General features: G+C 37.5%; 34 protein-coding genes (1 of these 34 running past the window's edge). 20 read left to right on the top strand and 14 right to left on the bottom strand.

Annotated elements, in window-relative coordinates; all coding sequences use genetic code 11:
• Positions 1-44 precede the first annotated feature (44 nt).
• The 4 genes from U9K52_RS18015 to U9K52_RS18000 all read right to left on the bottom strand — a co-directional run bounded on the left by U9K52_RS18015 (position 45) and on the right by U9K52_RS18000 (position 2,915).
• The gene (locus tag U9K52_RS18015) at positions 45-269 is read right to left on the bottom strand and encodes a DUF3820 family protein (protein ID WP_248394976.1); all 225 of its coding nucleotides are present in this window, start codon (positions 267-269) and stop codon (positions 45-47) included.
• Positions 270-282: 13 nt separating this feature from the next.
• Positions 283-1,368 carry an AI-2E family transporter gene (locus U9K52_RS18010; RefSeq protein ID WP_248389476.1) on the bottom strand — a complete coding sequence of 362 codons (1,086 nt, stop codon included), beginning with the start codon at positions 1,366-1,368 and terminating at the stop codon, positions 283-285.
• Positions 1,368-2,117, bottom strand: a complete 750-nt coding sequence (locus U9K52_RS18005) for a hypothetical protein (RefSeq protein WP_322927647.1) — start codon at positions 2,115-2,117, stop codon at positions 1,368-1,370. The genes U9K52_RS18010 and U9K52_RS18005 overlap by 1 nt, the downstream gene beginning before the upstream one ends.
• 75 nt (positions 2,118-2,192) lie before the next feature.
• Positions 2,193-2,915: a hypothetical protein gene (locus U9K52_RS18000; protein WP_322927646.1), complete on the bottom strand. Its 723-nt coding sequence runs from the start codon at positions 2,913-2,915 to the stop codon at positions 2,193-2,195.
• A 46-nt stretch (positions 2,916-2,961) separates the two neighbouring features.
• Between U9K52_RS18000 and U9K52_RS17995 the strand changes: the two genes are divergently transcribed.
• On the top strand, positions 2,962-3,939 hold the full coding sequence (locus U9K52_RS17995) for an aminodeoxychorismate synthase component I (RefSeq protein ID WP_323673814.1): 978 nt from the start codon (positions 2,962-2,964) through the stop codon (positions 3,937-3,939).
• Complete coding sequence (locus U9K52_RS17990; RefSeq protein ID WP_322927643.1) at positions 3,923-4,549, top strand: aminotransferase class IV; 627 nt, start codon at positions 3,923-3,925, stop codon at positions 4,547-4,549. The genes U9K52_RS17995 and U9K52_RS17990 overlap by 17 nt, the downstream gene beginning before the upstream one ends.
• Here the strand turns inward: U9K52_RS17990 and menD are convergent.
• Positions 4,546-6,222 carry a 2-succinyl-5-enolpyruvyl-6-hydroxy-3-cyclohexene-1-carboxylic-acid synthase gene (menD, locus tag U9K52_RS17985; protein ID WP_322927641.1) on the bottom strand — a complete coding sequence of 559 codons (1,677 nt, stop codon included), beginning with the start codon at positions 6,220-6,222 and terminating at the stop codon, positions 4,546-4,548. The two genes, U9K52_RS17990 and menD, sit on opposite strands and share 4 nt — an antisense overlap.
• An 84-nt stretch (positions 6,223-6,306) precedes the next feature.
• On the opposite strand from menD, the gene U9K52_RS17980 reads away from it, so the two are divergent.
• Both U9K52_RS17980 and U9K52_RS17975 read left to right on the top strand, forming a co-directional pair.
• A complete protein-coding gene (locus U9K52_RS17980; RefSeq protein WP_263601840.1) occupies positions 6,307-7,257 on the top strand; it encodes an isopenicillin N synthase family dioxygenase in 951 nt (316 codons plus the stop codon).
• 151 nt (positions 7,258-7,408) lie between these two features.
• Positions 7,409-7,567 carry a bacteriocin-like protein gene (locus U9K52_RS17975; protein ID WP_169231564.1) on the top strand — a complete coding sequence of 53 codons (159 nt, stop codon included), beginning with the start codon at positions 7,409-7,411 and terminating at the stop codon, positions 7,565-7,567.
• Positions 7,568-7,626: 59 nt separating this feature from the next.
• On the opposite strand, the gene U9K52_RS17970 is transcribed toward U9K52_RS17975, so the two are convergent.
• Complete coding sequence (locus U9K52_RS17970; RefSeq protein ID WP_263601841.1) at positions 7,627-8,673, bottom strand: PA0069 family radical SAM protein; 1,047 nt, start codon at positions 8,671-8,673, stop codon at positions 7,627-7,629.
• Between the two features lie 122 nt (positions 8,674-8,795).
• Positions 8,796-8,990 carry a hypothetical protein gene (locus tag U9K52_RS17965; protein ID WP_248389463.1) on the bottom strand — a complete coding sequence of 65 codons (195 nt, stop codon included), beginning with the start codon at positions 8,988-8,990 and terminating at the stop codon, positions 8,796-8,798.
• Between the two features lie 153 nt (positions 8,991-9,143).
• Between U9K52_RS17965 and U9K52_RS17960 the strand changes: the two genes are divergently transcribed.
• Positions 9,144-9,494 (top strand): hypothetical protein, encoded by a 351-nt coding sequence (locus U9K52_RS17960; protein ID WP_322927639.1) that lies wholly within the window; start codon positions 9,144-9,146, stop codon positions 9,492-9,494.
• 16 nt (positions 9,495-9,510) lie between these two features.
• On the opposite strand, the gene U9K52_RS17955 is transcribed toward U9K52_RS17960, so the two are convergent.
• Together U9K52_RS17955 and U9K52_RS17950 are read right to left on the bottom strand one after the other, a co-directional pair.
• Positions 9,511-12,192, bottom strand: a complete 2,682-nt coding sequence (locus U9K52_RS17955) for a hypothetical protein (protein WP_322927638.1) — start codon at positions 12,190-12,192, stop codon at positions 9,511-9,513.
• A 26-nt stretch (positions 12,193-12,218) separates the two neighbouring features.
• Positions 12,219-13,016, bottom strand: coding sequence for a DUF2797 domain-containing protein (locus U9K52_RS17950; RefSeq protein WP_323673813.1), 798 nt, complete (start codon positions 13,014-13,016; stop codon positions 12,219-12,221).
• A gap of 86 nt (positions 13,017-13,102) precedes the next feature.
• Between U9K52_RS17950 and U9K52_RS17945 the strand changes: the two genes are divergently transcribed.
• The 9 genes from U9K52_RS17945 (at position 13,103) to msrA (ending at position 26,783) form a co-directional block, all read left to right on the top strand.
• A complete protein-coding gene (locus U9K52_RS17945) occupies positions 13,103-14,125 on the top strand; it encodes a GDP-mannose 4,6-dehydratase (RefSeq protein ID WP_322927636.1) in 1,023 nt (340 codons plus the stop codon).
• Between the two features lie 141 nt (positions 14,126-14,266).
• Positions 14,267-14,488, top strand: coding sequence for a DUF2795 domain-containing protein (locus U9K52_RS17940; RefSeq protein WP_002662059.1), 222 nt, complete (start codon positions 14,267-14,269; stop codon positions 14,486-14,488).
• A 128-nt stretch (positions 14,489-14,616) separates the two neighbouring features.
• Entirely contained in the window at positions 14,617-17,691 is a 3,075-nt protein-coding gene (gene secA / locus U9K52_RS17935; protein WP_248389456.1) for a preprotein translocase subunit SecA, read from the top strand.
• 149 nt (positions 17,692-17,840) lie between these two features.
• The gene (locus U9K52_RS17930; RefSeq protein ID WP_263601847.1) at positions 17,841-19,976 is read left to right on the top strand and encodes a TonB-dependent siderophore receptor; all 2,136 of its coding nucleotides are present in this window, start codon (positions 17,841-17,843) and stop codon (positions 19,974-19,976) included.
• A 39-nt stretch (positions 19,977-20,015) separates the two neighbouring features.
• Positions 20,016-21,224 carry a PepSY-associated TM helix domain-containing protein gene (locus tag U9K52_RS17925; RefSeq protein ID WP_322927616.1) on the top strand — a complete coding sequence of 403 codons (1,209 nt, stop codon included), beginning with the start codon at positions 20,016-20,018 and terminating at the stop codon, positions 21,222-21,224.
• Complete coding sequence (locus tag U9K52_RS17920) at positions 21,221-23,338, top strand: TonB-dependent receptor (protein ID WP_322927614.1); 2,118 nt, start codon at positions 21,221-21,223, stop codon at positions 23,336-23,338. The genes U9K52_RS17925 and U9K52_RS17920 overlap by 4 nt, the downstream gene beginning before the upstream one ends.
• A 154-nt stretch (positions 23,339-23,492) precedes the next feature.
• Positions 23,493-24,704: a PepSY-associated TM helix domain-containing protein gene (locus U9K52_RS17915; RefSeq protein WP_322927612.1), complete on the top strand. Its 1,212-nt coding sequence runs from the start codon at positions 23,493-23,495 to the stop codon at positions 24,702-24,704.
• A gap of 87 nt (positions 24,705-24,791) precedes the next feature.
• Positions 24,792-25,760, top strand: coding sequence for an ROK family protein (locus U9K52_RS17910; protein ID WP_248389446.1), 969 nt, complete (start codon positions 24,792-24,794; stop codon positions 25,758-25,760).
• A gap of 471 nt (positions 25,761-26,231) precedes the next feature.
• Positions 26,232-26,783 (top strand): peptide-methionine (S)-S-oxide reductase MsrA, encoded by a 552-nt coding sequence (msrA, locus tag U9K52_RS17905; protein ID WP_322927611.1) that lies wholly within the window; start codon positions 26,232-26,234, stop codon positions 26,781-26,783.
• 106 nt (positions 26,784-26,889) lie between these two features.
• Here the strand turns inward: msrA and U9K52_RS17900 are convergent, their stop codons facing one another.
• Both U9K52_RS17900 and U9K52_RS17895 read right to left on the bottom strand, forming a co-directional pair.
• A complete protein-coding gene (locus U9K52_RS17900; RefSeq protein WP_263601853.1) occupies positions 26,890-28,656 on the bottom strand; it encodes a RagB/SusD family nutrient uptake outer membrane protein in 1,767 nt (588 codons plus the stop codon).
• Positions 28,657-28,671: 15 nt separating this feature from the next.
• The gene (locus U9K52_RS17895; protein WP_322927610.1) at positions 28,672-31,791 is read right to left on the bottom strand and encodes a TonB-dependent receptor; all 3,120 of its coding nucleotides are present in this window, start codon (positions 31,789-31,791) and stop codon (positions 28,672-28,674) included.
• A gap of 252 nt (positions 31,792-32,043) precedes the next feature.
• Between U9K52_RS17895 and U9K52_RS17890 the strand changes: the two genes are divergently transcribed.
• The gene (locus U9K52_RS17890; protein ID WP_322927609.1) at positions 32,044-33,111 is read left to right on the top strand and encodes a phosphatidylinositol-specific phospholipase C1-like protein; all 1,068 of its coding nucleotides are present in this window, start codon (positions 32,044-32,046) and stop codon (positions 33,109-33,111) included.
• Positions 33,112-33,148: 37 nt separating this feature from the next.
• Here the strand turns inward: U9K52_RS17890 and U9K52_RS17885 are convergent, their stop codons facing one another.
• The 3 genes from U9K52_RS17885 to U9K52_RS17875 form a co-directional block, all read right to left on the bottom strand.
• Positions 33,149-33,625, bottom strand: a complete 477-nt coding sequence (locus tag U9K52_RS17885; protein WP_322927608.1) for a GNAT family N-acetyltransferase — start codon at positions 33,623-33,625, stop codon at positions 33,149-33,151.
• On the bottom strand, positions 33,618-34,241 hold the full coding sequence (gene yihA / locus U9K52_RS17880; RefSeq protein WP_263601856.1) for a ribosome biogenesis GTP-binding protein YihA/YsxC: 624 nt from the start codon (positions 34,239-34,241) through the stop codon (positions 33,618-33,620). The genes U9K52_RS17885 and yihA overlap by 8 nt, the downstream gene beginning before the upstream one ends.
• A gap of 63 nt (positions 34,242-34,304) precedes the next feature.
• Positions 34,305-35,066, bottom strand: coding sequence for an alpha/beta fold hydrolase (locus U9K52_RS17875; protein WP_248389434.1), 762 nt, complete (start codon positions 35,064-35,066; stop codon positions 34,305-34,307).
• Between the two features lie 272 nt (positions 35,067-35,338).
• Here U9K52_RS17875 and mraZ point away from each other — a divergent pair, with 272 nt between their 5' ends.
• The 5 genes from mraZ to U9K52_RS17850 form a co-directional block, all read left to right on the top strand.
• Positions 35,339-35,797 (top strand): division/cell wall cluster transcriptional repressor MraZ, encoded by a 459-nt coding sequence (gene mraZ / locus U9K52_RS17870; RefSeq protein ID WP_248389432.1) that lies wholly within the window; start codon positions 35,339-35,341, stop codon positions 35,795-35,797.
• A 45-nt stretch (positions 35,798-35,842) separates the two neighbouring features.
• Entirely contained in the window at positions 35,843-36,739 is an 897-nt protein-coding gene (rsmH, locus tag U9K52_RS17865) for a 16S rRNA (cytosine(1402)-N(4))-methyltransferase RsmH (protein WP_248389430.1), read from the top strand.
• Positions 36,740-36,841: 102 nt separating this feature from the next.
• Positions 36,842-37,207 (top strand): FtsL-like putative cell division protein, encoded by a 366-nt coding sequence (locus tag U9K52_RS17860; protein WP_090001746.1) that lies wholly within the window; start codon positions 36,842-36,844, stop codon positions 37,205-37,207.
• Positions 37,191-39,182, top strand: coding sequence for a penicillin-binding transpeptidase domain-containing protein (locus tag U9K52_RS17855; RefSeq protein WP_263601857.1), 1,992 nt, complete (start codon positions 37,191-37,193; stop codon positions 39,180-39,182). The genes U9K52_RS17860 and U9K52_RS17855 overlap by 17 nt, the downstream gene beginning before the upstream one ends.
• A 90-nt stretch (positions 39,183-39,272) precedes the next feature.
• Positions 39,273-40,543 carry the 5' portion of a UDP-N-acetylmuramoyl-L-alanyl-D-glutamate--2,6-diaminopimelate ligase gene (locus U9K52_RS17850; protein ID WP_322927607.1) on the top strand. The gene runs 190 nt beyond the window's last position, so only the first 1,271 of its 1,461 coding nucleotides appear in the window; it begins with the start codon at positions 39,273-39,275; its stop codon lies off the right edge, out of view.

Raw genomic sequence — 40,543 nt, 5'->3', positions numbered from 1 at the left:
GCCGAAACTTTAAAGCTAATATAAATTTGTAAATCCTCTTAGATTTATTTCCTTAAAAGACCCGAACGAATTGGAGCTAACAAATCCATCAAGCCATTTACCTTTATTTCGTAGATGGTAGACAGCTGCATTCCTAATTTACCTTTAGGCATTCCTTGCCGTTGAAACCATTCAAGATAACTTACCGGTAAATCTGCCAGTATTGTTCCCTGATACTTTCCGAAAGGCATTTTCACCTCACAAATTTCTTTTAATATTTCGGGGTTTATTCCGTACTCCATTTTATACAATTAAATTAATTTTTTCCTCCAGCTCATCATCTTTATCCGGAAGCTTAAGATCCGGAGTATCATCATCCGAAAATTCATTTCTGTATACCTGAATCAGCAGCAATGTCAAAGATATAAGAATTGGTCCGAAAACCAATCCCATGAAGCCGAAAAGATTCATCCCCATTATAATTCCGAAAACAGTATTTAATGGATGAATATCTTCCAGTTTTTTTAAGAGCGTGAAACGTAAAACATTATCCGTTAATCCTACAATTACCATACAATACGCAGCCAGTCCGAGCCCGGTTCCTGTATCTCCTTCTGCAATCATGTAGATACAGATCGGTACATAGATGATTGCCGCACCTACTACAGGGATCATGGAGGCTGCAGCCGTTAAGGCGAACAGCAGTATGGGGCTTGGTGCACCAAAAATGAAATATCCTACCAGAGCAACAATTCCCTGCCCAAGCGCTACTACGGGGATTCCAATCGCATTCGCCATAATAAGCTTTCTCATTTTTTCGCCTATCAAAGATACATTCGATCTTTTCAGCGGTGCAGAAGATGACAGTATCCTTTCAAAAAATCTTGGTTTTTCAAGCATGAAATAAAGGATAAAATACATGGACATCACCACAGTTAGTGTATTGAATGTACCACTCAGTGCTTTTGTAGAAAATTGTCCGACATTGTTTTTAAGCTTATCCATATTTTCTTTACTCAAAATATCAAATCCTATTTTAGAATAGATGTAGGTATGAATTTTTTCAAGAAAAACATTAAACTTATCCATATAAGCCTGGGCATTCCCGAGCTTTTCAATCAATAGGTCACCAATAAAATAAACAGGAAGAATAAGAACAATAAGACTTGCAAACATTAAAGCCAGGGAAGAAGCCCAGGGTTTCCACTTTTTTTCTTCCTGAAGATAAAAATTATACTTTCTGCAAACCACATAAATGGTGATAGCGCCTAACACAGATGGAATGAAAAGTGCAAGATTAAAACAGATCAAGCCTGCCAAAATGAGAATTATAGCAAGCAGCGCGACCTGTTTTATTTTTATACTGCTTATTTGTTCTTCTTTATTCATTATTTGTTTAATAGTATTTGTCTTGGTTTTCCGAGGTAAGCACAATAGGCTGAATACATTACTGCAATGATAAAAGGAGCCGTAACAATAATTCCGATGCAACATAGGATTAATCCGGCAGCACTAATCAGAATCCCCAAAAGTGATGTACCTAAAAATGTACCATAATTGTCTTTTGCAATATTGTATGTTTTACTGAGTGCATCCATCGCCGTAGCATTTTCAAACAAGAGGATGGGATAACCCAAAAAGAAAAGAGGAAAAACAAAGAAAAAAGGAAGTCCGCATAGCGCTATGGAAATTCCTAAAATAATATTTGTAATTAAACTGTAAATAAGAATATTGCCAAGATTTTGCCTGTAGCCGATAAAAAGATCCGAGAAATCAATACCAATCTTGCTATTGTATTTATTAGCAATATAGATTAGCCCTACATACAATGGAGACAATAAAACATTTAGAATAAATGAAAATGAATAATAAAAAGGAGCTCCTGGCCCGCTCCAGTAATCATATTTATAAAAACTGTTATCATCAAAATCATTGAAACTTCTGAAATCTCTGAACCCTCCCCAGGAATTATACCCTGTAACTGACTGTACAATAGTATCGGCAATTATGCATATAATCATCACTACAATCGCATAAAGAAAGATTCCTTTATACATCTCGAAAGCATGAGAAATAATAGAGCCTGCATTTCTTTCCGGAACCGAGCCCTGCTGATCAAATTCATTAAATTCTGACATGGTGTTTATGTTTTAATGTTGTTTCTACCAAATTTAATTTTTTTTGGCAGAAATTCATTAAAAAACTATGCGAAATTAATTTTTCTCTGAAAAGATAACTTTATAAAGCGAATAAATCATTGCATTCCAGAAAGGAAATGTAAATAATCCACCGATGAAAAATAACATGAATCCGATATATTTAAAAAGCACTGCTACGATGATACAAACGAATATCTCCACAAAAAACATCTTCAAAGCTTTAAAATTTAAAGAAATTGATTCCAGAATGGTGCGGTTCATGAAAAACATAATCGGAGCTACAAAAATCGTAATACAAACCCAGATTACAGGCAGAATGATGGTATTGAAGATCATTCCGTAGATCAGAAACCAAAACAGACCGTAAGAGATATATCTGAAAAAACTTGTTCCGTTGTAACCCGCAAGTAAATCTCCGATCTCAATTTTTTCTTTTAAATCGATCTTTCTGAAAATTTGAAAAAGTCCAAGATTTAAAGGATAAAGAAAAACCAGTGTTCCCAGAAATGCAAAGCTGAAATATCGTGAATTATCCGTTTTTCCAAGTTCCGCTGCTTTTGCAAGATAAGCATCCATTCCGTTTTTGTATGCTTCCAGAAGTTCCTGCTGCTGATCCAGTATTCCGAATTTTCCGGCAAAGAAAAACATAGAAGTAAAAAATATAGCAAAGTAAAGCACCGAAAACATCAGCTGAAAAACCAATGTTTTATTCCAATAGAAAAATGCCTGCTTCAGTATAAAATCAAGACCCGGTTTCTGTGGATATTTATTTTCCATTTAAAAATTTTGTGCAAAAGTAAACATCAATAATTACTTTTGCGGAATGTTTTCAGCGAATCATCAAAAATTTATGGAAATGGACGAACTTTCACTCAACAAAGTTCCCTATTTTTTCATTGTCGACTTCCCAGCCCGGAATGTTGAAATATTTAAAGAAAATGAAATTGAAAAATCTGGTTTGTTAATTGATTTCCAGAACTTTTCAAACCAAAAAAAACAACAGACCCTATCTAAAAATATACAATGGAAATCATTTCCCGAAACCCTGGAAAGTTTCAAAATTGGCTTTGATAAAGTACAGAAAAATATTCGCTTCGGAAATTCTTACCTTGTAAATTATACCCGGAAAACAAAAATTGAAACAAATTTAACTCTTGAAGAAATTTTTTATCACTCTTCTGCCAAATACAAAGTTTTTTATAAGGATTTTTTTGTATTTTTTTCTCCTGAAACTTTCATAAAGATTATTGACGGAAAAATATTCACTTATCCTATGAAAGGGACCATTGATGCATCGGTGGAAAATGCTGCAGAAGTTTTAAGAAATGACATCAAGGAAAAAGCAGAACACTACACGGTTGTGGATCTTCTCCGAAATGATCTCAGTATGGTTGCTGATGATGTGAAGGTAGACAAATTCCAGTATATTGATTTCATTAAGACCAAGCAGAAAGATTTGTATGCCATGAGTTCTGAAATATCGGGAACTTTAAAACCTGAATTTTACGGAAAGCTGGGCAGCATCATGGAAAAGCTGCTTCCCGCCGGTTCTATTTTAGGCGCTCCAAAGCCGAAAACCCTGGAAATTATCCTCGATGCGGAAGGATATGACAGAGGATATTACACCGGAGTATGCGGCTGGTTCGACGGTACAAACCTGGACAGTTGCGTGATGATCCGTTTTATTGAACAGGAAGGCACTCAGATGTATTTTAAAAGTGGCGGCGGAATTACCCACATGAGCAGGCTTGAAGACGAGTATCAGGAAATGAAAAATAAAATTTATGTACCAATTCATTGAAAGTATAAAGGTTGAAGACCAGAAAATCTTCTTATTGGAATTACATCAGAAACGTGTAGATGCAACTTTCGCCCATTTCGGGAAAGAAGGAACCATTGATCTGGCTAAAATTTATAAGCATTTGGAACATGACGAGGATGGCCTTTTTAAATTTAGAATTGTATATGATCTGGATAAGAAAATACGAACCCAGATGATTCCATACGCCATCCCGGAAATTGAAAGCTTTCAGCTGGTGGAAAATAACAGTTTCGATTATTCTTTTAAGTTTGAAGACCGAAAGGAACTCGAAAGAATGAAGATGAAAGCCAAAGCTGAAGAAATCATCATAGTTAAGAACAATCATATTACCGATACCTCTTATTCAAACATTCTTTTTTTAAAGGGAAAAGACTGGTTTACACCCAGTTCCTATCTCCTTAACGGTGTACAGCGACAGCATCTTTTAAGAAAAAAAGAAATAAAAGAAACAGAAATCAGCCTTCAAAATATTAAAGAATTTTCTCATTTCCAGATTATTAACGCTCTGAATGATTTTGATGAAAATTTCATTTATCCTATCGACAGAATCATTAATTTACCCGGAAATGAAGAATATGAAGATCTTTAACTCTCCTTTAAGTAATTGAAATATGCTTTCTGTATATCTGCATTGTTTTTACCGTGCGTATTGATTTCCAATATTTTAGGCTGACTATCAGGTTTGAAGAAATTTTCAAGAACTCGGTCTAAGGTAATATCGTCATCCACTTTTGTATAAGAGAACCCGAAATGCTTTGCCAAAAATTCCGCATTTTTGTGGTGTTTGGTTGCAATAAACTCATCCAGTGTATTAGGATTTGCATTTCCCGGACCCGGAATAATTTTAAAAATATTTCCTTCACCATTATTAAAAATCATGATTCTTACAAATGGCGGAATATATTGATTCCAAAGTCCGTTGATATCGTAAAAGAAACTGAGATCACCGGTGATTAATAAGGTAGGGTTTGTATTTTTTATGGCAAATCCCATCGCGGTAGAGGTTGATCCGTCAATTCCACTTGTTCCTCTATTACAGTAAATTTTCCTTTTCCCGTAATCGAAAAGCTGAGCATAGCGTATTGCAGAACTGTTGCTGAAGTGCACATTATAATTTTCAGGAATCATCTGCGAAGTTTTATGGAAAAAATAAAAATCTGAAAAGTCTACCGTACTCAGAAATTTTTCATGCTTTGCGTCTTTTTTGTCGCGCAGAACATCCCAGAGATTAAAATACGGGCTGGGTTCCAGGTTAATAAATTTCATCAGTCTGGTGAAAAAAACTTCAGGTTTCACTTCCACCTTTTCCGTAAGCGCAAAATACGTGTCCGGCTGCCATACTTCATCCAGATGCCAGTGCTGTTTTGGGTGTGCTTTCCTCAGAAACTGCTTTACTTTCTTAGAAACAACATTCTGCCCTACCGTAATCAGTAAATCAGGTGCATAGATTTTAAAATCTTCTTCGTTAAAATTAAAAACATACCGGTCGATATGCCTGAAAAATTTTTCATGATGAAGATTAGAATTTGCTTCACTTAAAACCACAACAGAATGATTTTTAACAAGCTGGGTAAGCTGATTTTCCAGCTCAGGACTGTAATCTCTTGTTCCTACCAGAATCATAATTCTTTGGGAAGTGTTCCATTCCGCCACTAAAGTAGAAGGAATTTCATATTCTTTCTGTCTGATTGTTTTCTCAACCGTAGGAAAGGTCGGAAGCTCTGAAACCAGCTCATACAGAGGCTCTTCCAGAGGAATATTGATATGAACCGGGCCCTGTTTTTCAATACACAGTTCAATAGCTTTCTTTATCGTGTCAAAATTGAGGTCTTCCGCGTTTTCTTTACTGTCTTCCAGCAATTGGAAATCCCCGTAAGAATGTTGATGAAAAAGATTATTCTGCCTGATTGTTTGTCCGTCAAAAATATCCACATAATCCATTGGTCTGTCGGCCGTTAAAACCAAAATCGGAATATTGGAATAAAAAGCTTCCGTGATGGCAGGATAATAATTAGCCGCCGCCGAACCACTTGTACAGGTTATGGCCACAGGTTTTTTCTCGCTCATTGCCATTCCAAGCCCGACAAAAGCAGCACTTCTTTCATCCACGATGCTGTAACAGTTGAAACTGTCTGTTTCGGAAAAATGGATCGCCAAAGGTGCGTTTCTGGATCCGGGGGAAATAATAATGTCTGAAATTCCGTACTGCTGAAGAAGATGCGCCAATATCTGAATACTTCTTTTGGAAGAATATTTTTTCATAGGACAAATTTAATTGATAAATAATTAACTGTAAAAAGATTTCATTTAAAATCTGTAATTTAGCCATTCGTTAAATTTCTAAAAATGGATAAAATACCTAGTGTAGACCTGCGTGATTTCCTTTCGGGTGACCCGGAACGCAAACAGAAATTTGTAAATGAAATCGGAAAAGCTTATGAAGAAATTGGTTTTGTTGCTTTAAAAGGCCATTTTCTTGATGACAAATTGGTAGATGAATTGTATGGAGAAGTGAAAAACTTTTTTGACCTGCCCACGGAAACGAAACAAAAGTATGAAATTCCGGGAATCGGTGGACAAAGAGGCTATGTAGGATTCGGTAAAGAAACTGCAAAAGGCTTTAAAAAGGGAGACCTGAAAGAGTTCTGGCATTTTGGGCAGTACGTAGCTGAAGATTCCAAATATAAGGATGAATATCCGGATAATGTAATCGTTGAAGAACTTCCAAAATTCAACGAAGTGGGTAAGGATGCTTATCAGATGCTGGAAAAGACGGGACAGTATGTACTTAGAGCTTTAGCTCTTTATCTTGGTCTTGATGAATTCTATTTTGATGATAAAATTGCTGAAGGAAACTCTATTTTAAGGCCAATCCACTACCCTCCGATCACACAGGAGCCGGACGATGCAGTGAGAGCTGCCGCACACGGAGATATCAACCTCATTACATTATTGATGGGATCTCAGGGAAAAGGGCTGCAGGTTCAGAATCATAAGGGAGAATGGATTGATGCCATCGCAGAACCGGATGAACTGATGATTAATGTAGGAGATATGTTGTCCAGACATACCAATAACAAGCTGAAGTCTACCATTCACAGGGTCGTAAATCCGCCGAGAGAATTGTGGGGAACTTCAAGATATTCAATTCCTTTCTTTATGCACCCGGTAAGTTCGATGTCATTAAATGCACTGGAAAACTGTATTGATGAAAATCATCCGAAACTGTATGAAGATACAACAGCAGGAGAATTTCTTCATGAACGCTTGATCGAATTGGGACTGATCAAAAAATAATTAAGAACCGGGCAATATGTCCGGTTTTTTTTATTCTAAATTTTTTAAAAAAACAAATTAATATTAACATAAAAATAATATACCACAATTGTTTGACTTATTCATTTTTTATTTATCTTTACAGAAGTATCAAATTTTTAACGAAAACAATATGAAAAATTTAAAAAAACTAAGCAAAGGCCAATTAAAAAGTATTACAGGAGCTGGAATTAAACTTCCTGAGCCGGAATTTTGTATGTATGCATGTGGTAATGTGATTATCTGCGCAACATGCAGTAAAGATTTCAAATGTCCTGATGATACGATGTAATTCAATCAGAAACATTTTTTCATAAAAGAAGCCGTTCCTTTTGGGAGCGGTTTTTTTATTTAATCAAATAGTTTTAACTGCTGATCCTTCGAGCCGGTAAAATTTTTTGTAGTGAGTTTCGGAAATTCCTTGCCGTCAAAAAATTTCTTTCTTCCGATTTTAAAAGTATTGTGAATCATTTCCGCAATGTTCCCTTCACCTTTCTGGCGGTCAAAAAACTTTTTTTCACCAAGCTTTCCACCACGCATCGAACGGATTAAATTTAAAACTTTTTGTGCACGGTCCGGAAAAGCATTTTCGATCCAGTTTACAAAAACAGGCTCTACTGTATCATTCAGCCTTACCAAAGTATAACCAAAACTTTGTGCTCCCGCCTCTGAGATTGCTTTTAAAATAGAAAGAGGCTCATCACTGTTCAGTCCGGGAATAATTGGGGCCACCATGACATTAACCGGAATTTTATTTTCCGAAAGGATTTCTACAGCTTTTAGTTTATTTTTTGCAGAGCTTGTGCGTGGTTCCATTTTTCTTCGCAGCTCTTCATTAATGGTTGGAATACTTAAGGAAACACTGATAATATTCTGTTCTGCCATCGGTATTAACAGATCAAGATCCCGAAGAACCAAAGCATTTTTTGTAAGGATATTTACCGGATGTCTGTAATCAAGGCAAACCTGAAGAATTCTCCTTGTAATCTCGAACTGCCGTTCTGCGGGCTGATAGCAATCCGTATTCCCGGAAAGTAAAATAGGCTCCGGTTTATATCCTCTTTTCTGAAAGAATTTTTCCAGTAGTTCAGGAGCATTTTTCTTTACCATAATTTTTCTTTCAAAATCGATTCCCGCACTATAGCCCCAATATTCATGTGTAGGCCTTGCAAAACAGTAGGAACAGCCGTGCTCACAACCCTGGTAAGGATTCATGGAATACTCCATCGGGAGGTCTTCGCTTTTCACCTGATTTACAATAGTTTTCGGAAATACTTCGGTAAAAGATGTTTTCTGGGCTTCATAGTCTTCATCTTCCGGCTCATAGGTATATCGGTCGAAACGGTTGATTATGTTTCGCTGAGCTCCCTGTCCTTTTATGATATTTTCATTCTGCATGATTTTGTAAAATTAGAATGGAAATCCTGGAAAATAATAAGTTTTAACATGAAAGTTTTCCACAAAAAAAACCGGCAGCCTAACGGTACCGGATTACAAAAAATTGGATATATCGTGTTTTATTATTTTAAAGCATAAAATTCAATACCGTGATAATCTTCTTCGACATTTCTATTATCAAAATGTCTGTGATAATCAGAATAGGAATCACTGTATCTTTTATCTTTTCTGTGTAATATTTTTTTAATTCCGATGATACTTAATACTGCCAGAAGACCAACACCTCCCGCCAGTAAAACGCCAACTTCCTTTTTCATATTTCGTTTGATTTATTACGGTGATTACTGCAAAAAGTATACCCAATATAAATTGCCAAATATAAATTTTTGTTAATACGATTTATCATTTTTATAAAATACCATAATAAGATGATTGGTTTAATTATTGCATCTTAAAAGAAAAATATTATTATGGAAGGCACAGGAAATATTGACAAAATGACCACACTAAGTCAGGTTATGACAAGACTCACTCAAAGAGGTATCCACAGAGAATTCAGAATGAATGAAGAATGTGAAATGAAACTGGAAAACTCTGAGAAAGTATATCAGCCCAATGAACTTACTATCATAAAAACTTATCGTTTCGAAGGCCCAAGCAGTCCTGATGACAACGCCGTTTTGTATTTGGTAAAAGATACTGATGGGAATATCGGAATGATTATCGATTCTTATGGTGCAGGAAGTAATTATCCAAAAGAATTTGATAATTTCCTTCGTGAAGTTCCTATTCTGGAAAGCGACGAATTTGATTTTGATTAATATAAAAAGTCCGAAACTATTCAGTTTCGGATTTTTCTTTTTTCCGGAAGACTCCTTTTAGAAATCCTTTATTTTCTTTATCATTTTCTTTTACCTTCTCTGTTTCGGGATTCTTCTTTATAGCTTGTCCAACTTCCTTGGCAGACGCTTTCATCTCTTTTACATCCTGTTTTACATTCTTTACAGCGGCAGCCGTTTTATCAACCGTTTTCTTGGCCTTATCAATATTGATTCCTATTAATGTTTTCTTTAATCCCTGCTCAATCCCTTTCCAGAAAAGATTGAAAAACGACTTGGTAGGATCTCTTTCCACATCTTCCACATCCACGTCTTCCGGAAGCTTCCCGGAATCAGATTTCACCAGCAGGTTGGCAACCGCCGTAAGAAAACCTTTTTTATCCTTATTTTCTTTATCCAGAATGGTTACTTTAAGATCTTTATGTTTAAGATTAAATTTTCCGTCCAGTCCTTTTGGATTTCCTCTGAAATTAAAAAGCATTTCCTGAATAGTCCCGGTGGCCGTTACATGAAGATAAGGTCGGATAAACGGATTGATCCCCGTAGCCGGAAGATTGGTGGTTCGTCCTGAAATAGCAAAACGGTCACCCTGGTCTGCCACATCAAAATTCCAGTTTACCGAAAGCGGTGCAAAATTCATAAAAGAACAGTTGATTTTAATATCAACCCGCGTTGGATTTCCTTTGATTTTGGCAGAATTTAAATTTTTAACATTCATATTAAAATTACTGAAGGTCAGTTTCCCGGGACCGGCACTTTCCGGCGTATCTTCCTCATAGACCAATTTTGAATCTTTAAGGTTAAGATTATTGACTACCATTGGAATTTTAATCGACCTCAGCATTCTTGAATACAAGGGCTTTTCTTTCGGATCATCTTCCGGAATTTTACTTCTGAAAATATTGGCATCTGCATTACGGATTGTAACGTTTGAAGCGCGGATTAATTTCTGATCAGAAAATAAATCCCAGGTTCCGTTTGCTGCAATCTGGTTTGCCGTGATATCATACAAATCACTTTCCACAGGAATCATTTTGATAAACTGCGCTCTCGAAACCAAAGGCTTCATTGCAAATGCCGTTACGTTTATCGTATTCTGGTCCAGCTTTAAAAACCCTGCCGTCATATTGTAGAATTTCGTCTTATAACCGAAGTTTTTAGTTGAAACAGCATATTTACTTATTTTTGCTTCAATTCCTGAATTATCCTTTTTATTAATGAGCTGAATATCATTTACGGTTGCATTAAGATCCTGAAAACTGAGCGGCTGGTTATTTTTAGAGTAAATAATATCCGAATTCTGCAGTACAACTTTCCTGATTATTATAGGAAATTGGATCCCGTTAAAATTATGCTTTTTGCGATTAACCGTTTTACCCGTTCCGGCAGTAATTTTTCCTTTGACACGGCTCATGAGAACCTCATTGACATCAAGATTCATCTTTTTATCAGTAAAATCCCATTTATTAATTGTAAACCGGATATAATCTGTTAAGAGATTCATTGAGGTTTTTTCAGGAGCACTCCCATTAGGAACGACAGAAACATTCCTTAATTCTCCTTTTTTAGGATTCAGGCTGATGATTCCGATTGTAAAGTCCTGGTGATTGGAAAATAAGACATCTCTGCCTGAAATCTGAAAGTTTTTATATCCTACAGGAATGAGCGCTTCTCTGGTTTCTTTATCAAATCTCAGCTGGTTGACATCAACGTTAAGGTTTTTAGCATATAAAAGCTTATTACCATCAGGCTTCATGACCTGAATGGTTGCATTGCTCATTTTTATATTTTCCAGATCTAGCTCAAGGTCTGAAGGTTTCTTTACCCTTACAGGAACAACATCCGTAGTGTACATCAAGAGATTGGGTTCGTAAAAACTTGCATTGGAAAGAGACAACTTATTCTTTTTCAAAACAAGATCTTTGAATTCCATTTTTTTAATAGCAAACTGGAAAAGCTTATTTTTTTTCGGGTAATATTTTTTAAACTGTTCAAAATCCAATACCGGAACCAACTGAAAGTTGTCGACTGTCATTTGTCCGTCTGATGTCCTGATGGCATCTATCTTAAGAGCATATACATCATCGGGACGAACAAAAAAGTTTTTTCCTTTAATATCGTAGGCGTCAAAAACAACAGGAAGTTTATCTTCCACCGATTCTTCAGTTAACTGAAGATTTTCCACATACAGATCAAGATCCTGAACCGAAAGAAATTTTTGCTTAGTATGCCTGAAAACACTTACATCCCCATCGTTGATCCTGATATTTTCAAATTTTACAGGATTTCTCTTTTTCCCGGTTTTATCATCTACCGGCTTGGCGAGAATTACGTTGAGATTTGGTTTGGAAAGTAAAAGATCCGATGAGCTGATCTGCTTATTAAATACCGCATCATAAATCCCGAACCGGCTTATTTTGAGTGTGTCTATTGTTCCCTGAAGACCAATTACATTATTATTTTGGGGATTTTTATTATTAACTGATATTTTTGTTGCAAGAATATTTCCTGACAGCAGATCTACTTCCAGACTTTTATAGGAAACCTTATAATCGGTATTGTTTTTAATGTAATCGGGAAGACGGGTCTTAAGCCAGATGTTAAGTCCGAAGTTCGCCAATAAAATGATCACCAACAAAACTCCCAGACCAACCAATAGCTTTTTTACCCACTTTTTCATGTTTACATATTTTACTTATTTAAAGATCAGCTCCTGACGTTGAGCTCTATAAAATACCCTTCATGCCCTCTTACATTAATGAACTCTCCTCCATCAAAACCCAGATACTGCCCTTTTATGCCTGTAAGCTTCCCGGTAAACTCCGGTCTTTTATCAAGCGTAAAAGATGTTACTTTTTCAGGCTTTTCGAAAGGATAATCAAATCTCCAGAGCGTTTCGCCTTCACTGTAAAATTTCTGGAAGTCATCAGGAAAATATTCTTTAATTTTCTGCTGGAAATCCGCCAGATCAATTTCATCCTCCAGGTCATCCTGGAGCATTTTCTTCCAGCTGGTTTTATCAGGAACATGCTGTTTGAGAGCAACTTCAATCATCCCTGCTTCATACCGGTTTTCGGTTCTCGCAATAGGCAGAGCAAAAGTCGCGCCCTGATCAATCCACCTTGTAGGAATCTGCGTATTTCTCGTCACCCCCACTTTTACTTCTCCTGTGTAAGCCAGATACACCGTGTGAGGCTGAAGCTGAATTCCTTTTTCTATCTCCAAATCCCGTTCCGCAATTCCGAGATGTGCAGTGGAAAGTTCGGGACGGATGATGGTGTCGCTTGCATAAGGACTTTCAAAAAAACAGTTTTTGCAGAAACCCATTCGGTAAATCGGTTTGTTTTCCTGACAGTTCACACATTGAAAACCAATATGCTTTATCGTTAATTCTTTTCCGAAAAGTTCATTCATATGAATAAGATCGCCGGAAAGATTAAGATAATATTGAATCGGTTCTTCGTTGAAGCTTGTCATTTTTAAAATTTGTCCCTGAAACTGCATATTGTATATATTACTTTATAAAGTAAAAGTAATGATTATATTTTCAAAAAATAAATTTATATTTTTGCTTCAATAAAAAGTCACAAATGGTCTATCTTATAACGGGCGGAAGCGGATTCATTGGTTCTCACCTTGTAGAACAATTATTAAAAAAGGGACATTCTGTCATAAACATTGACAATTTTGATGATTTCTATAATTATCAGATAAAAATTAAGAATACTTTAGATTCAATACAGAATTTTTCGGATTTTGAATTTGTGGAAAAGCAGGAAGATATTACCAAGCTGATTTCCATTGCCAAATCAGACTGCTATACTTTATATTATCAGGACATCCGTGATAAAGAAGGACTTGAAAAAATCTTCCGCAAGCATACTATTGATATGGTGATCCATCTGGCAGCTTTGGCAGGAGTAAGACCTTCCATCGAAAGGCCTTTAGAGTATGAAGAAGTAAATATCCGCGGAACCATGAACCTTTGGGAACTTTGTAAAGAGTTTAACATTAAGAAAGTTATTGCAGCCTCTTCATCAAGCGTTTATGGGAACAATGAAAAAATTCCTTTTTCCGAAAGCGACAATGTAGATAATCCTATTTCACCTTACGCAGCAACTAAAAAATGTGGTGAAATTTTAGGCCATGTATATCATGATCTCTATAAAATCGATATGATACAGCTGCGATTTTTTACGGTGTATGGCCCCAGACAAAGGCCCGATCTTGCCATTCATAAATTCACAAAACTAATTTTAGAAGATCAGGAAGTCCCTTTCTACGGCGACGGTACCACCGCAAGAGATTATACTTTTATCGATGATATCATCGATGGAATATTAAAATCAATTAAATATCTTGAAAGACATTCCGGCATTTATGAGATTCTCAATCTTGGAGAGAGTGAAGTGATAACGCTTAATGAAATGCTGTCAACTATAGAAGCTGCTTTAGGAAAATCTGCCATCCGGAAAAATCTGCCAATGCAGCCCGGAGATGTCCTGAAAACCAATGCAGATATTACAAAAGCTATGACATTAATTGGCTATAAACCTGACACAAACTTCCAAAATGGCATAAAAATTTTTGTGGAATGGTTTTTGAGAAAATGACAGCAAACATGCTGGCATCACACCTGAACAAAGGTGTATGATGCAGAATGAACAAAAATTAATAAAAAGAATTGAAAATCAGGTGTAAAAAAGCATATAATATAAGCTATTTTTATACTTTTGCAAAAAAATTAGAAAATTATGTACTGGACATTAGAATTAGCTTCATATTTAAGTGACGCACCTTGGCCAATGACAAAAGCAGAACTTATTGATTATGCAATCAGAACTGGTGCACCGATGGAAGTAGTGGAAAACCTTCAGGCGATTGAAGATGAAGGAGAGATTTACGAATCAATTGAAGAAGTTTGGAGTGATTATCCTACCGATGAAGACTTCCTTTGGAACGAAGACGAATATTAAATTAAAAGCAATCAGGCTTTAGGCGTCGCTTAGAGCTTTTTTGCCCTTTTTTACATATCAATTTTACACGAAAAGCGTGTTATTAAAAACGCTTAAAGCATACGCTTTAGGCATAAAGCAAAAAATTTATGAGTTTTTTAAATAAAGTTCTTAAAGGGTTTTTGGGAGACAAGAAAGCGCAGGACCTAAAAGAAGTAAAAAAAGTTGTAACAAAAATCAAAGCTGTTGAGCCCAATATTCAACAGTTGTCTGACGATGGACTGAGAGAAAAAACTGCTGAGTTTAAAGAAAATATTAAGTCTGCAACCGGCAAAATCACAGCTCAGATAGAACAGATACAAGAGCAGATAAAAAATTCGAAAAACGTTGATGAAAAAGAAGCGCTTTTTTCAAAAATTGAAGCTCTTAAAAAGGAATCATACGAAATTGAGGAAAAAGTCCTCGGCCAGATTCTTCCTGAAGCTTTTGCCTTGGTAAAGGAAACAGCAAGAAGATGGGCACAGAATGGAGAAATCCGTGTAACAGCAACCGACTGGGACAGGCAGCTGGCTGCAGCAGGTAAAGACTTCCTTGAAATCCAGGGAGATCAAGCCGTTTGGAAAAACTCATGGAATGCTGCAGGAACACCCGTAAACTGGGACATGGTACATTATGATGTACAGTTCATTGGAGGGGTAATTCTTCACAGCGGTAAAATTGCCGAAATGGCAACCGGGGAAGGTAAAACCTTAGTGGGTACGCTTCCTATTTTCTTAAATGCACTTCCGGGAAGAGGCGTTCACGTAGTAACAGTAAACGATTACCTTGCTAAAAGAGACTCGGCGTGGATGGGACCATTGTACCAATTCCACGGAATGTCGATCGACTGTATCGACAATCACCAGCCGAACTCAGACGGAAGAAGAAAAGCATACAATTCAGACATTACTTACGGAACCAATAATGAATTCGGGTTTGATTACCTGAGAGACAACATGGTAACTTCACCCTCAGAACTGGTACAAAGAGAACTAAACTTTGCGATCGTAGATGAGGTTGACTCCGTATTGGTAGATGATGCAAGAACACCGTTAATTATTTCCGGTCCGGTTCCCCAGGGAGACAGACAGGAATTTGATGTTCTGAAACCGTCTATCGACAGAATTGTTGAAGTTCAGAAAAAAACCGTTTCTGCCATTTTTAATGAAGCAAAAAAATTAATCGCAGCAGGAAACACCAAAGAAGGAGGCTTTAAATTGCTTCAGGCTTACAGAGGACTTCCTAAAAACAGACAATTAATTAAATTCTTATCGGAAAGCGGAAACCGTGCATTGCTTCAGAAAGTGGAAGCACAATATATGCAGGACAACAACCGCGATATGCCGATTGTAGATAAAGATCTTTACTTTGTAATTGAAGAAAAGAACAATCAGGTAGACCTTACTGACAAAGGTGTTGAGTATATGTCCCAAGGGAATTCTGATCCGAACTTCTTCGTTCTTCCTGACATCGGAACTGAAATTGCAGAACTGGAAGCTAAAAATCTTTCGAAAGAAGAAGAATTTGAGGCTAAAGAAAAACTTTTCTCCGAATTTGCCGAAAAGTCTGAAAGAGTTCATACCATGAGCCAGTTGCTTAAAGCCTATACTTTATTTGAAAAAGATGATGAGTATGTGGTGATTGACGGTGAAGTAAAAATCGTTGATGAGCAGACAGGCCGTATTATGGAAGGAAGACGTTATTCAGACGGTCTTCACCAGGCAATTGAAGCGAAAGAAAGTGTAAAAATCGAAGCAGCTACCCAAACTTTTGCGACCATTACCCTTCAGAATTATTTCCGTATGTACAACAAACTTGCGGGGATGACAGGTACTGCTGAAACGGAAGCCGGTGAGCTTTGGGAAATTTACAAATTAGACGTTGTGGTCATTCCTACCAACCGTCCTATTTTAAGAAATGACAAACAGGATTTGGTTTACAAGACCAACCGTGAAAAATATAATGCTGTAATTGAAGAAGTTGAAAAACTAACAGCTGCAGGAAGACCTGTTCTAGTAGGTACAACTTCAGTTGAAATTTCTCAGTTGCTTTCAAAAGCACTTCAATTAAGAAAAATTAATCACCAGGTTCTTAACGCGAAACTTCACAAAAAAGAAGCGGAAATTGTTGCAGGAGCAGGACAGCCGGGTGTGGTAACTATCGCTACCAACATGGCCGGTCGTGGTACGGATATTAAGCTGAGTAAAGAAGTAAAAGAAGCCGGAGGTTTGGCCATTATCGGTACAGAAAGACACGATTCAAGACGTGTTGACAGACAGCTGAGAGGTAGAGCAGGACGTCAGGGAGATCCGGGAAGTTCTCAGTTCTATGTATCTCTTGAAGATAACTTAATGCGTCTTTTCGGTTCTGAAAGAATTGCTAAAATGATGGACAGAATGGGTCATAAGGAAGGTGAAGTGATTCAGCATTCCATGATCTCTAAATCTATCGAAAGAGCTCAGAAAAAAGTAGAGGAAAATAACTTCGGAACAAGAAAAAGACTTCTTGAATATGATGATGTAATGAACAAACAGCGTGACGTTATCTACAAGAGAAGAAAGAACGCCTTGTTCGGGGATCATTTGAAGTATGATATTACGAATATGATTTTCGATGTTTCCAATTCAATTGTTGCTAAAGGAAAAGCATCAGGAAATTATAAAGATTTTGAATACGAGATCATTAAAACGTTCACGATGGAATCTCCGGTTTCTGAAAATGATTTCAAGAGCAAAACCATTCAGGATCTTACGAATATCCTGTTCAAGGCTGCTCAGGAAGATTATCAGATGAAGCTGAATTTACTGAAAGAAAAATCTTTCCCGATTATTGAAAATGTGTATCAAAACCAGGGGTCAATGTTTAAAATGATCCAGGTTCCATTCACAGATGGTCACAAAACAATGACTATTGTTACCGATCTGAAAGAAGCTTTTGAAACGCAATGCGACAGCTTAATCAACGATTTTGAAAAGAACATCACTTTATCTATCATTGATGAAAACTGGAAACTTCACCTTCGTGAAATGGACGATTTAAGAAGATCTTCGCAGGGTGCTGTTTATGAGCAGAAAGATCCACTGGTAATCTACAAACAGGAATCTTTCCACTTATTCAGTGAAATGATCGACAAATTGAACAAAGAAATTATTTCATTCTTATACAAAGGAGAAATTCCGGCATAAGAATAGTAGTTTCGAAATATACAAAGCCGCTCCAGATAGTTCTGGAGCGGCTTTGCATTATTACCGTATATTAATTTTATGACAAATATCAATTCAATTATTTATTTAGAATAATTAAAAACAATATATTTGCAGGAAATTTGAATTTCATGAAAAATATGCTGATCTGTGCGTCGATGTTAGGTTCTATGCTAACTTTTGCTCAGGAGAACGATACGATTAAGTCGAATGATATTGAGGAAGTTGTTGTAAATGGAAAATATTACAAAAAATATGTAGAAAAAGAAGGATCTTCTTCTATGCGTTTGGACGAAGAGTTGATTAAAATTCCTCAGAATGTATCTATCATTACCAACAGAGCATTAGAAGATCAGCAGGTGACAACATTAAGCGACGGTGTTTTAAGAAACGTTGCAGGGGCACAGAGATTAGAACACTGGGGAGACATGTATACCAGAGTAAACATGAGGGGTTCCAGAGCTGCAGCTTTTATGAACGGAGTAAACGTTACTTCAAACTGGGGGCCGCTAAGTGAAGATATGAGTTATGTAGATCATATCGAATTTATAAAAGGTCCATCCGGTTTCCTAATGTCAAACGGTGAGCCGAGCGGTATTTACAATATTGTAACCAAAAAGCCGACAGGACAATCTTTGAATGGTTCCGCAAGAGTAACTTTAGGAAGCTTCAATATGTACAGAGGTGAAACTGATATTGATACAAAAATTACAGACAAAGTTGCCTTCAGACTGAATCTCATGGCTCAGAATAAAAAAAGCTTCAGAGATTATGAATTCAACGACAGATACATTATCAATCCGTCTTTAAAAGTAAATCTAACAGATAAAACAACCTTAACGGCAGAATATATTTATCAGAAGGCAAAAATGTCTGAAGTAGGTTCTGCATATGTTTTCAGCTACGAAGGGTATGCTACCAAACCTGTAGAATATACAATGACAGATCCCGGAATTGATCCTACTAATGTAGATAATAATACCGTAAATGTTAATCTTCAGCATAAATTCAATGAAAACTGGAAACTGACCTCCCAGCTTACCTACGTTAACGAATATACCTTAGGAAGCGATATCTGGCCATCCAAATTTTTACCAAATGGTGATATGATCAGAACTCTTTATTTCTGGGAAGCAAGCAATGTAATGAAATTCGGACAGGTTTTCTTAAACGGTTATGTAAAAACAGGGGCGGTTTCTCATAAAATATTAACAGGACTGGATTTAGGCTCAAAAAAATATATGGCAGACTGGAATCAATCTCATAATCTGGATACAGATGCCAATCCTTTTAATGTAAATTCAACAACATATACTCCTCCGGCAAACGGATATGCTCAATTTGACACCAGTACCTCATTGCAAAGCAGAGCTACTCCTTACGGCACTATCGAACAAAACTATACCGGATTATATGTTCAGGATGAATTAGGCTTTTTCAATGATGCTTTAAGACTGACCCTTGCAGCGAGATATACAAATGTTAAGGAAAACTCATACGGAACCAACGCAGAAGCAGATAAAATAACACCGCGTGTGGGAATAAGCTATTCTATTGACGAAAATACCTCTGTATACGGTTTGTATGATCAGTCATTTGTCCCACAGGCCGGATTCTTCAGAACAGGAGGCATACCCAAACCTATTACCGGAAACAATATGGAAGTAGGTGTAAAAAGAGACTGGTTTAATGGAAAATGGAATACAACTTTATCGTTATATAACATCATCAAAAGAAATGCTACTGTAAATGATCCTGCTAACAGCGCCCTTGAAAACTTTGTGATCGACCTTGGTAAAACACGTGTACAGGGAATCGAATTTGATCTGAAAGGAGAAATTACAAGAGGATTTAATGCTATTATCAATTATGCATTCACAGAAAACAAAGTAACCGAATCAAACGATCCTGTAAATAACCCTGTAGGAATGAGAGTGCCTGGTTATGCTAAACATACGGCAAACGGATGGCTGAATTATACATTTACAACAGGTGCATTGGAAGGATTCGGACTTTCATTCGGAGGAACATACCTTGCTGACAGAAGCAGCTGGAACTGGGCAAGCTCCGGAGCTCAGAAAGATATGGATGATTATCTGAAGTTCGATGCCGGCTTATCTTGGGAAAATACCAAATTCAGAGTGGGACTGAATGTATTCAATGTATTTAACAGATTCCTTTATTCAGGATCACCTTACGGAGCATATTACTATTATCAGGCAGAAGCTCCGAGAAACTTCAGACTTTCAGTAGGATACAAATTTTAAATAATTAAAAGTTAACCCCTCAAAAGGTTAACTTTTACTATGAGGAAGCGACATCACCATAAAAAGAAACCTTCATTTATAAAAAAATGGTCTGCCAAACTGCACTTGTGGTTCGGCTTGGCCGTTGGGATTATTGTTTTTATTGTTTCACTGTCAGGGACTATGTATGTTTTCAAGGACGAAATTCAGGGCGTACTTAGAAAAGATGTTATTTATGTGGAAGCAAAAACAATTACGCATCAACCGCTTTCGATTGAAACTCTGAAGGAAAAAGTTTCTTTGGAAATTAATGAAAAGCTTCCGATCAGTTCTGTTGAAATTCCTTTAGACAAAAACAAATCTTACGAATTTTTATACTACGAAAAAGATAAAAAAGCCTGGAATTATTTCGATGAGGTGAAAATTAATACAGTGGTATATGTTAATCCTTATAATGGAGAAATTCTTGGTGTTTATGATGAAAAATATGACATATTTCCAATCCTGAAATCCATTCACTGGAGTTTATTATTAAAAACAGACTGGGGAAAATATGTTGTAGGAATTCCTGTTTTGCTCTTCATTATAATGCTCATTACAGGAATCATTCTTTGGTGGCCAAAAAATAAGACTGTAAGAAAAAGCCGGTTCCGGTTCAGCTGGAAAAACATCACCACATGGAAAAGGAAGAACTACGATCTTCATAATATTTTAGGATTTTACGCTTCATTCATTGCTTTGATATTAAGTTTATCCGGTATTTATTTTTCATTCCCCTGGGTTAAAAATGCTTTCCATTTTGCATTATCAGGATCGGCAGAGCTGCCGAAAGAAAAAGAAATTAAATCTCCCGACTCATTGTTATCAGCTAAAAAATCTGTTTTCGACCTTACCGCAAAGGAAACAAAAGAATTATATGTGTCTTCATCAAGCTTTAGAATTCCGCTGAACGGGAAAAATAAAAAAGGAAAAGATCTGAAAAATATTCCGGTTACCGTATATGGTGAAGACGGCAAATTTGCCATTCGGAGCCAGCTTGTTTTTGACAAATATTCTGGAAAATTATTGATGAACAAACCGCACCAACAATTAACCACCGCCGAAAAATACGCCAATGCCAATTATGACATCCATACAGGATCTTATTTTGGGATTTTCGGAAAAATAATCTGGTTTATTACAGGTCTTATATGCACGTCATTGCCTGTAACAGGCTTTTTAATATGGTGGGGTAAAAGAAAGAAAAAAGGAATTAGAAAATTATCATGAAAAAAACCATTTTAGCAGCTGCTGGTTTAGCCTCTGCAACGATTTTTGCTCAGCACAGCGACACATTACGGGTAAAAGATGTGGATGAAGTTGTAATGACTGCCTCGAGGAAAAAGGAAAATATTAAGGAAATTCCGGGGTCTGTAACGATTGTCAATCAAAAACAGATCCAGTCACAATTAACGGTAAATTCAGATATTACAAGCATTTTACAATATACCGTCCCGAGTCTGGCAACGAGTTCAGGGCAAACCTCCAATACCGGACAAACGTTAAGAGGACGCCAGGTTTTGGTGCTGATTGATGGTATTCCGCAGTCTACCCCACTTCGAAACGGCGCAAGAGACCTCAGAGTGATTGATCCTTCCGTTATTGAAAGAATAGAAGTGATCAAAGGTGCTTCATCCATTTACGGGAACGGTGCAGACGGCGGTATCATTAATTACATCACAAGAAAAAGCAGTGGAGAAAAGAAAATCTCAGGAATTTCCCAGACAGGTATTACGGGTCAGCCATACGGTGGAACATTAGGATTCAGAGCGAGCCAGCTTTTATCAGGAAAAATTACCAAAAATTTCGACTATGTAGCATCTTTCGCTTATGAAAGAACGGGATACATGAAGGATGCAGATGGAATAAACCTCAGCCCAACCTACAGTACCGCAAAAATGGATAATTACAACGGAATGCTGAAGCTGGGATACAATTTGAATGAAAATAACAGAATTGAAGCCTCCTATATCGGATATGCCTCCAAATCTGATCTTAATTTAGGCCTTAAAACCGGAAAATACGGATTGATCCCGACGATTGGAGAAGGCCAGGGAAAAGGATTGGAAACCACACCGCAGGGAACGCCCAGAAATCACAATCTGAAATTAAGCTACGACAATAAAAGAATCTGGCAGGGAACTTCATTAAATGTAAATCTTTATCTTCAGGATTTCAGAACGGTATACGGATACAGCGATACCTTCTTCAATGGCGGACAATCGAATGTAATTTCAAAAAAATACGGCGCAAGAGCCAATTTTGACTCCCAACTCTGGAATACGCGTAATTCACAAGCTGAAATGATTTACGGGGTTGATATCCTGAATGACCAGACCGTTCAGAAACTGGAAGACGGCCGCTACTGGACGCCGGATATGAATATGACAAATATTGCCCCTTTTATGTTGGTTAAAATTGATCTCATGAAAAAATTAACCATTAAAGGAGGGCTCCGTTATGAAAACATCAGAGTAAAAGTTGGTGATTTCAATACCTTGTCAACCATTAAAAATGACGGAACATTCACCCAAAGCATCTTTGTAAAAGGAGGAGATCTTGAATACAATGCGGTGGTAGGAAACGTGGGAATTCGTTATAATATCAATCAGGCAATCAATATTTTCGGGAGCTTTTCCCAGGCATATTCTATTAATGAATTGGGAAGAATTTTAAGGACCTCAACTTCAGAAACGATCAATAATCTGGAAACAAAACCGATTATTGTTAACAATTATGAATTGGGGGCAACAGGACAAATCACCAAATGGCTCAATTATGAACTCACGTCTTACGTAAGTACTTCAAAATTGGGAGCGACTTTCATACAAAGTCCGGATCGTGCATTGACAATTCAGAGAGCTCCTGAAGTAGTGTACGGAGTGGAAGGATTTCTGCATTTTTCTCCCACACAATGGATCAGTTTCGGAGGAAGCTACAGCTGGATGGAAGGTATTACCTCACCTAAAGATGACGGCGACTATTCTACCAGGATCAATAACAGCAGAATTTCCGCGCCTAAAGTTTTAGCCTATATTCAGGCAAGACCCATTGATAAATTATCTATAGGACTGGATATGCTTCATGCTTTTGAGCAGGACAGATTTCAGCCAAATGTTAAAACCGGACTTTTTGTATATGGTGAAGGAAAAGTTCCTGCTTATACAGTATTCAATTTTAAATCCAGCTACGATCTCAACAAAAACTGGAAACTGTCATTAGGAATTGAAAATCTTTTTAACAAAATGTATCAGCCGGCAATCGCATGGTGGGCGGCCCGGGACAGTGATTTTACCAATGCATTGGGAATGAGGGGCACATTCATCATCGAATATAAATTTTAAAATTAATTCTGATTTAAATTAAAATAAAGCGTTTCACTAGTAATTGAAGCGCTTTCTAATTTACATTTAAAATTAAAAAAACCTGATGAAAATCCTTAATTGTAAATATTCTAAATAAAAATTAAACATTATCTTTGCGGCAATTAGGATGAATATGAGGAAAAAACATCACCATAAAAAAAAACCAAGCACTTTTAAAAAATGGATCGGCAAGCTGCATTTGTGGCTTGGATTAGGCATCGGTTTTCTGATTTTCATTATCTCGATTACCGGAGCATTATACGTTTTTAAAGATGAAATTGAAAATTTCACCCGCAAAGAAGTAATTTATCATAATGAGCAACAAATTGATCAGAAACAGGTTCTCCCGATCCGTGTTCTGGAAAAAGCCGTTGTAGAACAGGTAAAAGAAAAATATCCTGTTCATTGGGTAAATATTCCGATTGATAAAAAGATGTCTTATCTCTTTTACTGGTACGAACACGATCCCAAAGGCTGGAATTATTTTGATGAATTTCCGATCTATAAAGTAGCATATGTAAATCCTTATAATGGAAAAGTCTTGGGTACTTACGACGAGAAAAACGGATTTTTCCAGATTGTAAAAATGATTCACTGGAGCTATCTTCTGAAACAGTCCTGGGGAACGTATCTGGTGGGCATTCCCGTGATCATATTCATTATCATGCTCATTTCAGGCATCATCCTTTGGTGGCCGAAAAATAAAGCCGCCAGAAAACAGCGTTTTTCTTTTAAATGGCAAAACGTAAAAGGCTGGAAAAGAAAAAACTACGATCTTCATAATGTTCTTGGTTTTTATGCTTCGATCTTTGCGCTGATCTTTTCCATAACCGGGTTATTTTATGCTTTCTTTGTCGTTCAGGCTGCGATCTATTTTATTTTTTCCGGAGGTGAAACTGCTTATCCTGATTTTTCTTCCATTAAAACCAAAGCTCCGATTGAAATGAGAACAGAAGGAACTTTAGATAAGATCAGCAATACCGTTAAAGCAAAATACCCGGATTCTTACGGGTTCTCCATTGATCTCGCCCATGAGCATATGGACGATCATGAACACCCGAATTTTGAAGTCTACGTGAAACATTTATCCTACTCTTATCATAAAAGCAGCAGCCTCATTTTTGATGAAAATTCAGGAGAATTGCTTCATACCCACGATATGAAAGATAAAAATTTAGGTGAAAAAGCGGTGGGCGCCAATTATGATATTCACGTAGGATCTATTCTGGGACTCCCAACCAAGATCATCGCTTTTATCGTAAGTCTCATATGTGCTTCATTACCAGTAACAGGCTTTATGATATGGTGGGGAAGAAGAAAAAAGAAAAAGGTAAAAACAACATAATATTTTTTTTAAATAAAATGCTGCTTAATCGTCTAATAATAATATCTTTTTTATAATTTTAGCCTTTTAGAATTATTAAGAATAGAAATGTCATTAGTAGATTTGTCAAAACATGTTGCGCTGGGAATTGATATTGGCGGAACAAATACAAAATTTGGAGTGGTAAACCACAGAGGTGAGGTTTTGGAAAAAGGAAATATCCGGACCGATGCCTATCCTACCGTAGAAGAATATATTGATGCTTTATACGAGGCTGTTCATCCTTTGATTGAAAGCCACGGAAAAGAGAAAAATTTTGATGGGATAGGAGTAGGAGCTCCAAATGCCAACTACTATACAGGAACCATAGAGCAGGCCCCGAACCTTCCCTGGAAAGGAATTATTCCTTTTGCGGAACTGATGAAAGCCAAATTCGGACTGCCCTGTACCATAACCAATGATGCCAATGCTGCAGCCATCGGAGAAATGCTTTTCGGGGCAGCAAGGGGAATGAAGGATTTCATTATGATCACTCTTGGAACAGGCGTAGGAAGCGGCATCGTTGCAGGCGGTAAGCTTATCTACGGACATGACGGATTTGCCGGAGAGCTTGGACATACCATTGTAAAACCTGGCGGAAGAAAACACTGGAGCACAGGTTCCGAAGGAAGCCTTGAAGCGTATGCCTCTGCTACAGGAATTGCCATTACTGCAAAAAAAATGCGTGCTGAGTTTCCGGAGTCTCTGCTCAATCAATATCCTGAAGAATCCATAAATTCTAAAACCGTACACGAATGCGCATTGAAAGGTGACCCGATTTCCATTGAGGTCTTCCGGTACACCGGGCAGAAATTGGGCGAAGCTTTGGCTAATTTCGTGATGTTTTCGTCTCCTGAAGCCATTCTTCTTTTTGGCGGAGTGATCAAAGCGGGTGATTTTATTTTAAAACCTACGAAGCTTCATATGGAAAGAAATTTACTTCCTATTTTCAGAAACAAAGTGAAGCTGGTTTTCAGTGAACTTGATGAGGCAGATGCTGCTATTCTGGGAGCAAGTGCTTTGGTCTGGGAGAAATAAATTGAACGTATACATAAACATGAGCATCCTTTTTAAGGGTGCTTTTTTATTGATAAATATTTTCACGCAAAGATAAATTGCCGTCTCTCTGATTTTAGAAGACAAAGGCAATAAATTGCTGCGCGAAGCGAACGTCAGCTTCATCAATCAGCTTGCTGATACTTCTTTGTCTTCTCGAAATAATATGCTGTGAAAATAAATTCTTTATGTCAAATAAAATCACGCTGATTTAGCAGACTTTTGTTTTAGAAATTCATAGTTTTACTGTTTTATATGCTTAAAAGAACGTTTTAATCTTAAAGTCAATTATTCTTACTTGCTGCAAAAAATAATTTGTCTGATCTATCATCATCATTTAGATTTGAATCGGATGATGACGCAAAAATTGAAAAACTTTTCCTTATTTTTGATTAGTTTTTTTCTCCATTATTCTTTAACGAGAAAATATTCAAATACAATAATCAACTTACAATGAATAATAATTTAGAGCAAATTACTTTCGGTGGCGGATGTTTCTGGTGTGTGGAAAGCTGTTTTAACATGCTGAAAGGCGTGCAGTCTGCTATTTCAGGGTATTCAGGAGGACATAAAGACAATCCCACTTATGAAGAAGTATGTACGGGAGAGACAGGGCATGCTGAGGTAGTACAGATTACCTATGATCCTTCCATTATTTCCTATGAACAGTTAATGGATGTCTTCTTTTTCCTTCACGATCCTACACAGCTGAACCGACAGGGCAATGACATCGGCACCCAATACCGTTCGGTAATCTATTATAAAGACGACGCTGAAAAAGCAAAAGCCGAAGAAGCCATTGAAAAATCTAAACAGTCCGGAAGATGGCAGGGAACCTATGTTATGGAATTGACGAAATTCGAGAAATTCTGGCCGGCAGAACAATACCATCAGGGGTATTACAATGAAAATCCCACACAGCCTTACTGCAGCGCCGTGGTAGGTCCTAAAATCCAGAAATTCAAAAAGCATTTCGGTGAATTGGGAATGCTGAATGCAGAGTAATAAATAAAATCAAACCTTGAAGGTTTAAAAGATTAAAAAAATAAAGCGAAGAGAAACTGTTCTCTTCGCTTTTCTAATAATAATTAATGGTAAGTCTATGAGTATATTAATATCCAGGATTTTGTGTAAAATCTTTTGAGGCGTCAATAGTTGCCTGAGGAATCGGGAAAATTCTTCTGTAAGGCTGGGATGCAGGTTTTGCTGTTCCGGCAAGATCAAACTTCCCGAACCTGATCATGGCTTTTCTTCGGTACATTTCCCAGTAAAGCTCAAATCCTGATTCTCTGAATAATATATTCGCATCAAGAGTAGTTAGAGCAATACCCGGAGCATTGTTCTTTAAAGCGTCATTCGTTCTGCTTGTTCTCAGTATATTGACATCTGCCAATGCTGCCGTTATATTTCCGCTTCTGAAATACGCTTCCGCCCTCATCATATAGATGGTTCCCAGTCTGTACAAAGGTACATCCATCCCACTCGTTCCGTTGTTTCCGTACCCGGGATCAAATTCAAACTTGAAATTTCTTACCCCTCTGTTGATCTGTGCCTGCGTAAATACGGCTTCCGAAGGATTGTCAAAATTCAGCTCAGGAGTAAAATCAGCTGCAAGCGTCGTATTTTTTTCTGTGAATAATTTGTACACTTTAATTCTTCCGTCTGAAGTCATATCAAAATTACCGTTTGAAAGAATTTTAGGACCATACTGTTGCCCAACCTGCAGACCTCTGTTGAAATGAAACCACGGTTTTCCGGTTCCTTCCACTTTGCTTGTAGAAGGCACGCTCACATCGGTACCGTCATTTCGGAACCAGGTTCCGTCTTCGTACTGGTATGATCTCTGAAAGCGTGGGTCATCGTGATTTCCGTTCCACGAGTAATAAAATTCAGGAGTTATACAAGAAGCATTGGTTCCTCTGTTATCCGGAGATGGCTTTTGAATTCTTTCCATCGACATATAAGCAAGATCATTATCAGAACCTTTATCAGAGCCTGCAAATTTCTTCTGAACGACCGAGAAAATCATTTCCTTACTGTTGTCATTATTGATATCGAAATTGTGGAAATAATTGGACTCTAAGCTAAACAACGAATTATTAATCAACAAATTAGAATACTGAATTACTCTATCCATATCTGTCCCTCCCCCATTTACAGCCTGTTCCGTGAAGTTGAAGGAACTTGCAGTTTTATTCTTAAGAACTGCCCGGTTCAGATACATATCTGCCAAAAGAGCATAAGCCGCCTGTTTCGTGAATCTTCCTGCATGGGTATTCTGGGTTTTAATATCCGCTAAATTAGGAATAAGTCCTTCCACTTCTTTAATCAGCTCATCGATGGTTGTATCTGCTTTTCTGATCTGGATCGGCGCGTTGATATTGTCCGGATCTCGGTAAGGAGCCTGCCCGAACAAATCAATCGTGGTATAAGTATAAAATGCTAATAACCCTTTTGCTTCAGCTAAAAATAATGTCTTATTGCTTCCGGTACTTTTATTGGCACTTGAGATGGCGGTTAAAGATTTTGTAATTCCGAAATTCAGCTGGTTCCAGGTTGTTTTCACCACATCACTGTTGGCATCCCAGGTAAATTCATGCATGGCCCTCCATTTTCCGCCGTCTCCCCAGTCACTTCCTCTCGTTGGTAAGAGCGCTTCATCCGTAGAGTATTCCTGCAAAGCAAAAACACTTCCGTGATCTACAAAAGTTCCCTCCCCAAGCTGGCTATACGCTGCAGCAAGAGCTGCTTCCGGATCTGCCACTTCAGCACCCAGTACCTCATCGATTACTTTTTCATCCAGATTGGTACAGCCTGTTAAGGCCAATACAGCAACGGATAAAATGATTTTATTGATCGTTAAAAATTTAGATTTCATAATTTTTTAGCTTAATTAAAATTTAACAGTTGCTCCCAGAATGAATGTCTTTGCAGACGGGTAAGTAGTGTAATCAATTCCCAGAGACTGGTTTCCTCCCACCTGCTTATTGGTGTCAACAAGCGGATCGTATCCGGAATAATTGGTAATAGTAAACAGATTCTGAGCACTGATATACAAATTGATGCTTTTCAGGAACTTCAATTGGTTCATATCAAAAGTGTATCCTAATCTTACATTATTCAGACGAAGAAAATCTGATTTTTCAAGATATAATGAAGACAGCTGCGGCTGATTGGTAAAGCTTGCCCCTGATTCATAAAAACTTTTCAATACGTTTCTGTCTGATGCCAAATTATTGATGTTCAGATCCAATGCTGTATTATTTACCAGGTAACCTCCAGTCTGTCCGATGAAAGAGAAGGCGAAATCAAACTTTTTATATTTCATGTAAGAGTTGATCCCGAAAGTAAAATTTGGAATGGCTCCTTCAAAGATCTTTCTGTCATTCTGGTCGATTCTTCCGTCTGCATTCAGGTCTTCATAAATATATTTTCCATTCGCGTCAATTCCCAGGTAATTGTACATATAAAAAGATCCTGCTTCATAGCCGTTTCTGTAAATATTGGCAGTAACCCCGGAAAGTCCCGGCCCGGAAACTTCTCCCGAATAAATGGCAGAAACCGGAAGGTCTTTTACCACATTATTCACCGTTGCTCCGTTTACATCAACATTCCAGGTAAAGTTTTCATTCCGAATAATTTCTGAACCTAATGAAAATTCAAAACCTTTATTCAAAATTTTCGCATCGACATTTTTCCATACGGTACTGGTAGGACTTAGAGGGCTTGAAGGAATATTCAGAATAGGGTCTTTTGTTGTTTTGTGATAATATTCAAGCGATCCGTATAATTTGTTTTTCCATAAGCTGAAATCGGCACCAATATTACTCTGCTCTACAACTTCCCACTTCAGATCAGGATTTACCGTTCTGTTAATAGATACACCGTTAATTAAATTTAAATTAGGATATAAATAGTATCCTGCGGCCTGCGTAAGAGACGAACTTGCCTGCGTAATTTTATTCGGAACTTCCTGGTTTCCGGTTTGTCCCCAGCTTCCCCGCAATTTTAATTCGTTGATGATTTGTGAGTCTTTAAGGAAATTCTCGTTAGAAACCGTCCATCCCACAGCAACAGAAGGAAAATATCCGTATTTATTATTTTTTCCGAAACGCGTGGAACCGTCTGCTCTCAGGGAAGCTGTTAACAAATATTTCTTATCAAAATTATAGTTAACCCTTCCGAAATACGATTGTAATTCATTTTCCTGAGCATAACCTGCACCCGGAACAAAAGCCGTCCCCGAATATCCCGGATTAATTTCCGGAGAAATTCCCGCTCCCTGCGCAGCAATATCTCTTACTCCGAAATAAGTCCCCGTATTCTTAAATTTCTGATAAGAGAAACCACCAAGAACATTAAAATTATGCCTGTTCAGATTAAAATCATACGTCAGATAATGTTCCAAAAGTACGTTGTAAGAATCCAGATTAGCCTGTACATACATCCCTTTCGGCGTTCTGTCGGTAACGTTCGGGTACATGGTTGTATTTCTTTCCGACATGGTTTTATCAACACCCAGATTAAATTTATAATTAAGTCCGGGTAAAATTCTCAATGTCGCTTCCGTATTTCCCAAAATCCTGAACGTATTGGTTTTGTCATTATACACACTCAGCAAATACAAAGGATTGTAATGAGCATTCATATTGAAATTGGTGAAATTTCCGGTTTCATCGTATACAGAACGGGTAGGATTCGCCATCAAAGCATGGATAATCAACTGACCGTCTGAACCGGCATTTCCTCCGTTCGGAATTCCGGTTTCTTTGATCTCACTCGCCGTAAGGTTTAGTTTTACCTTTAACCTTTTATTATCGAAGAAAGATTCTTCCGCATTCAGGCGGGCAGTTGTTCTCTTAAAGCTGCTGTTTAAAACAATACCATCCTGATCCATATGAGAAAGGGATGCGAAATAACTTCCTGTGTCCGTCGCTTTTGAGAAAGACACCGAATGATTGGAAGAAACGGCATTTCTGTAAATTTCGTCCTGCCAGTCGGTATTTCCTCCATGATCATACAAAGGATTAATACCAGCCGTTCTATATTCATCCGCCGTTAAAAGATCGAGCTTCTTAATGACTGAAGAAAAACCTAAATAGGTATCATAAGTGAAGATCGGCTCTCCTTTTTTTCCTCTTTTTGTAGTTACCAGAACAACTCCGTTTGATCCCCTTGCTCCATAGATCGCTGCAGCCGATGCATCTTTTAGTACTGTGATTGATTCTATATCCGAAGTATTCAGAAAATTCAGCGGGTTTTTAGCCTGTACATTTCCCAAACCTACATTCGGGCTTTGCGCGCTTACCGGGTCGTTATTCAACGGAACACCGTCTACAACGAATAAAGGTGTACTTCCGCTTCTGATGGATCCGATTCCCCTGATGGAAACATTCACACCGGCCCCCGGTTCACCACTGGTCTGTACAATACGCACCCCTGCGATTTTTCCCTGCATCAGGTTGTCTACAGAAATGTTCATCCCTTCTTTGAAGTTCTCTGCTTTCAATTGGCTGATCGCACCGGTTAAATCAGATTTTTTCTGAGACCCGTATCCTACAAGTGTTACTTCTTCAATAGCGGTGGTTTCTTTCTTTGATTTCAGCTGAACCGAAACCGCAGTTCCTGAAATTTTGGTTGTCTGAATTTCATATCCATCATAAGAAATGGATAATGTCTGACCGATATTTGCAAAAATTGTGAAATTTCCGGCATCGTCGGTAGTAGCCTGAATTCCGGTTTCAACAACAGTAATTGTTGCTCCTGCAATGGCAGCACCGTCCTGATCCGTTACATTTCCGGTAATTGTTTCGTTCACCTGGAAAGCAATACTGTGATTTGCCGAAAGATTTTCTGCATAGGTTTGATTTGCCAACAGGAAAATCATCGCAACCGGAATTAGTTTTTTAAAACTAAAAGAGTTAATTTTGTGGTACATATCATTAAGTAAGTAATTACATGACGTTACATGCTTAGTAAAAGCCGCTGTTGTTGCCGCAACAGTGGTTTTCATTTCTGCCCGTCGTTAGTTTTTATTTCGGGATACAAAGTAAAAACGTTTAACCTGAAAACATTTTAACATAATATTATCTTAAAATCAATAAAATATCAATTCCTTATTGATTGTTTAAAATTGACACTTTAATTTTCAGCCAGTTAATAATTCATCATGTATATTCATTTACATAATCTTAAAGAACACTTAACATAATATACAAGCCGGCTATCATAAGACTTCCTAATTTCGCCAAAGAAAATCGAAACAATGAAAAAGGTAGTTCTTTTAGGATTGTATGTAACATCTATACAACTTTTCCAGTCACAGACGCAGAATCTTAATAATCTAAAAATAAATCAGGTACAGGTAATAGGCTCCCATAATTCTTATAAAAAGGCAATTTTGCCGGAAGTGTACCGCTATTTATCACAAAAAGACACCTTGAATTTTCTGCCGAGAATTCAGTATGAACATATTCCTATTCCGCAACAGCTGGACCTCGGCTTAAGAAATCTTGAAATAGATGTGTACGCAGACAGCAAAGGCGGAAAATATGCCCATCCTAAAATTCTGGATCTTGTAAAAACTTCCCAGCCATTTGATCCCGAAGGTAAAATGAAAAAGCCCGGCTATAAAATGATTCATATTACAGACATTGATTACCAGACACAATATTATACACTGGAAGACTGCCTGAAAGATTTAAAGAAATGGTCGGACATGCACCCTGATCATGATCCTGTTTTTATTACTCTGGAACCAAAGGACGGAAAAGCCAACCAGTTCGGAACAGAACCGGAACATTATACTTCAAAACTTTTTGATGATCTTGACAATGAGCTCAGAAAATATTTAGGGAAAAATAAAATCATTACTCCGGATGATATCCGTGGTTCTTATAAAACTTTAAATGAAGCTGTTTTAAATAAAAACTGGCCAAAGGTACAGGATGCGAAAGGCAAGTTTCTGTTTGTTCTCGACAACAACAGTGAAAACAGAGATCTTTATATGAAAGGACATCCTTCGCTGAAAGGAAGAATAATTTTCACCAATTCCGAGCCGGGAACGCCTGAGGCTGCGGTGTTATTCAGAAATGATCCGAATCCCGAAATTGCAGAGCTTGTAAAACAAGGATATATCATCAGAACACGGGCAGATGCAGATACGATGGAAGCCCGTAAAGAAGATTATTCAAGATTTGAAAAGGCTAAGGAAAGTGGTGCCCAGGTTATTACAACAGATTATTATCAACCAAGCAAACTGTTTAAATCCAGCTATAAAATCAGTTTTGACAATAATTCTTACGAAAGAAAAAATCCCGTAAGCGGAAATTAGAACATTTTTACAATTAGATTTATATTGGAAAAGGCTTTCAGAGATCTGAAAGCCTTTCCTGCTTTTTCCGGCGGATCATTTCCGTATGCGGAATATCATCTTCCAGATATTTCTTTCCGGTATCTTCAAAACCGAATTCTCCGTAGAATTTAATTAAATAATCCTGTGCGGAAATTCTTACTTCACTGGTACGAAAGCGCGCTTCGATAGCTTCAAGAGCATAGGCTATCAGCTGCTTTCCAAGATTTTTCCCTCTCCCCTTTTCAGTGGTCAGCACTCTTCCAATCGAAGCTTCAGAATATTTAATGCCTTTGTCAAAAATCCTGCAGTTCGCGAGAATTTCACCGTCTTTCTCAGCCCAGATATGAATTGCTTTCTGATCATAATCATCCAGATCAGGATATGGACAGTTCTGCTCTACTACAAAAACATTGATTCTTGCTTTAAGAACATTATATAATTCCGGAATGGTAAATTCTTCAAAAGTTTTGATCTTCCAGATAATATTACTCATCGAAACTTACATTATTATTAGCAAGAAATTCATTGGTTTTTTGAATAAAATCAAGGATTTCATCGCAGCCTTCTTTTTTCTCTGCAGAGGTTACGTAGATTTCAGGAAGATCTTCCCATGTTTTGTGCAGCTCTGTTTTATAATCTTCAACATTTTTTATCGCGGCATTTGGTTTTAGTTTATCCACTTTCGTAAAGACAATAGAAAAAGGCACACCGCTTTCCCCGCACCACTGAATGAATTCCATATCGATCGTCTGGGGTTTATGGCGGGAATCTACCAGCACAAAAAGATTAACGAGATTTTTTCTGTTAAGAATATAGTTTGTAATCAGCTTTTCAAAATCTTTTCTGATTGACTTCGACACTTTAGCATAACCATATCCCGGCAAATCCGTAAGATACCAGTTTTCATTCACTAAAAAATGATTGATGAGCTGGGTTTTCCCTGGAGTTTGGGAAGTTTTGGCGAGATCTTTATGATTCATCATGGCGTTGATGAGTGAAGATTTTCCAACATTGGATCTTCCGATAAAAGCATATTCCGGAATATTGGGCTCCGGACAATCCTGCCATTTACCGCTACTCTTTACGAATGTTGCTGTTTTAATAACCATCTTAAAATATTTTTAGAAAAACAAACCATTAAGAAAGTTCTTAATGGTTCATTTATATTTAATTTAAACTTTATCTTTTAACCAGCTGTACAGAATTTCATTAAATTCATCCGGCTTTTCCATCATGGCTGCGTGACCACATTTGTCTATCCAGAACAGATCAGAGTTCGGAATGAATTTATGCATATCTTCCGCTACTTCAGGAGGCGTTACATTGTCCTGTTTTCCCCATATGAGACAGGTTGGCGTAAGGATCTTCGGAAGATCATGAATCATATTATGCTTGATCGCGCTTCTGGCCAGCATGACGGTTTTGATCCCTTTCATCCTGTCATTCACCACTGAAAAAACCTCATCTACAAGATCTTCCGTAGCAATAGCAGGATCATAGAAAACCTCTTCCGTTTTTTTCCTGATATACGAACGGTCGTTTTTTCTCGGAAAACTATCTCCGAAAGTTCTTTCATACAATCCTGAACTTCCTGTCAAAACAAGATTTTTGATCAGGTCCGGTCTTGCCAGTGTTAAAATCAGCCCTATATGCCCTCCCATTGAGTTTCCTACAATAGTTACGGGCGCTTCTACATGGGTTTCAATAAACTTGGCGATATATTTTGCTAATGTTGTAAGATTGGTATTGAGTACCGGCAAATCGTAGATTGGCAGCTGGGGAACATATACTTTGAATCCTCTGTCTGAAAAAAAATCAACCATCTTATCGAAATTGCTCAACCCACCCATTAAACCATGCAACAGCACCAATGGATGTCCTTCTCCCGCCTCAATGAAGGTGTATTTCTTTTCTTTTTTTGTACTAAATATCATAAAATGCCTTAATAAAGCCTTGCAAAAATACAAATTAAACCTCAAAAATATTTTGATAAGCCTAATTTAAAATAAAAATAATATACCAAACTGCTTTTTAAAGCATTTTTTCTTAAACACTTTGCTATGGGCTGAATAACAACTTAGTCAATATCCTATATACCAGTTTACTAAACAACTGAAATTCAAGATTTAATAAAACTTATCAACATTAAGGCAAAAAGTGGGAAAAAGTGGGAACTTTTGGAAATTATTATATAAATTTGTCCCAAATGAAAAATTTCATTGGAACATATGAGTGTAAAATCGATGATAAAGGGCGTTTAAAGCTACCTTCTTCTTTGATTAAACAAATGGAAAACTTCGACGACAAAACGTTTGTGGTTAAAAGATCCGTGTTCCAATCCTGTCTGGAAGTTTACCCTATGAATGCATGGGATAAAGTGATGGGCAAAATTAATAAACTAAACAGATTCATTAAAAAGAATGCTGATTTCATTAGAATGTTTACGGCAGGTGTAAAAACAGTAGAGCTGGACAATGCAGGAAGACTTCAGATCTCAAAAGATCTGATGACTTTCGCAAACCTTCAGAAAGATATTGTAATTACAAGCGCAGGAGAACTCTTCGAAATATGGGATAAAGACGCTTACGAAAAAGTAATTTCCATCAACGAAGAAGACTTTGCAAGCCTAGCCGAAGATGTGATGGGCGCTTTCGATGAGGAATAAACGAAGCTGATTATTAATTAAAAAGCTAAAAAACACAACTTAAACATGTATCATAACCCCGTTTTGTTGAAGCAAAGTGTTGATGATTTGGTAACGAATCCAGACGGAACATACGTGGACTGTACTTTTGGCGGTGGCGGCCATTCAAGAGAAATATTGAGCCGACTCTCCGACAAAGGAAGGCTTTTCAGCTTTGATCAGGATCTCGATGCTCTTAAAAATACGATCGATGACCCGAGATTTACATTAATCAATCAGAATTTCAGATTTCTCGAAAACTCTCTGCTGATGCATGGTGTTTCCCAAGTAGACGGTATTCTGGCCGACCTTGGAGTTTCATCCCACCAATTTGATGAGGCCGACAGAGGCTTTTCCACAAGAAGCAATGCTCCACTGGATATGAGAATGAACGTAATGCAGAATCTTGATGCTAAAAGAGTTATCAATGATTATGAAGAAGGAGAGCTTGCGGATATATTTTACCACTACGGTGAGTTGAGAGAAGCAAGAAAGCTGGCAAGAGATATTGTGCATCACCGGAAAACAAAAAGCATAGAAACAACGGAAGATCTGAAAAAACTTTTCAGTTACATTCCGCCGCATAAGGTAAATAAATTTTATGCCCAGTTATTTCAGGCGATCAGGATTGAAGTAAATCAGGAGCTGGAAGTATTGAAAGAAATGCTTGTTCAGGCATACAATGTTTTAAAACCTGAAGGCAGACTGGTTGTCATTTCTTACCACTCCCTGGAAGACAGGCTGGTAAAAAGATTTTTGAAAAACGGAATGTTTGAAGGAGAACCGGAAAGAGATATTTACGGAAATTATAAAAAAGCATTCGAGCTGGTAAAAAGCAAAGCGATTATCCCGGATGAAAAAGAAATTGAAGAAAACTCAAGAGCCAGAAGTGCTAAAATGAGAACAGGAATCAAAGTAGGATAAATTCCACCCGCAACTTCCCTCCCTCTGGAGGGTGGCGAAAATTCAAAGAATTTTTGACGGGGTGGTTAACAAAATAATATAAAAATAAATCAGACAAAGTCTGTGGCAAAAAGAACAACATATCGTCCTCAGAAAAAACTCACTTTTATAGACATTATAAAAGGAAATTTCCTGAACCGGGATGAAATCAAAATACATTACCGGTATTTTCTCCTGCTCTTTGTGCTGATGATGGCCATGATTTACAGCAATCACCTGGTTAATAAAAAGATAGAAATCGTTAATGCCTTAAAGGAAGAAACAGAAGAATATAAATCACGAAACGCTTATGCACAAAGTAAGCTGATCAAAGTAAAAATGGAATCGGAGTTGGGGAAAGAAGTCGCCCGGGATTCTTTGATGACCCTGGAAAGCCATCCTCATAAATTGCTCATAAAACTGGACAGTACAGATGCAAAAACAAAATGAATACGATAACAAGCGTAAAAAAACGTTACGTTGGGGCTACCTCTTTGCAGTGGTAGCTTTGTGCGTGTTTGTCATGTTTTTAGCAAGGATTGTAATCCTTCAGAATACTAATGTTCAGGAAATTAAAGACGATTACATTAATAAAAATTATCGCGAAGCCACTCTTAAAGCTGCCCGTGGAAATCTTTTCGCTTCAGATGGTTCTATCCTCGCAACAACTGTCATGCGTTATGATATTTATCTTGATTTTAAAACAATGAAGGATACCGTTTACACGAATAATATCGGTGCATTAACGGATTCCTTGAGCAAAATGTTTGGGAAACCAAGAGGTGACTTCAGAAAAAAGTTTGACGAGCAGAGAAAAAAGAAAAACCAATATTACACTTTGGTGAAAGGTCTTGATTTTGACCAGTACGACAGAATCCGCAGATTCCCGATTTTCAAAAAAGGCAAAAATAAAGGAGGCTTTATTGTAGACAGAAACTATAAAAGAGAGCTGGCTACCTCCGAAATCGGAGCAGGAACAATCGGAATGGATAACGGTGAGTACAGTTCCGGTCTTGAAGGTGCTTTCTCAAAATATTTAAGAGGAACCGACGGAAAAAGACTGGAACAGAGAATTAATTCCTCACAGTGGAAACCGATTGACTTCTGGAAAGTTCAGGAGCCTGTTGACGGAGAAGATGTTTACACTACGCTAGACCTTAGAATTCAGGATATTGCGCACTCGGCTTTGCAGAAACAGCTTGTTAATTTCGAAGCAAAACACGGAACTGTCATTGTAATGGAAGTGGAAACAGGAAAGGTTCGCGCAATGGTGAACCTAAGAAGAAATGACGACGGAGAGTATGTAGATTCTTACAATTATGCCTTAAAAGATAATATCGAGCCCGGCTCCACTTTTAAAACCATTTCCCTTCTCGCCGCAATGGACGACGGTTTTATTGACGAAAATACAACCGTAGATGTAGGTAACGGAATCTGGGTATATGCCAAACAAAGAATTTCCGATGGCCACGGCGGCGGAACATACGACATCAGTGATGTTTTGGCCAAATCCAGCAATGTAGGCTCTGCAAAGCTTATTACGAAATATTATGCGGAAAAACCCCAGATTTTCCTTGATCATTTAAGACGCTGGAAATTGTTTGACAAAATGGATATCGAACTTCCCGGAATTACAAAACCAAAAATTCTTACTCCGGAAAGTAAAAGATGGAATGCCGCAACATTAGCATCCATCGCCTATGGATATTCTACCAATATTAACTTGTTACAGCTTACAACTTTCTACAACGGTGTTGCTAACAATGGCAAAATGCTGAAGCCACTATTCATCGATAAAATCATGAAAGACGGAAAGGTTATGTACAATGCAAAACCAGAAGTAATGGTGAGCAGAATGGCATCCGACAAAGCCGTTAAAATGATGACACATGCTTTAACAAAAGCTGTGGAAAAAGGTACGGCAAAGAGTATTTTTACCCCGAATCTGAAAATGGCAGGAAAAACAGGAACGGCAAGATTTGAATACTGGCTTCCCGGGCCTATGAAATACCGCTCTTCCTTTGCAGGCTTCTATCCCGCTGATAATCCAAAATATACGTGTTATGTGATGATCAGTGAGCCCAACACTTCGAAAGGGTTTTACGGAGCAACGGTTGCAGCCCCCGTATTTAAGGAAATTGCTGGAAAAACGTTCCTGAAAACGCCACAAAATATTGAAAGAGAAATGCTGGTTGACAGAAAGGTAAACCTTAATAAAATGGTTGAGCCTAATGTGAAAGTAGCCGTCAATAATAAACAAATGCCCAATGTTGTGGGACTGATCGGTAAAAACGTCATTCCGCAATTGGAAAATTTGGGATATCGTGTTGACTTTAAAGGCGTAGGAAGAATTAAAGAGCAATTTCCGCTGGAAGGCACCATGATTAGTAAGAATCAGAGAATTTATTTGTCTCTGCAAAATTAAAGAAACAGTCCTGAAAGGACAATTTAAAACAGAATAGGATAAAATCCTATTAAAATGGAAATATTTTAAGAATATAAAGCATCAGTATAAATGCAGTTAAATGAATTATTAAAGAGAATTCCAGTTTTAGAAATTCATGGTGATGACAGCCGTGAAATTTCACAATTGGTTTTCGACAGCAGAAAGGTTACGGACAACTCTTTGTATATCGCAATGAGAGGAACGGTTGTGGATGGACATTCATTTATTGCAGCTTCTGAAGAAAAAGGCGCAAAAGCTATTGTCTGTGAAGAATTTCCGGAAATTCTGGATGAAAGTATTACTTATGTTAAAGTAAAAGATTCATCTAAAGCGCTGGGCCAGCTGGCCTCTAATTTCTACGGAAATCCTTCAGAAAAATTAAAATTAATCGGTGTTACAGGAACCAATGGAAAAACATCCGTTTCTACCTTACTTTTTGATGTTTTCAAAAATTTAGGCTATGATTCTGCATTGCTTTCTACAGTAGAGATAAGAATTGCAGACCAGATCATTCCTGCAACCCATACAACACCTGATGTTATCACTATTAATAAAATTCTGGCTCAGGCAGTTGAAGAAGGCTGTGAATTTGCCTTCATGGAAGTAAGCTCTCACGGTATTGCCCAAAACAGGATTGAAGGCCTCCATTTTAAAATCGCCGGATTTACTAATCTTACCCACGATCATCTGGATTATCATAAAACCTTTGATGAGTACCTAAAAACAAAAAAGAGATTTTTTGATGAGCTGGATGGAACCGCCGTTGCTATCACAAATATTGATGATAAAAACGGGAACGTCATGCTTCAAAACACAAAGGCAGCAAAAAGGTCTTATGCCTTAAAGACAATGGCCGACTATCACGGAAGATTGCTGGAAGTGGATTTTAACGGAATGCTGCTGAATTTCAACGGAAAAGAATTCTGGACAACGCTGACGGGAAAATTTAATGTCTATAATTTACTACTGGTGTTTGGGATAGCTTCAGAGCTTGGTTTTGAGCAGGAAGAAATTCTGCAGGCCATCAGCCAGCTAAAAAGGGTTTCAGGAAGGTTTGAAACGTTCAAATCAGACGGCGGAATCATTTTTATTGTAGATTATGCTCACACTCCGGATGCTTTGGAAAACATTCTGGACAGCATCAACGACATTAGGACAAAAAACGAAAGACTGATCACAGTTTTCGGTTGTGGAGGCGACAGGGATCACGCTAAAAGATCTGAAATGGGAAATATTGCCACCAAAAAATCAACATTGGCGATTATTACATCAGATAACCCGAGAACGGAAGATCCTGCAGCCATTATCAAAGAAATTGAAGCGGGTGTAGAACCCCAGAA

The organism is Chryseobacterium sp. MHB01 (genome assembly GCF_034651565.1).
GTDB classification, from domain to species: Bacteria; Bacteroidota; Bacteroidia; order Flavobacteriales; family Weeksellaceae; genus Chryseobacterium; species Chryseobacterium nepalense.
This window is presented reverse-complemented; position numbering and strand designations above follow the sequence as displayed.

What these genes read in the sequence shown, in the direction of transcription:
- U9K52_RS17955 (WP_322927638.1), bottom strand. Translation starts at nt 12,192, where the DNA reads ATGAAAAAGTGGGTAAAAAAGCTATTGGTTGGTCTGGGAGTTTTGTTG.
- rsmH (WP_248389430.1), top strand. Translation starts at nt 35,843, where the DNA reads ATGTATCATAACCCCGTTTTGTTGAAGCAAAGTGTTGATGATTTGGTA.
- U9K52_RS17940 (WP_002662059.1), top strand. Translation starts at nt 14,267, where the DNA reads ATGTACTGGACATTAGAATTAGCTTCATATTTAAGTGACGCACCTTGG.
- U9K52_RS17875 (WP_248389434.1), bottom strand. Translation starts at nt 35,066, where the DNA reads ATGATATTTAGTACAAAAAAAGAAAAGAAATACACCTTCATTGAGGCG.
- U9K52_RS17910 (WP_248389446.1), top strand. Translation starts at nt 24,792, where the DNA reads ATGTCATTAGTAGATTTGTCAAAACATGTTGCGCTGGGAATTGATATT.
- U9K52_RS17925 (WP_322927616.1), top strand. Translation starts at nt 20,016, where the DNA reads ATGAGGAAGCGACATCACCATAAAAAGAAACCTTCATTTATAAAAAAA.
- U9K52_RS17980 (WP_263601840.1), top strand. Translation starts at nt 6,307, where the DNA reads ATGGATAAAATACCTAGTGTAGACCTGCGTGATTTCCTTTCGGGTGAC.
- U9K52_RS17970 (WP_263601841.1), bottom strand. Translation starts at nt 8,673, where the DNA reads ATGCAGAATGAAAATATCATAAAAGGACAGGGAGCTCAGCGAAACATA.
- U9K52_RS17900 (WP_263601853.1), bottom strand. Translation starts at nt 28,656, where the DNA reads ATGAAATCTAAATTTTTAACGATCAATAAAATCATTTTATCCGTTGCT.
- U9K52_RS17990 (WP_322927643.1), top strand. Translation starts at nt 3,923, where the DNA reads ATGTACCAATTCATTGAAAGTATAAAGGTTGAAGACCAGAAAATCTTC.
- U9K52_RS17855 (WP_263601857.1), top strand. Translation starts at nt 37,191, where the DNA reads ATGCAAAAACAAAATGAATACGATAACAAGCGTAAAAAAACGTTACGT.
- U9K52_RS17895 (WP_322927610.1), bottom strand. Translation starts at nt 31,791, where the DNA reads ATGAAAACCACTGTTGCGGCAACAACAGCGGCTTTTACTAAGCATGTA.
- U9K52_RS17975 (WP_169231564.1), top strand. Translation starts at nt 7,409, where the DNA reads ATGAAAAATTTAAAAAAACTAAGCAAAGGCCAATTAAAAAGTATTACA.
- U9K52_RS17965 (WP_248389463.1), bottom strand. Translation starts at nt 8,990, where the DNA reads ATGAAAAAGGAAGTTGGCGTTTTACTGGCGGGAGGTGTTGGTCTTCTG.
- U9K52_RS17960 (WP_322927639.1), top strand. Translation starts at nt 9,144, where the DNA reads ATGGAAGGCACAGGAAATATTGACAAAATGACCACACTAAGTCAGGTT.
- mraZ (WP_248389432.1), top strand. Translation starts at nt 35,339, where the DNA reads ATGAAAAATTTCATTGGAACATATGAGTGTAAAATCGATGATAAAGGG.
- U9K52_RS17915 (WP_322927612.1), top strand. Translation starts at nt 23,493, where the DNA reads ATGAGGAAAAAACATCACCATAAAAAAAAACCAAGCACTTTTAAAAAA.
- secA (WP_248389456.1), top strand. Translation starts at nt 14,617, where the DNA reads ATGAGTTTTTTAAATAAAGTTCTTAAAGGGTTTTTGGGAGACAAGAAA.
- U9K52_RS17920 (WP_322927614.1), top strand. Translation starts at nt 21,221, where the DNA reads ATGAAAAAAACCATTTTAGCAGCTGCTGGTTTAGCCTCTGCAACGATT.
- U9K52_RS17930 (WP_263601847.1), top strand. Translation starts at nt 17,841, where the DNA reads ATGAAAAATATGCTGATCTGTGCGTCGATGTTAGGTTCTATGCTAACT.
- menD (WP_322927641.1), bottom strand. Translation starts at nt 6,222, where the DNA reads ATGAAAAAATATTCTTCCAAAAGAAGTATTCAGATATTGGCGCATCTT.
- U9K52_RS18005 (WP_322927647.1), bottom strand. Translation starts at nt 2,117, where the DNA reads ATGTCAGAATTTAATGAATTTGATCAGCAGGGCTCGGTTCCGGAAAGA.
- U9K52_RS17995 (WP_323673814.1), top strand. Translation starts at nt 2,962, where the DNA reads ATGTTTTCAGCGAATCATCAAAAATTTATGGAAATGGACGAACTTTCA.
- U9K52_RS17885 (WP_322927608.1), bottom strand. Translation starts at nt 33,625, where the DNA reads ATGAGTAATATTATCTGGAAGATCAAAACTTTTGAAGAATTTACCATT.
- U9K52_RS17950 (WP_323673813.1), bottom strand. Translation starts at nt 13,016, where the DNA reads ATGCAGTTTCAGGGACAAATTTTAAAAATGACAAGCTTCAACGAAGAA.
- U9K52_RS18000 (WP_322927646.1), bottom strand. Translation starts at nt 2,915, where the DNA reads ATGGAAAATAAATATCCACAGAAACCGGGTCTTGATTTTATACTGAAG.
- U9K52_RS17890 (WP_322927609.1), top strand. Translation starts at nt 32,044, where the DNA reads ATGAAAAAGGTAGTTCTTTTAGGATTGTATGTAACATCTATACAACTT.
- U9K52_RS17945 (WP_322927636.1), top strand. Translation starts at nt 13,103, where the DNA reads ATGGTCTATCTTATAACGGGCGGAAGCGGATTCATTGGTTCTCACCTT.
- msrA (WP_322927611.1), top strand. Translation starts at nt 26,232, where the DNA reads ATGAATAATAATTTAGAGCAAATTACTTTCGGTGGCGGATGTTTCTGG.
- U9K52_RS18010 (WP_248389476.1), bottom strand. Translation starts at nt 1,368, where the DNA reads ATGAATAAAGAAGAACAAATAAGCAGTATAAAAATAAAACAGGTCGCG.
- yihA (WP_263601856.1), bottom strand. Translation starts at nt 34,241, where the DNA reads ATGGTTATTAAAACAGCAACATTCGTAAAGAGTAGCGGTAAATGGCAG.